Genomic DNA, 45,278 nt, shown 5'->3' on the forward strand with positions numbered 1-45,278 from the left:
GTGGTGACGATGGCAAGAAGGTCACACCTGTTCCCATCTCGAACACAGCAGTTAAGCTTCTTAGCGCCGATAGTAGTTGGGGGTTTCCCCCTGTGAGGGTAGGACGTTGCCACGCTTTTTAAAAATTTTCCGCAATAGCTCAGTTGGTAGTAGCGCATGACTGTTAATCATGATGTCGTAGGTTCGAGTCCTACTTGCGGAGTCTTTTTTTATACCATCAATAAACATTCATGCTGCTTTAGCTCAGTCGGTAGAGCGTCACCTTGGTAAGGTGGAGGTCGCCGGTTCAATCCCGGCAAGTAGCTTAGGAAAATTCAAATAAGTAGCAGAAAAGAAAAAATCTTTAACCGTTGGATATCAGTGGTTAAAGAGTTTTTTTGTTTATCTTGCCTATTCGTGGGATAATTATAAGAAAATATTTCGATTTTAAGCAGTCCACTCAGAATTTGATATTGTATATTTGCCCTTCTTCCGAAAAACTTTTTACTCTTGTTTCGCTCTGGTATTAGCCATCATATGACTTTGGCGGAGGTTTTCGCCGTAGTTTTTTATGACGACTCTAAGAAGAATATAGGTCATCGTGGTAGGAATTGCGACTGTTAGGAAGGCATAGATGGGTGAGCCTGACGAAATCAGTGGATTGACGGAGGGGATGCTGATTTGATTGAAGGCGAAAAATGCCATTGAAATGAGTAAGGCGCTTATTAGTATTAAGGCAGAACTAATATTGATGATGAGCAGGTAGTTTTTTATCGCTTTCTGTACTTCTTTTTCGTATGGTAACATAGTATCACTCCTTTTGCTTAAGCATACTATATTATTATGAATGAGAAAAGAAAAACAAGTAAGTCTCTATAAAGAGTGCTTACTTGTTTTTAAAACTTTTAGAAAGCAATTATTTTGCTTCGGTTAATTGGTCTTCTGTTTCAACTATGGGGGCCTCGGTCTTCGTCATCATGTAACTTTGACGGAGGTTTTCACCGTAATTTTGTATGACAACTCTCAGGAAAATGTAGGCTATGGTGGCGGGAATAGTAGCTGCTAGGAAGGCATAGGTGGGGGAGCCTGTTAACAATGTGTTGTTGAATGCCATATCCATATGCTGATTGATCCTAAAAAATGTTGCTGCGACGATGAAGGCATTGAGTAGTATGGCTGCAAAAGCGATGTTGATGATAAGCATGTAAGTCTTTGTAGCTTTTTGTACTTCGTTTTCAAATGGTAACATGTTTTCCACTCCTTTTTTGTGTGCTTTGGTATTCTTGTCAGACCAAGAATCTCCCTTTATTTAAGCATACTATATTATTCTTGAGAAATAAAGAAAAAAACAGGCAAGCACCTCGTAAAAGTTGCTTGCCTGTTTTTGTTTAAAATGTTGTGTGGCGAACTTTCCAGTCTTCTAGTTTGATGGTTACCCAGAACCCGTAAATTCCTAAAGTAATAATTGTTAGGAACAGCCATTTGATCCAGTGACCGAACAGTCCCACGGCAGTTCCGTTGAAATGGAGGCGTCTGCCTTCGATGACGGTGTGGTTAATCTTCCATCCGTAAATCATGCAGAGTGCCCATGGGTAACAAATCCCAAATGTAATGGCAGTGACCAAACCGCCAAGTAGGCTCCACCCAATTAATTCCAACAAGCCACCATCAAAATAACTTTCTTTTTGCATCTATTTTCTCCATTCTATCTGTTTATTTGTCATTGACGTTACCATTCTATATCTAGAAATTAGTGCTTAGGAAATTGATTTGTTTAGAAAAATAGCTAGATTTAAAAGGGTTTTAGTCTTTTATGACTAGGCTTATTCTAGAGACAGGAACCGTGCTTGTCAAGTTAGTAAAAAGGTGTTGCGGTGGGTGAAACGTTTCAGATTTACACTCAGTGTTAAGACAAAAATAGGTTGGGCAAAAAGTCCAAATGGTAACCAAATAAAAGAGTTCCCCAGAAATTTATCCGTACAGAACGGTGTAAAGCATAGCTGACGCACAGTGGATGTTTCGGCTTCAGCCGATTACAGCCACGTAGACAGCTAAGCCAGTGAGACCTAGGCTCACGGCGGTGCCACCGTTCTCATTTCTGATACCCTTTTTCGCAAAACTTTTTTGTGCTTTAAAAAATAGATATTAGTCATTATGGACTTTTTGCCCAGCCTATGTCTATGTTGAGCAGGCACACATCCTACCCTTTAATAGTGAAATATTACTCAAAAAAGCGTATACTAGTATATATACCATTTAGGAGGAGTGAGATTGATGGAATTTATCAAGGAAGGCAATGCGTTTGTTCATTATAACGAAGCCAAAGTGCGTGATGCGGAGATTACCTTTGTTCCTTCGGGGGACGACATGATTATCGTGGACCACACCTATGTTGACCCCAGTTTACGTGGACAAGGAATCGCTAGACAGCTGGTTGACCGAGTGGCAAGTTTTGCACGTCAAGAAAACAAGAAGATTATCCCTGTCTGCCCCTATGTAGTGGATCTGTTTAAACGATCAAATGATTATGATGATGTGAAGAAATAGCTTAAGGAACTAACAAAGAAAGGCATTCTCTTTTTACTGATAATTTTTTGAAAAAAATTACAAAAATTCACAGAAAATTCATAATTAGGGTTTATACTCTATCCATACCCAATAAAAAACACCTATGGTTTACTTCTCCCAAATAAAAAATGAACTCCCAAACATTTTTTATTAGTAAACCCTCCTAACCTTTTCCCGTTGTTTAAAGACAACGGGTTTTTTGTTGCTTAAAATTACATAAAAGCTCATATGAATAACTATCTTAGAATAGGAGAAAACGGTATAATGAAAGGGAATTACCGTAAGGAGGAAATCATGACTAATCACTACTACTCAAAACAACCAACAACACCAAGTCAACCCAAGCATTGGACCTATACCTTGCGCGGACACGACTTTTCATTTCATAGCGATAGCGGCGTCTTCTCAAAACACGGCGTCGACTTCGGCTCAGCACTACTCATCGAAAGCTACGACATCCCCGACCACCTAGCCCAAACCAGCCTACTAGACATGGGCTGCGGCTACGGACCAATCGGCCTCGCTTACGCTTATAGCTACCCACACCTTTCCGTGGAAATGGTGGACGTCAACGAGAGAGCCGTCCAACTGGCCAAGGACAATGCTAACCTGAATCGGATTAGCAACGCCAACATCCATGAAAGCAATCTTTACCAAGAGGTTGCCAGCAAAGAGTTTGGAGTTATCATCTCCAACCCACCCATCCGAGCAGGAAAAGCTACCGTTCACCAAATTATTGAAGAAGCGCATACCCATCTAAGAAACCAGGGCCAACTGGTCATTGTCATCCAAAAAAAACAAGGCGCTCCAAGTGCGGAGAAAAAGATGGTTGAGATTTTTGGCAATTGCGATATGATCGCACGTGACAAGGGCTACTGGATTTTAGTGGCGACCAAACAAGCTTAAAAACAAGCTCAAAGGAGAAAACAATGAACGAAGAAAAAACACCTAAAAAGAAATTCTCATGGCGCTACCTATTTGCTGGCATCTGCTTTGTTTTGGCAGCCCTATTTTTTGCAGCAGACCCCATCCGAAATATGCTTCTAGCTCAGCACCAGGCTGATTATGCCTTGACCGCACAACCTGTCACAGCGCAGGAGATCAAGGACAACTCCCAAAAAGATGCTAGCTTTGACTTCGACAAGGTAGAAAGCATTAATTTGCAAAATGTGGTTGCGGCCAAACTGGATACTTCCAACTATTTGACGGTTGGGGCGATTGCCGTTCCTAGTGTGGGCATGAATCTGCCTATCTATCGGGGCTTGGCTAATGAAGCCTTGCTTGCGGGAGCCGGTACCATGAAGCCGGACCAAGTGATGGGTGAGGGCAATTATGCCTTGGCAGGTCACCATTACCCAGCATCTCCTAGCGTACTCTTTTCACCTTTAATGAATCTAAAGGTTGGAGATACCATTTACATCACAGATTTGGAGAATATTTATGAGTACAAAACCGAGACCATCGATCTAGTGGACATTTATCAGGTGCATGTGGTGGACGACAGACCGGGTGAAACGGAGATAACCTTGGTGACCTGTAACGATGACGCTACCTTGAGATATATCTACAAGGGGAAATTTGTCAGTAAAACGCCTATCACTCAAGCAACAAAAGCCATGAGTGACGCGTTTGGTATTGATCTAACCACCGCCTATTAAGGCAAAATAATCGTAATCAATTGGAGGAGCTGGCATGACGACCGGTCAAACTGGGCTTGCCCAAAGTAATGGTTCTAAGTATACGAATGGTGAGGGGATTAGCCAACAGACAACTGGCAGAACTAGTCTGGTTGACTTAACCCCTAAGCCTACTGTGATAGGGGTGATTATCCCTCGCTTTGACTCACCTTCAACTGTCCTAACATTGAAAGGTATTGACTGTGTGGCGCAAGATAAGGGCTACCAGGTTCTAGTTGCCAACTGCCATCAAAAGGTAGACCAAGAAGTGGCTGCCATTTACCGCTTTGCTCATGAAAAGGTCGCAGGAATCATCTGGTTAGCCGGTCAGATTACTTCGCAACACTTGGATGCCTTGGACGAGAGTGGGCTTCCTGCTGTTGTGGTGGGGCAAGAGCATGAGCGGTTGTACTCGGTGGTTCATGATGACTATCAAGCTGGTTATGAAATGGGGCAGGCTATTGTCGGACTGGGGCATCAGCATGTGACCTATATCGGTGTGCCGGAAGAGGACCGGGCTGTGGGGCGTATTCGTAAGGCTGGGGTTATCAATGGCTTGCGAGAGGCTGGTGCAAGAGGGGTGGAGGTCTTGGAATCGGACTTTTCATCGGAGTCAGCTGTCGCAAAAGGTGAGCAGCTTTTAGCAGAACACCGCCGAACGGTTTTAATCGCGGCAACAGATACTATGGCGATTGGCTTGCTAAAGGCGGCATCTAATCTAGGCGTGTCGGTACCTAACCAAGTTTGCATCGCTGGATTTGGCGGCTATGACTTAGGTAACTACGTCCAGCCAACGCTCAGTACGGTGCAGTACCAGTTTCAAAAAGCCGGAGCCACGGCAATGGTGACTCTAGCTAACCTGATAAATGAGGTGGCAACTCCCAGAGTGACCCTTATGCCTGTTAAGTTAAAGTTACGACAAAGCACTACCCAAGTCCGGAAAATGAAGAAGTTGAAGAGCTTTTTGTGAGATGGGAAAAGTCCATAATGACTAATATCTATTTTTTTAAATCACAAAAGAGTTTTGGAAATGGATTTTTTAACATCAATAGCTACTGTGAGGGAGAGTTTTTGAGTTACTAGTTATTGTTTAGATACTGATTTTACTGAATTATGAGAAAAGTACACCAAAACAGGTATCTAACGAGGAATAAATGTGGTTTATTCCTCGTTAGAGAGCTAAATTTGTTAGCTTTTCTCATAAATCAATCAAAAATGAGCAAAAACAAGTTAAAAGAGACTGTTTCGAGCTGAATTATGAGAAAAGTACACCAAAACAGGTATCTAACGAGGAATAAATATGGTTTATTCCTCGTTAGAGAGCTAAATCTGTTACTTTTTCTCATAAATCAATCAAAAATGAGCAAAAACAAGTTAAAAGAGACTGTTTCGAGCTGAATTATGAGAAAAGTACACCAAAACAGGTATCTAACGAGGAATAAATGTGGTTTATTCCTCGTTAGAAAGCTAAATCTGTTGCTTTTTCTCATAAATCAATCAAAAATGAGCAAAAACAAGTTAAAGGAGACTGTTTCGAGCTGAATTATGAGAAAAGAGCATCAAAACAGGTATCTAACGAGGAATAAATGCAGTTTATTCCTCGTTAGAAAGCTAAAACTGTTAGATTTTCTCATAATTGACTTTTTAGGGGCTTAACTTATGTCCAAACCACTAGAATATCCTCAAACGAAGTCTAAGCTCTTTATGATTTAAACATAGACTTTGTATAACTTGTTAAGTTACCAATCACGCTCTAAAAAGCAACAGAAACTCTAAAGAAGAGCAGTCTTTTTAGAAATCTACAAAAGCATTTTACAGATGAAGGTTGAAAACATTATTATGAAAGCAACATCGATAGCATGAGGAGTTGCTCTATGTATCAAAAACTTTTAATAGTAGAAATTGTTGTGCTAATTCTATATGTTTTCAATATGAATCACATTGAAAATGACGTGAATGTATTTTTCATTTTGAACTTAACGTCTATGTTTTTACTCAATCGTTTCAAAGACAAGAGTAAAGATAAAAAACTGTATTTAATTGCGTTACTTATGACAGTCACAACATTATTGATTATCATCATATGGTTGATTAGGATGTATTTTTTATAAATTGTGCTATCTTCAAGGTGTACTTGAGTCATGTAGATTCTTGTAGGATTATATAGATAGACTTTTCAAAACACAAATAGTCTCCAGCAATTGGGACGGAAATAAGAAGGCGAAGTACAGCTAAGGCACAGAACTTGTACGGCTTAGCCAATGAGTACTTATGGCAGTGTTACTACCCTTATTGTTCCCGCCTCACTAGCTGGAGACTCAACTGTCTTAGTCCAGAAAACCACTTCCTCCAAATTCTTCAATACATATCCACCTAAAAAAATAAAATATTTCCAAAGAAAGGACAAAAGTCCTTTCTAAACCAATCAAATTACCTTATGATAGTAACATAAAGGAATGGGAACGCATCCAATTTGAGAGGGGTGAGCGTTTTGACGGAAACAGTAAAAGAGTTACTTAGCCAATTACAGGTCTTGAATGAAAGAGACAGAACCTATTTGGCATCCTATTTTGCTGATGCACCACCGTGGCTCTTGCAGGCACTCCACCTTCAGCAACTGAAAAAAGGCACCATTTTCATTCGTGAAGATGACCCGGTTGAGACAATTTTCCTTTTGATCAAAGGTCATGTGCGTGCTGTCGACTATCGGATTCTGGGTATTGCCTATGACTACATGCGCTTTGAGCCCATCAAGGCGTTCGGTAGTATGGAAATCCTGCTGGAAAGGGATGTCTACAAAAGCACCCTGTCCACCTACACGGACTGCCTTTTTCTAACGGTCGAAAAACAAAAGTACGAGAAATGGCTAAAAAACGACAAAAACGCCCTCCTCATGGAAATCAAAAGCATGGGCACCTACTTACTAGACCAAGCCCAAAAAGAACGAGCTTTCTTATTTCTCCAAGGAGTCGACCGGATGATACTGCTCTTTATCCGCCTGTATGAACAAGAAACAAACAAGAAAAAGTGTCAGCTCCGCATCACTAGACAGGAATTATCCGAAAATTCTGGCCTGTCTGTCAAAACAGTCAACCGCTCCATCAAGCAAATGGAAGAAAAAGACTACATCACCAAAAAAGGCTATACCATAGAAATTTCACAGCAACAATATGGACAAATGAAAGCTTATATCGCTGAAAAAATGGCAGCGAGCGAAAACAAGGAAGTTAAAACCATTTCAAAAACTTAGATAAAAGGAGAAAATAATATGAAATATGCAGAAGATGGCTTACAGTATCACGTTGGACTTGGACAAGGAATGGTGGGCAAGTATGTTATTTTGCCGGGTGACCCAAAACGTTGTGAACAGATTGCAAAACATTTTGACAATGCGGAATTGGTTGCGGATCAAAGAGAATACGTGACTTACACTGGTTATTTGGACGGCGTGAAAGTTAGCGTGACGTCAACTGGTATTGGCGGACCTTCAGCAGCTATCGCTATGGAAGAGTTGGTCAAGGTTGGTGCGGACACATTTATCCGTGTGGGAACTTGTGGCGGTATGGATTTGGATGTGCAAAGTGGTGACGTGGTCATTGCGACCGGTGCCATTCGTATGGAGGGGACTAGCAAGGAGTATGCGCCGATTGAGTTTCCAGCGGTTGCCAATATTGATGTGGTCAATGCTCTAGTTGCCTCAGCCAAGGACTTGAACCTTCGCGCGCACACAGGTGTAGTGGAGTGTAAAGATTCCTTCTACGGCCAACACAGCCCAGACATCATGCCAGTAAGTTACGAGCTGCAAAACAAGTGGAACGCTTGGTTGCGCCTAGGCACAAAAGCTTCCGAGATGGAGTCTGCTGCCCTATTCATCGTGGCCAGCTACCTACGTGTCCGCATGGGTTCTGTCTTCTTAGTGGTTGCCAACCAAGAACGCGAAAAGGCCAACCTAACCAACCCAGTCGTCCACGACACAGAGATTGCCATCAAAACAGCCGTTGAAGCCCTAAGAAAATTAATCCAAGAAGACAAAGAAAACGAAGCAAAATAAGCCTTAAAATGGTGCCACAGAAATCAGAGAGATGATTTTTGTGGTGCTTTTTTGTATCTTGAATGGACAATGAAGAATAGATTATATTTCTAAATCACAAAATAGTTTCCGTGAAAAAAATTAGAAATGAGAACGGTGGCACCGCCGTGAGCCAAGGTCTCACTGGCTTAGCTGTCTACGTGGCTGTAATCGGCTGAAGCCGAAACAGCTACTGTGCGTAACAGCTATGCTCTACACCGTTATTTCTAATTTTTTTCACGGAAACTATTTTGCTAAAGTATTAGAATGACTTTTTACCTGCCTCGTACATTTCTAATTGGGTAGGATTCCTAACTTTTCTAATTAAGTCTAATAAAAAGTCACCCAATAGATAAAAGTTCAAATTTATTATCTACCTAGTTGCTTTTCAATATTACCCAGCACAAAAAGAGAGTCAGCCAGTAGAGCGGTCAGGAATAACGGTGCAAAGCATAGCTGGTGCAAAGTGGATGTTTCGGCTTCAGCCGATTACAGCCACGTAGACAGCTAAGCCGAAAGACCAAGGCTTTCGGCGATGCCACCGTTCTCATTCCTGACCGCTCTACTGGCTGACTCGCATACCTACAACAGTTGACAAGCCACTTAAAATACTTTAGTATTTTTTTATCGGATAAAACATGCCGAATGGCGTGGATTTTTCCAAAGTTGCTCAATAATATACATATACTAAGGAGGCGCCATGTCTACAATTCTAACCCTGTGCAAATTAAATATTTCCCTTTTGTTAAAGGACAAGCTGTCATTTTTCTGGTCCTTGGCAGTGCCTAGTGTCATGCTATTTTTCAATACCAACCGCATTACTTCGGAGTACGACCTGATCTACTGGTGGGTCTATATTGTTTTCAACGCTTTTGTCTACGGAGTCGGTCTGAATGCCCTAATCGAAAAGGATTCCGGTGCTTTATCGATTATTTTTTCTATCAAGTGGGTTCCGGTCAAGTTTTTCATGAGCTTGCTGCTGACCCAAATTTTGTACAGCTTAGTCTGCATGGGCATTTTCAATCTGATTCCGACCTTCTTATTCAACTTTAACTACCTCCGTTTGACGGGACTATCACTGCTAGCCATGTTAGCCATCTTGCCAGTGGCGTTCATTGGCTATAATTTTACCTATCTGCGCAACCTCTACTCGTCAACCATCGCCTCCATCTGCAACATGCTCATCTTTGTCTGCTTTCTGGCGCTGGGTTTTGATACTCCCATCAACCGTTTCAACCCATTTATCATCTTTGGCAGAACCATGTACGACCTGATTGCTGGCAGATTCCAAATCAGTTATTTACTCATTAGTTGCCTACTGATTCTGATCAGCATTCCAAGTATTGTCAACTTTAGACCACTATCAAAGGAAAGTAGGTGATGGCTGTGGTTACTGTGAACGACTTATACATCAAGGAAATTGATCGCCACGTCACTTGTGAGTTTCAAGAGGGCATTACCTATTTGAAAGGGAAAAATGGTAGTGGAAAAACCTTATTTTTAGACTATCTCAGTGGCTTAAGAGGCAATCAGGGGATTGACAACAATATCTACATGAGACAGAATTTCACTTTTTACAACCGCTTGACCGTGCAGGAGTACATTCACTTTATTCAAGACCTAAGCGGCAATTCAAGGCAACATTTTGTTGATTTCTTACAAAGCTACTACCCAGAAATGGATTTTGAAAGATACAAAAAGAAACGGCTAGGCATGCTGTCGGGTGGGGAAAAACGCCTGATTTATGTGCTATCCATTCTAAGCGTCAAACGAGATTGGTACATTCTGGATGAACCATTTGCAAATATCGACCAAGAAACCAAAGATGACCTGATAACGATTATCACCGCCATCCGCCAAAACCAAAAAGCCAATTTTATACTGACCTCCCACGAGCCAATGGATTTCAACCAACTCCACACCCTAGACTTTAATGCTCTTCTAAAAGCTTAAAGGAGTGTTTGAAAGCAAAAAAATGGAGCGGGATAAAAAATCCATATCAATAATATCTATTTTTAAATCACAAAAGAGTTTCCAGCAACGGAAACAGAAATAAGAACGGGGGCACCGCCGTGAGCCTTGGTCTCACGGCTTAGCTGACTACGTATCTGTAATCGACTAAAATCGACACAACTACTGTGCGTCAGCTACGCTATTTCACCCCTATTTCTGATTCCGTTGCCGGAAACTTTTTTGTTTGCTTATAATAAGAACTTGTTACTCAGCCTCTTACATTTCTAAATGAAAGCTCTCTTCTTATCTCTATACATAATTCTCAACATATAGCAGCTCAAATCCCTGATATATGTAGACACTTCTTAACCACTACCAGCACAAAAAGCGAGGCAGCCAGTAGAGCGGTCAGGAATAACGGTGCAAAGCATAGCTGGTGCACAGTGGATGTTTCGGCTTCAGCCCCTTACATCCACGTAGACAGTTAAGTCGAAAGACCAAGGCTTTCGGCGGTGCCACCGTTCTCATTCCTGACCGCTCTACTGGCTGACTCGCATACTCAAACCAAATAATTTGAACGTTTTTGAATGTTTTTGATTGAAACGGTCATTAATTTGTGCTAAACTATCTGTGAGGTGAATGAAAGTGCTTACTGAAAAAAGACACCAAGCCATATTAGAAGCGTTAGAAAAACAGAACATTGTCCAGATGCAGGAGCTAGTCAACAAACTTGGCGTGTCCGAATCGACCATCAGACGTGACCTATCCATTTTAGAAGACGAGGGCCAGCTGACTCGAGTCCACGGAGGCGCTAAACGCAACTTCATGATTGAAGCTGAACCCAACGTCCAAGAAAAATCCGTCAGATTCGCTCACGACAAGAAGGCAATCGCCAAACAAGCAGCCAGCCTAGTCGAAGACGGTGATGTCATCTACATCGACGCCGGCACCACAACCCTAGCCATGATTCCCTACCTAGTCGGCAAAAAACTAACCGTCGTGACAAATGGTATCCAACACGCAGCGCTCCTTTCTGAATTAGGTATCGACCCAATCCTGATTGGCGGCAAGCTTAAAGCAGGAACCCAAGCCATTATTGGGGCGACTGCCGTTAAACAATTGCACAACTACCGCTTTCGCAAAGCATTTTTAGGTATGAATGGTGTGGATCTACATATGGGATTTACCACTCCAGACGAAGAGGAAGCGACCATGAAGGAGACGGCTGTGGAACTAAGTAGCCAAAGCTATATCTTGATTGATGCTAGTAAGTTTTCTAAAGTCAGCTTCTGCCAAGTCGCAAGCCTAAAAGACGCTACCATCATCACTTACCAATTAGATTCCAGCAAAGAAACCCGTTACCAAATTGAAACAGCACTTATCAATATAAAGGAGGAAGAAGCGTGATTTATACCATTACCTTTAACCCGGCAGTCGATCTGGTCATCAAGGTGCCTGATTTTCAAGTTGGGGACTTGAATCGGTCAGTCGGCGAAGATTATGTGGCTGGGGGCAAGGGCATTAACATGTCAGTAGTCCTCCATCGTTTGGGCCAAACCAATATCGCAACAGGATTCTTGGCTGGATTTTCTGGCTACTATATCAAGCAAGAACTGAAAAGAGAAGGCATCGAGCCGCACTTTATTGAAGTGGAGGGCACGACCCGTATCAATGTCAAACTCAAAAGCAAGGAAGAAACCGAGATAAACGCAGCTGGCCCACACGTGTCGCCTGAGAAATTCCAAGAGCTAGTCAGCTATTTCCAAGACAAGCTACAAGAAGGCGATGTGGTTTTCTTAGCTGGAAATGCAGCGCCCGGTATGGATTCCTCCGCCTATGCCACCATTGCTCAGCTCTGTCAAAAGAAAAAAGCCTACTTTGTCTTAGACGCCACTAAAGATCTCTTAACCCTCTGCCTACAGTACCAACCATTTATCATCAAACCTAACCACCACGAGCTAGGCGAGATTTTCGGCGTGACTATCCAGAACGAAGACGAGATTATAACCTACGCTAGAAAATTACAAGAACAAGGCGCCAGAAATGTACTGGTTTCCAGAGGAGGAGACGGGGCGCTTTTAGTCACAGAAGACGGTCAGATTCTAAGCTCCAACGTACCAAAAGGCAAGCTCATCAACTCAGTCGGAGCAGGGGATTCTATGCTGGCTGGATTTATGGCCAAGTATCTAGAAACCAAGGATTACGCACAAAGCCTGCAACAAGGTGCCGCAACTGGAAGTGCCACTGCATTTTCCGTGGGCATCGCTACAGATGCATTGATTCAGGAACTGATTCCACAAATTCGTATTGAAAAAAAGGAGAGATAAGCACATGAAATTATCAGAATTATTCGTAACAGATGCCATGGACCTCGATCTAGCCCCAATGACAAAATCCGAAACCCTGGCCTACTTAGCCAATCGTTTTGCCCAAAGTGGTGGCTTGACTGACGTGGATGACTACATCAAAGCCCTAGAAGCAAGAGAAGCTCAATCCACAACCGGTGTGGGTGATGAGATTGCTATTCCGCATGCTCAAGCTGAATCTATCAAGCAAGCCTCTATCATTTTTGGGCGTAGCCATGATGGGATTGACTGGGATTCATTCGACAACCAGCCTGCCAAACTCTTCTTTATGATTGCAGCTCCTGCTGGTGGTGGCGAACACCTGAAAGCCTTGGCAAAATTGTCCTCCGTTTTGATGAAACCAGAAGCTAAAGTGGCTCTTCTTGCCGCTACAAGCCCAGAGCAAGTCGTGGACATCTTCAAAACCTATGAAGAACCAGAAGAAGAGAAAGAAGAAAAAGGTCAAGTAGCTACTGAACCACTCCCAAGCCAAGACGATACCTATATCCTAGCCGTAACAGCTTGTCCAACTGGTATTGCTCATACCTACATGGCAGAAGAAAAGTTGAAACAAGCCGCTAAAGCAGCTGGCGTAGCTATAAAAGTAGAAACCAACGGCCAAACCGGTATCGGCAACAAACTTACTAAGGCAGATATCCAAAAAGCCACAGCCGTTATCGTTGCCGCAGACAAAAACGTAGAAATGGCTCGATTTGACGGGAAACCGGTTCTAATCACTAAGGTTTCTGACGGTATTAATAAAGCGGCAGAATTGGTGGAGCGTGCCACAAAAGCTGATGCGCCAATCTTCCATGCGGCTGATGCTGGTCTTGCGGTCGAAGAAGATCAAGGCGAAGAAAGTCTTGGACGTAAATTCTACAAACATCTAATGAACGGTGTTTCTCATATGCTACCTTTCGTGGTTGCTGGTGGGATTCTGATTGCCCTTTCCTTTATCTGGGGGATCAATTCCTTCAACCCAGAAGACCCAACCTACAACCCAATGGCACAATTCTTTATGACAACCGGTAAATTAGCTTTTGCCATGATGCTGCCAATGTTGGCTGGTTTTATCGGTCAATCCCTGGCTGACCGTCCTGGTTTGGTTATTGGTTTCATGGGTGGTATCTTTGCTAACCCAGGTGTTTTATCTGATTTTCCTGGCGGCTCTGGACTCTTTGAAAACTTTGTTTCTTCAGGTTTTCTTGGTGCTTTAATCGCCGGTTTCCTAGCAGGCGGAATTGTTTGGTTCCTGAAGAAAGCTTTCTCATGGCTACCAAAATCCCTTGAAGGCCTCAAACCAATCTTCCTATTCCCAGTCTTCGGGGTTGCTATCATGGCCTTCATCATGCTCTTCATCGTCAACGGACCAATGGGAGCCGTTATGCAATGGCTCATGGACTCCATCAATAGTATCCCAACCGAATGGACCATCGTCTTAGGCTTCGTCGTCGGCGCCATGATGTCCATCGACATGGGTGGCCCAATCAACAAAGCAGCATACGTCACAGGAACAGCCCTAGTAACCGCGTCAAATGGTGCTGGATCAAACGTGATGGCAGCTGTTATGGTAGGTGGTATGGTGCCACCTCTAGCCATTGCTATCGCAGCAACCATTAACCGCAATTTGTGGAATGAAGAAGAGCGCAATAGTGCTTACGTCAACTACGTTATGGGTGCGGCTTTCATCACTGAAGGAGCTATCCCATTTGCAGCGGCTAATCCGCTACGCGTTATTCCACCATTGGCATTGTCAGCTGGTGTGGCAGGTGCTTTAAGTATGGCGTTCGGTGCTGTCAGCAAGGTTCCTCACGGAGGTATTTTCGCTGTACTAGTCGGCGCAGTGTCCAACCCTTGGATGTATCTACTAGCATGGGTTATCGGCGGTGTGCTAGGAGCAGTTCTTCTAAACATCACTTTATCTAGCCAAAAGAAAGCTTAATCTGTTACATGAAAATGAGCCCGCTGAACTTTAGCGGGCTTTCTTTATGTTTATACGAGTCTCCACTTTCTGAGGCGGAAATAACGGTGAATTAGCATAGCTGACGCACAGTGGGTGTTGGGGCTGAGCAAAAAGTCTGTAATAAAATAAAAAAATTCTAAATCATAAAAGAGTTTCCCAGAAATTTATTCGAAACGGGAACGGTGGCACCGCCGTGAGCCAAGGTCTCACCGGCTTAGCTGTCTACGTGGCTGTAAATCGGCTGAAGCCGAAACATCCACTGTGCGTCAGCTATGCTTTACACCGTTATTTCGAATAAATTTCTGGGGAACTCTTTTATTTGGTTACCATTTGGACTTTTTGCCCAGCCCCTTTACAGCCACGTAGACAGCTAAGCCGGAAGATCAAGGCTTCCGGCGGTGCCACCGTTCTCATTTCCGTCTCAGGAAGTGGAGACTCGTTGGTGGCTAAAAAGATAGTAGCTGTGATGACTAATAATTCCTAAAATAGGGTTTATTGATTAGAAAGGTCGTTTCTACTATTAAATAGAAACGAATCATGAACCTACAATTTGTTTACATTTCCAAAATTAAGTTTCTTTCTTACTTATCTTCAAATACCTATATAAAAAGAAAGAATTTGAGCATATTAGGACTGGTTAAAAAGTCATCCTAGCCACTAAAACAAAAGAGTTTCCGAAAAAAAAATCCGAAATAACGGTGCAAAGCATAGCTGACGCACAGTAGCTGTGTCGACTTTAGTCGATTACAGATACGTAGACAGCTAAGCCGTGAGACCAAGGCTAACGGCGGTGCCACCGTTCTCATTTCGGATTCTTTTTTCGGAAACTCTTTTGTGATTCAGAAAGTCTTTTTATTTATTATTCCCAACCAAAAAGATTTTCGGTCCAGTCTGGATAAGCAAGAACAACAAGACAATTACAAAAGCGCCTGTCATCAGTCCAGCAGAACCATTTACAATTAGGGAATAAAGATAAGGCGATTGGCCCTCAGGTGCGTAGCTGCCCCAGAAGAGGAACCCAGCGATATAGTGCCAGATATACCGAATCCCAATCCCCAGCACAGTCGCCATAACCGCGTAGAAAAAGGCTTGCCCAGTTTGCTTTCTGCGAATAGCTGCTAGAAATGGTGCTGATAACAACCCAGCGAAACCAACAGACATAAAAGCTAGGACATACTCAATCAAGACTTGGGGAACGCTTAGGTAATAGACGTTACCCAATGCAAAATGCATGAGCCCCCAGATTAAACCAGCCACTAAACCGGGAATGAACCCCCTTCTTAAGGCATAAACCACCAAGGCAATACTACCGACTGAGACGGAAAACCAGCCAACACCTAATGGGATTAACGATAAAACAGAAGCTAAGGCGCCCATAATAGCAGCCTCCAACCAAACTGTAAGATTTTTTGACATAAAAAATACCCCTTCCTTTATTGCAGACAATGAAAAGAAGAGACACCAAAAAAGATGTTAGAATACAATCCCTACGCACGCATTAACGTATCAGGTTCCAAGAGTTCATAATTGTCTCAGCCATCCTTAGATGGCACCCCTTTGTATTTCATAGCCTATTTAATTTTATAAGACCAGTATACCCAATTTTCACAAGTAGGTCAAGCGCTATCACTTTAAGCTTAAAGCAAATACTTGACAAGTTATCGATTTACTAGTAAAGTAATAACTGTAAACCACCATCGTTACAAGCAGGGAGGCTTGAAAAATATGATAGAATCAAGGGAATACCGAGACAAAACAAATATTTCGCACCAAATTTGGATGATGGTTATGAAGGTCTATAATGAAAATATCAAGTCATTTACTATGAGTTTGAAAGAAGTTGGGCTCAACCCGACCCAGTTTGAAGTCATGCACCTCATTCGAAACCAACAACCAATTGACCAAAAAACAGTTGCGACAACACTAAATCTAACACAGGGAAATATTACCCATTGCATCCATAAATTGGAGGAGTTGGGTTATATCACCTTCCAAAAAGAATGGAAAACCAAGTATTTATCGCTGAGCCAAGAGGGGCAAGACCTCATGTGCCAGCTAATCCCGCAGCAACACCAACTCATGGAGCACTCGCTAAGAGGGTTGACCTGCGACCAAAAACAAGAATTACACGACCTGCTAGCCAGCTTTGAAAGTACCTGCAAAGGAGACTCAGCCCTAGCAGCTAAAGGAAAAGAGGAATAAAACATGGAAATGGAAAGTGTATTAAGAGAAATTAGACACCTATCACATAAAAAAAGAACAGAAGGCTTACGCCCAGAAGAAATCGAACTTCAAAAAGAGCTAAGAGAAGAGTACATGCGTATCTTCCGCATGGCGATGAAAGGTCAAATTGAAGGCATCAAGGTCATCGACCCAGAAGGCACAGACGTCACACCAGAAAAATTAAAAGACATCCAACGCGAAAAAGGCATCCACGGAAGACATCTTGAGGTTGGAGAATAGAAATGAGAAAGCCCCTGCTGTAATGGCCGGGGGTCATAAGAAAGTAATATTGCTTTTTGCAGGAACGGCATGGCTTCGGTCATGCCGTTTCCTGTTTCATCAGTTCTTCCACGGGGATAAAGCCCACAAGGTCATAGGAGATGCGGATGCCCTGTCTGCGCTTCCCGCTGCTCTTGTCAGGCGCTTCGATGTAGATGCCTTTGACAAGCTCCCGCAAGGCGTAGGGGGTCATTTCCTGCAAATCCTCGTATTTGTGTACCCGCTGGATGAACTGCTCCAAATTTTCAATCTGTCGTTCCTGTACTTCGATTTCCTGCTGCAAGGTCTGGATTTCCACTTTAAGCTGCGCCTGCTCGTCCTCATAGGTCTTGCTCATCAGTGCAAACCGTTCATCAGAGAGTTTCCCGGCCACATTATCCTCATAGATACGGATGAACAGCCGGTCAAGTTCCCCAAGACGGCGTTCTGCCTGTGCCAGACGCTTCTTGTGTCCCCGGACAGCTTCTTCGCTGGACAGCCGGAGTCTATGCTCCATTACTGTCCGAAAATGGGCTTCATGCCGGGTTACATAGGAGATAACCGTTTTCATGTGCATCCAGACCAATTCTTCCAGTACAACCGCCCGGATGAAGTGAGCTGAACAGGTTCCCGTGTTGCTGCGGTAGCTGGCACATACAAAATGGTCTTGCCGCTTCTCAAAGTAGTTGGTGGTGCAGTAGCGCATTTTGGCCCCGCAGTCAGCGCAGTAAACCATGCCGGAGAACAGACTGCTCTTTCCGGTTTTTGTCCTTCGGTGGCGCTGCTTGCGGATCTCCTGCACCTTGTCAAAGACTTCCTGCTCAATGATAGCCGGATGGGTGTTGTAGAATACCGCCCGCTTCTCAATGGGTGTTTCCCGCTGCTTCTTGTCCCAGATGGAGTTGGTGTAGGTCTTGAAGTTAACCGTACAGCCCGTGTATTCCCGCCGTTCCAAAATGTGAACAACGGTATTGGGGTTCCAGTGGTACGGATCAGCGGTTTCAGGGCTTGGGGTGTTAATGCCTTCTCTCCGCTTATAGGCAGTAGGATTGAGCACCTGTTCCGCCTGCAAGAGTTTGGCGATCTGCATCGGCCCCCGGCCTTCCATACACAGATTGAAGATGCGCTTGACCACAGGAGCGGCTGCTTCGTCCACGACCCACTTTGTTCGATCCTCCGGGTCTTTGCGGTAGCCAAAGGGGACATTGGTTGTCAGTGGAATGCCCTGCTCGCCCTTGGCCTTCTGTACCGCACGGATTTTGCGGCTGGTATCCTTGGCAAAAAACTCATTGAACCAGTTTTTGATTCCTGCAACATCGTTGTCGGTGCTGTTGGGGTCAATGGTGTCAAAGTGGTCGTTGATGGCGATATAGCGCACACCATATTTCGGAAAAGTGAAGTTAATATACAAGCCCGTCAGCGAGGAATTTCGCCCCAGACGGGACAGGTCTTTCGACAGCACAACAGCCACTTTCCCCGCCTCAATTTCTGACAGCATCTGCTGAAATCCGGGACGGTCATAGTTTGTGCCGCTGTATCCGTCATCCACAAAAAATGTTGGATTCGGGAAACGGTGCTCTTTTGCATATCGGAGCAGGATGTCCTTTTGATTGGTGATGGAATTACTGTCGCCCTCGTTTGCATCCTCTTGGGAGAGGCGGCAATAGAGTGCGGTGATTTTATCAGTTGCCCGTAACATTTCTGTATCCTCCTTCAAAGGGGCAACTGTCAGTACAGGATTGGTTGCTTCTATTGTACCAAGATTCCCGGTATTTGTCATTTATCATCCTCCGTCTTTTCTGTAAACTTTTCAGTCAGAATGCGCTCCATCTTTCTGTCCAGCGTTTCTGTCCCGTCATAGCTGCCCGTGATGGTGTAAATTGTGCCGCCGATCTCACGCTGTAAAGTGAACTCCGGCAGCCAGAAAGCAGATGGATTTTTCACACGGATATGTCCAGTCTCGTCAAACCAGAAATTGTGTTTGGGGCGGTCAGGCGGCAGCGGTTCGGGTTTGAAATAGGGGTCAGGATTGGAGAAAAAATATTCCGTTGGTTCGTCATGGTCAGAATCTTCCCATTGACTGATTTCTTCCCAAATATCCAAATCATCTGCATCAATACCAGAAAATAAATCATCGAGCAGTTGTGGATTAAGGGCGTATTTTTCTTCCAGTTGTTTGATGACATCATCCACATCAATGCGGATGGAATCACCGCTGAGTTGTGCGGCTGTAAATTCTGCATCACTCATATTTGCCCACCGCTGCAATTCAGCCCGTGAAGTATCATCAAGCAATATGAACGAACTTACAGGCTCACCATTGGGCAGCGTATCTCCGAGAAGTATTTTGGCAAGTTTCCTTACGAGGTTATTGTCCTCTTTCCAGTTGAGTTCCATGTTTGAAGTCCTCCTTAATGGTCGATCTGATGCTGTTTCCTGCGGTTCTGCTCGGGATTTTCCCGCGCACAAACGACCTGTTCTACCTTGTATTTGATCTGCAAAAGTTTTTTCACCTCCGCATAGATGGGCGAAAGTTCCGTTTGCGCCGTCTTGTATTCCTGTTCCAGACGGTCATGCTCTTTGCGCCATGCTGTGACCGGCAATTTTCCGCCCTTAAAATACGGCTTTAATTTGCGCTCTGCCATGTGATACAGGCGGAGCACATTTTCATTTTCAGACATGAATTGCTCACGCCTGCCTTTCCACTTGATGGATGCCAGCTTGTCTGCAACAGGTTTTCCGTCAGCGTAAAACTGTACCATGCGGAGAAGCTCGTCTAACTCCTTCATGCGGTCAGATTTGCCAGACAGGGTACTCTTCAAAGTGTCAATGCGGTCACTCAACGCAGATACACGCTCCTGCAACTGTTCCGGCGTTGTCAAATTGTTCTGCATGAGATAATTGCAAATCTCATTGAACTCTTTGAGATTTCCGATCTTCGCTTTCCGGCTCCATGCTCCTGTGTTGCGGTTGGTGTAATACTCGCTGAGCAGCTGCGCCAGATTGGGGGCTTGCGGTTTGTTCAGTTCCTCATGCGCTTCTTTCAGCCAGTCAAACAGCGCCGTAATTTTCTTTTTCAGCTTGCCGATCAACGCATTGGTCGTTTTGACCCAGCGGTTGAAATCGCCCTTATCGGTGCGGATGCCTCTGGCCTCCATCTGGCGGATCGCCGGACCCTCATGGACAGTAGGCAGCTGCTCCACGCCCTGACGCTCGTAGCTGCGGTGGTCGATGCGGCATTCCAGCCCTTTCCCGGCAAATCGGGCATTGCACATTGCCGCCCACTGTTCCCGCCAATGTTCCAGCGTTTCCGGTTTACCCCAGTCCGTGGTGGGGACAGCGTTGAACACATAATTTCCTGCTTCATCCCGGATGCGCTCCTCGTTTTCATCCAGGAGATATTCCCGCCGCTGCTTGTTGCCCCATGTCCCATCCGGCAGCAGGGGACGGATGGGACACATGACATGAAAATGCGGGTTGGCAATGCCGCCGTCCCCCTTGTCGGGGGCGTGAACGGAGAAATCCACCACCATACCCCGGCTCACAAACTGCTCCAATAAAAATTGCCTTGCAAGGTCGATGTTCTCCTGCATGGAAAACTCGTTCTGCAAGGCAATGTCAAAACTGTATGCAAGCTGGGCTTTCCTGCCCCGCTCCGCCTTTTCCACCTCGTTCCACAGGGTTTGACGGTCTGCGAAAGAAGGCGGAGTGTGGGGCGGCAGCAGAATTTCAGAACAGAGCACACCGCCTTTCCGGGTGTAGTCGCTGTCCTCTCCGTAATACTCGCTGTGCAGCTTTTCGCCGGATCGGTAAGCAGCGGACGCAACAGCGGATTGCCCTGCGCTGCGTTTTATCTGGGTAACATGGAAGTGAAATAGTGCGATACTTATCCCTTTCCTTTCTGGCTTGCCTGATTGTGTGTATTGACTGCCTTCATTAACAAAGCCCTGACTTCCGGCAAGGTAAAAACCTTTTCCATGAAAGTATAGAACTCCGTTTCGCTCAAAACCTTTGACAGCGGTGCAATGCTCTCCACGGCAGCCCCTCTGGTAATGAGGCGGTGCGCCCGTTTCTTCCTGTCTCCCTTCTCATAATAGGATTTCCGGTTTTGCAGCCGCTGGAGCCTGCTGCGCTCCTGCGCCAGCTTCTTTTCTGCGTCTGCGATCTCCTGTTTCAGATTTTCGGTTGTTGGCATTGTAGATTCCTCCTTTATTTGCAGATAAAAAATACCGCCTGCCTTTCGGACAAGCGGTAAAATTTGCGTGTTGCGTTTCAGGCTTTGGATGGGAAACTGTCTGTACAAACAGATTGTTTCCCATCCAAAGCGGGCAGGGATAGCCGCATAAGCGGCGCAAGGGGTGCAGCCCCTTGTACGAAACGCAGTGACGCAAAACAGCCCGGACTTCCATCGTCCGGGCTGTCTGCCTCGCAGAGCGCACGCATACAGGGTTTACCCTGTATAGAAGTGCGCCCTTGTTACCAAGGGATATTTTAGTTAACTCAGGTTAATAGCGTTGTGCCACATTGAATTTAGTTTGCTGCTTTGACTACTTCATCAATGTCAAGAGAATAACCCAAAACTTCTCCAACGTCCTTGATTTTGCCTTTGACCACCAAAGTGTCGCCAATAGACATTTCCATGACAGCAGCTTTTTGTTCCTCGGTCTTGATATAGCACTGAACCCCCATGATGGCAAACTCATCATCAGTTGGAACAATAGAGATATATTTACCACTGCTATCAATAACATTCAGACGACCAGTTAACTCCACATACTGGTCTTTATATTTCTCTGCTGCCTTTAGTGCGTTTCCGTTAAGATCATCCATCAGCTCAGAGACTTCATATGCTGTATAAGTGATCTCCGGAGTTTCAGATTCCGGCTGTGTACTGTTGGTATTTTCAGATGTGGTCACTTGGGTATCATTATTTCCAGCTTCATTAGACGTTTTGTCTCCGCCAGCACTACCGATTGCACCGATTATGATAATTACAATCAAAGCAATAAACCACGGACGCTTATAAATCGGCTTCTTGTTCTTTCCTCCACATTTCGGACATACCTTGGCGCTTGCAGCAATTTCAGTTCCGCAATGTTTGCAAGTCACCATTTTACTTGCTTTTGACATCTCAATTCCTCCCTACAAAATCGTTGTTTCTTACCTACATGATTGTGTACCTTTCTGTAAAAGGCGCAAAAGTTTATATAAATTTATTATATCATGGGTCTACAAGATTTTCCATACTGTTTTGGCGAAAAGTCCCACAAATCAGCGAACAAAAAACTGATCATGTTTTCCTTACAGAAAGGTACACATTCCTGTAAAAACACCCCCTTTACAACAACTTGGCTTTTTCGTAAATCTCTGCCCGGTAACGAAAGGTAGCAAGGGGCATCCCACATTCCTTTGCTGCTGCCGTCCCGGTGATTTCTCCCATTTTCCAACGCTGGTAGACAGAATGGAAATTCTCGGGCAGCGGTTTGGGTGGCCGCCCAAACCGAATGCCCTTGGCTTTTGCCGCTGCGATTCCTTCAGCCTGCCGCTGACGGATGTTGGTGTGCTCGTTTTCTGCCACAAAGGACAGCACTTGCAGCACAATGTCGCTGAGGAAGGTTCCCAGCAAATCCTTGCCTCTCCGTGTATCCAAAAGCGGCATATCCAGCACCACAATGTCAATGCCTTTTTCCTTTGTGAGAAAGCGCCATTGCTCCAATATTTCGGCGTAATTGCGTCCCAGACGGTCAATGCTCTTGATATAGAGCAGATCGTCTTTTTTCATTTTTCGCAGCAGTTTCTTGTACTGCGGACGCTTGAAATCCTTGCCGGATTGTTTGTCGATATAAACATTTCTCTCAGGTACGCCCACTTCCCGGAGGGCAATGACCTGACGATCTTCATTTTGCTCTCTGGTGGAAACACGGATGTACCCATAAATTTTCTGCTCGATCTTATTTCCTCCGTTTCTGCCACACAATGTCGTACCCCAGCACATCCGCCAACTCCACCGCCTCGCCATAGCGTAAAGAACCACGCTTTAATTTCCCGGACAGGTTGGGGACGCTGCTGCTCCATCCGTATTCGTCAGCCAAAACCTCCACTACCTCGCTCATGGTCATGCCAGCCCTGACAATGTAGGCTTTGATCTCGTTCCTGTAATTCTCGTGATTGCTCATAGAAAAGTCCTCCTGTTTTGTTGGCTCTGCGGCGAACAGAATCTATTCCGTGATAAATTCCATTTGCTACAAAGCATTGTTTTGGTAAAACTCATTTTAAAACTGGAATTTTTGCTTGTGATGCCCTGTTCACAGCACCCGCTTTCCCGTTTTGCTGGTTTGTGTGAAATCAAGCCAAACAGCGAATATCCACACGGAACGCTGTACTGTGTACGCTGTGCGGTGCAACGCTCGTTGGTGTGGTTAGCAATACTAAAATTGCAGTTTGTTCGCTGATTTCACATTGATTGATTTTTTGCCTGTGTTTTTAAGCGCCGTTTTTCCCGAATGCCGTTCCTGCCCGGGAATCTCACCCCGGCGTATCCCCGGCCTTGGCACGCTCGCAGCTTCGGGACAAATTGTCCCGAGGCTGGTTCTGGCGCTGCTTCGCCAACCGGCATATCCCATTCGGACGGTCATGTATTTTTCAAGCTGCAATGTCTGGTGACAAGTACATTTTAGCGAAAAAACATGGCCATTCCCGTATATCCAAAAGGATGGAAAAGGCTCTGAAAAAGCAGGTGTTTCCACGCTTATGGACAAGCTGTGTTATAATAAAAGAAATGGAGCAGCGGGGAGGCTTGGCATGAATACGACCTTAACGATTCAGGAAAAATTGAAGGATTTGCGGGTGGAACACGGACTTACCTTGGAACAGCTGGCCGACCAGACCGGGCTTTCCAAATCTGCGCTCGGCAAATACGAGAATGATGATTATAAAGACATCAGCCCTTTTGCCATCGTCACGCTGGCAAAGTTTTATCATGTGACTACGGACTATCTGTTGGGTGTGTCAGAACAAAAAAATCACTCAGACACAGAGTTGAGTGCTCTGCATCTGAGTGATGATGCGATTGATGTTCTGAAAGCCGGGAAATTCAACCCCCGGCTGCTGTCGGAAATTCTCTGTCACCATGATTTCCAGAAAATGATGCTGGATGCGGAGATTTATGTGGATCGGATCGCAGATATGCGGATTAACGATATGAACGCCGTACTGCAAGCCGTCCGCCAAATGGTACTGATGCAGCAGGGAGAAACGGAAAATGATCTGTACCTGCGGACGCTGGAACTTGCGCAAGTGCAAGAGGACGAATATTTCGGCCATGTTATTTCTGGCGATTTGAAGCTGATCCTTCGGGATATTCGGGAAGCCCATCAAGATGATGTAACTACTGCGGACAGCCATTCTCCGGCGCTGGATGTGCAGCAGAGTTTGCAGGAAGCCATGAACTACAAAGGCAGCGACGGTGAAAAACAGGCCCGCATTTTCCTCGCAACCTTTGGTATTGACTATGATGCGATCACGATGGAGCAGTTTGTCAATATCATCGAGGTCTTGAAGCTGTCCAAACACCTGAAATCCTCTTTTAACCAGCGGGGGAAAACCAACATGACCCATGGAAACGGGAAAAGGAAAAGAAAACGCAAATAGGCAAAAAAATATGCTGGACACGGTTGATTTTAACCATGTCCAGCATATTTCATTTACCCAATCCCTTCTGACAGATGCCGTAAGTGTAATTTTGAGCGAATTACTTTCTTACGAGCACCCGCCAAATGGTGGGGGCTTTTTTGTTTATTGTAGTGTGAGTCACTAGCCCAGCTCTGGAGTCGGAGACGCTATTGACTATTTGAAGGTGGTATTATTGATTAGAAAGTTTTATAACGTTCATTTTTTATTCTTGTTGGTATTTCGTTTAAATATGCTATATACTAGAGCTAAATTTGACTATTCAGCAATAATACCGATTGCAAATACGCCATATAACATGCGTTTAACTCGAAATGATAAGGAGTATGCTAAATGTTAAGAGACTATTTAAATATGAAACTTGACTTAAACGATAAGGCTACTAAAAAGTATTTTTACATAAATTTGTTAATAATAGCCATTATGTATCTAGTAGCTGTAGTTTTTCTTGGAAAACTTCCAGTTCAAATACCTATTATGCATGATGGGCCTAAGCAAATATATATCGATTCTAAACTAGGTGTCTTTTTAATCCCTACTGTAGCATTGGTTACAAATGTTTTAGCTAATGTTCAAAAAAGGTTATATTTTTATTATACTATCTTATATATTTTGGTGTTGATCGGAATGTCGTATTATTACTACACTTTAATATAGGAGCTTTTTGCCCAGCCCCATAACGACTGCCTAGAGGGATACAAAAACAAAATAATGATTCTCAAGATGAAGCTATATACAGAAGACTTACGCCCACAAGAAATCGAACTTCAAAAGAGCTAAGAGAAGAGTCATGCGCATCTTCCGTATGGCGATGAAAGGCAAATTGAAAGCATCAAAGTTATCGACCCAGAAGGTACAGACGTCACACCAGAAAAATTAAAAGACATCCAACGCGAAAAAGGCATCCATGGAAGACATCTTGAGGTTGGAGAATAGAAATGAGAAAGCTCCTGCTGTAATGGTTGGGGCTTTTTTTGTTGCAGCACTACAAGTCTATGGCTAAAATTTGAAACAAAAAAAGCGTCCCGAAACCTTGGTGTACCTAAGTTTCACGTCTTATCTGACATCAAGCTACACGCTGTTTGTATGATCAAACGCTTTGTTATTTCTTATAGTCTGACAATATCTCCAAAATAAGCGCCTAGTACTTCAGAATTTTTTACTAATGATACCATTGATACTGGTTTATCCTTTCCAAGTTTCGCAACCACATTAGTGCTAACTCAATCAGCATCTTTACTCTCTCATTATTAAATGATTTGGTCCACAACCTTCAGCACCGAATCCACAACTTCATCAAAATACAAGCCTTTAGCATAGTTGTACTCACGCTGATACTTTTCCCATAATTGTTGCTGAATTTGTGAATTCTTGATTTGCTCCATGATGGCAGAATAATTATCAAGTTGGAACTTCGACTCCCGCTTAGCCATCGTATTCTTTAAGGCAGTGGCTAGAGTCGTGAAATTAATTTCATCCCATCTTAGTTTGGAAATCGTATAAACGTCATAGTAACCCTCCGATATATTTCTGCATTTCAACCTCTAAGCCGAAATGCTGTGCATACCTAAATAACTTATTGATGTCTTTATTTTTAGACACTGCATAACGTTTAATAGCAGGTATAAACTGCTCAAAATCTGTATCGTATCTTGGCTTCAACATGTCAACCAATGTTCTCTCTACATCGTAGACCATCAGCATTGAGCCATTTTTTTCAATCTCAATCTTACCTAGTTCAAAATCAGAAGATACAATGACAGGTCTTATTTCACCTTTCATCCGAGAAGTTGATGTTCCATATCTAAACGTCATTGTCGGAATTATAGGTGCTCTATCTGAAAATCCCTGAAGATAAAGAGTTGTTTCATGTGAAAATATCCCCTTTGGAAATCTTGCTTGAAGCAAATAAAAATCATCTACATAACCTTCATCCGTCACGTAAATACCACGCTGAACAGGGAACAGAACTTCTTCATTTACCATATTAATCAATACTGCTCTAGGAATTTTTGCTTCGGTGACTTGACTTGTCAGCACCACACCATTATTCTTTTTTGCTATTTCTAAAATTTTATCCTTATTAGTCATAAACACCACCAACTTTCGTGCTAAAATGATAGATACATTTTAGCACGAAAGTTACATATATTCAAGTCGTCCTTGCAACCTCGTTTTTCAGAGAGGGTAAAATTTTCTATCACAGGGGGTGATTTTTCAAAGCTGAATTCTCTAAATTCCGAACAAGATACCCCTGAAATCAAGAAACCCTAGTTGTCGCTAGTCCCACAAACGCCTTTATATCTGTCTTTACACCCTTAATTTCATTGTATCAATTTGGTTGTACAAATATCCATTTTCTTTACTGCTTGTACTTTTTTACTGGAAGACAATAGGGTAAAAGAAACAGGCAAAAAGCTATTGCCATCACCCCATCCCAGTTGAAGAAAACGAAAGCCTTTTGATTTTTGTGCATTCGATTTTCTGGCAATAGCTGATACATTAAAGCGTTTGAAAAAATGATCGATGGATGACGAAATATCGTCCTTATTTGAATAATTTGATGGTATAATGGATATGGCATGAACAATCCTTGGTAGATGGTTTTTGAACAACTCTATTTTACCAAGCTGGAGAGGTTCATGCTATTTTTATGGCGTAAAACTTAGGTATATCAAGGGTTAGACATGCTTTTTGATGTTTCAAGTTTTAGTTATATTGAAAAATGAATTTAAACAGATTGTTTTGTAATCCTTTGCCTTAATTTGCTTAGCTTCATTCTTAATAAGGGGACTCTGTAACTAAGCCAAAATTTCCATTTCCCCACTCGATTTTTACCCAGTTTTGTGATATTCTTCTTTAGGTAGTACATGAATCAAATTCACAGTTAAGGGGGCTTTGGAATGATCGAACTGATTGCAACAGTTGAATCCATCCAACAAGCAGAAGAATTATTGAAAGTAGGGATGGACTGCCTTTACTTCGGGGAGGACCAGTTTGGGCTACGTTTGCCAACATCCTTTACTAGACAAGAACAGAAAGAACTGACTGACCTAGCACACGCCTATGGTAAGAAGGTATCGGTAGCGGTTAATGCTATCTTTCATAATGATGGCATTGATTTGGTGCCAGAATACTTGGCGTTTTTAAAAGAAATTGGTGTGGATACCATTACGGTGGGAGACCCGGGGGTGGTGCAGATTATGAAGAATCCGGCACTCTTTATTCCCTACCGCTATGATGCACAAGTCGTTGTGACTAGCAGTAAACAAATCAATTTCTGGGCTAATCGTGGGGCAGTTGCGGCGGTTGTGGCACGGGAAGTTCCGCGTCAGTCGCTGGAGATTCTGGCGGCGGAGTCTATGGTACCAGTGGAGGTCTTGGTCTATGGCGCAACCTGTATTCATCAATCCAGACGCCCTCTTTTGCAGAACTATTATAATTTTATTGAAAAAGACGACTCTGTCACTAAGGATAGGGGGCTCTTCTTGTCCGAACCCAAGAAGGACGAGACCCACTATTCTATCTATGAAGACCGTAACGGTACGCATATCTTTGCCTCCAATGACGTGCTTTTAGCGGCACACCTAGACGAGCTAGAGGGCATGAAGGTTGCTCAATGGAAGCTGGAGGGCATCTTTTCGCCCGGTCAGAACTTTGTCGACATTGCTAGCCTATTCGCCAAAGCACGAGACGCCATCCAAGCCGGCAAATGGAGCCAAGAAGATGGACTAGCCTTAGAAGAACAAGTCAGACAGTTGCATCCACCAGTTCGTGAGTTGGATACAGGGTTCTATTTGCTAGACCCAAGCATTGTCAAATAAGGGAGAGAGGAGCTTGAATATGAAAACAGAAGAACTAGAAAAACAAGTAAGTAATGAAACTGAAACCAAACGCAAAAAACCAGAAGTGCTTGCTCCTGGTGGTACTTTGGAAAAGATGAAGACCGCCATCCTTTATGGGGCAGATGCCTGTTATATTGGTGGAGAAGCGTACGGCTTGCGTAGTCGTGCGGGGAATTTTGATTACACTGAAATGCAAGAAGCGGTTGACTTTGCCCATGAACATGGAGCTAAGGTCTATGTGGCGGCTAACATGGTGACGCATGAGGGAGACGAACATGGTGCTGGAGACTTTTTCCGTTCCATTCGCGATATTGGTGTCGATGCGGTTTTAATCTCAGATGCTGCCTTGATGGATATTTGTGTGAGCCAAGCACCCGGTTTGCCAATCCATTTGTCTACTCAGGCTTCAGCAACCAACTACCAAACCTTGAATTTCTGGAAAGATGAGGGTCTGGAGCGTGTCGTCTTAGCACGTGAAGTCTCTCTGGAAGAAATTCAGGAAATGAATGAGAATGTGGACGTAGAGATTGAAGCCTTTATTCATGGGGCTATGTGTATTTCTTATTCAGGGCGCTGTGTTCTATCCAACCACATGTCTCATCGAGATGCTAACCGTGGTGGCTGTGCCCAATCTTGTCGCTGGAAGTATGGTCTCTTTGATATGCCATTTGCCGGGGAACACTCGCCTGTTGGGGCTGGTGAAGAGGGGATTGATGAACCTTTTTCTATGAGCGCGGTGGATTTGTCTATGATTCATCATATTCCAGACCTTGTGGAAGCCGGGATTGATAGCTTGAAGATTGAGGGCCGGATGAAGTCCATCCATTACGTGTCAACGGTGGCAAATGTCTACCGGGCAGCGGTGGATAGCTATTGTGAGGATCCGGAAAATTATGTATTAAAAGAGGAGTGGGTGGATGAGTTGTGGAAGGTTGCCCAACGTGAATTGGCGACTGGGTTCTACTACCACATTCCTACCGAAGAAGAGCAGCTGTTTGGGGTGAGACGTAAGATTCCACGTTATGGTTTTATCGGTCAAGTTCTAGACTATGACCCAGAAACCCAGATTGCTACTGTACAACAACGCAATAACTTCAGCAAGCACGACACTATTGAGTTCTATGGACCGGGTATGCGTCATTTTGAGCAGACCTTGGATGAGCTGTGGGATGAAGATGGTCAAGAGATTGACGTGGCACCACATGCTATGATGATTTGTAAGATGAAAGTGGATCAACCAGTCAAACCGCTGGACATGATTCGTAAACAGAAATAAGACGTAATCAGTAGTGGATTTTTTATGACTATGGTACATTATAGATGTATCATAGTCTTTTTTGTTTGAGGAGGGTTTGACGTGAAAAAAGTCTTAATTGTTGATGATGAACAGAGTATTTTAACTCTTTTGCTGTTTAACTTAGAAAAAGAAGGCTATCAAGTGGACCAAGCGCAAGACGGGCAAGCGGGTTTGGACTTGGCCTTGAACAATGCCTATGACTTTATTATTTTGGATTTGATGATGCCTAAGTTGGATGGGATTGAGGTCTGCAAACGACTGAGGCAAGAACATGTGGATACGCCGGTTTTGATTTTGACGGCTAAGGATGATGAGTTTGATAAGATTATTGGTCTGGAATTAGGGGCGGATGATTATATGATCAAGCCCTTTAGCCCAAGAGAGGTGTTGGCACGCATGAAGGCCATTCTCAGACGCTATGACAAGAGTGAAGCCAAGCAGGTAAAAGCCACAGAGGCAACGTCACCAGATGCAGACCTAGGTCAAGAGGAAGAGGTCTTACAGGCTGGCAAATTAACCATTTACCCAGAACGGTATGAGGTTTTGGTTGGACAGGACTTGATTGACCTGACGCCAAAAGAGTTTGAGCTATTGGTCTATATGGTCAAGCGCCAAGACCGTACACTGAGCCGAGAACGTCTCTTGGATGCGGTTTGGAATTTTGATTATAGTGGCGAGACTAGGATTGTGGATGTGCATATTGGTCATTTACGTGAAAAAATTGAAGTCAATACTAAGAAACCGGACTATATCAAGACGGTAAGAGGGTTTGGTTACAAATTCGAGGTGCCTCAAGATGAGATTAATTCCTAGAAGGATTATTGCGGTAGCAACGGCTGTTGTTGTGGGCTTGATGCTGGCTATTATCTTCTTGCAGTTTGTTCCGGTTACTATTGAGGAGATTTCTCTCAGAGAGCTCTTGATTATTCTTTTGACCATCCTCATGGTGGTTTTTGGGGTGGCTTATTACCTGATTGAGTCGGGCAACCAACCCGTTTCCGAGATTCTTAAGGTGATTGATGATTTGGCTAATAGTCGCTATAGTGCCAGGTATTATGGTGCCAAGTACGCCAAAGAGGATGAATTGGGCGGCAAGATAAATTCGCTAGCCACAAAACTGCAACGCAAAACCCAACAGCTGCACATGGATGAAGAAAAGCTGGCGGCACTGGTGGATCACTTGATTATTGGGGTGTTCCTCTTGGACAAAAAGGGGGTCATTACCTTGACCAATCCAGCTTCACAAAGTTTTTTTGCCGATATGGATGGTCTAGAGGGCAGACGCTATATTGATCTGTCTAGAAGTTATGGCTTACTGCAACTGATTGACCTAGCTTACGACAGTTTGCAGATGCAACATTCAGAAATCTATATGTATTACCCCCAAGAGAAAATCATTGATGTCAATGTGATTCCTGTCATTAACGAAGAAGGACAACTAGACCAAGTCATTGTCTTGCTCTATGATATTTCGGAAATCCGGCGACTAGAAAAAGTGCGTTCCGAATTTGTAGCTAATGCGTCGCATGAATTGCGGACTCCAGTGACGGCGCTACAAGGCTTTTCGGAGACTTTGTTGGATGGCGCTATGGATGATCCAGAGTTGCTGAGGAAGTTCTTGGGCATTATCCACAAGGAAAGCGTGCGCTTAGACCGATTGATTAACGATATCTTGCAATTGTCTAAGCTAGAACAAAAAGCAGCGCCGCTTAAATCAGAAGTCTTTGATGTACGGGAGTTGATTCAAGAACACTCGGACTTGGTTATTAGCCGGGCTAGAGACAAAAAGCTGCGTTGGGTTATTGATGGGGCGCAGAGCCAGTCTTATAAAGGGGATAAGCAACGTTTGGGGCAGATTATTTCTAACCTCATGACCAATGCCATCAACTACACCGATGAGGGTGGCACGGTGACAACCAGCTTGAGCCAAGACGCAGAGGGTATCCATATTGCCATTAAGGACACAGGGATTGGCATTCCCGAAAAAGATTTAGAGAGGATATTCGAGCGCTTTTACCGAGTGGACAAGGCCCGAAGCAGCAATACTGGTGGGACAGGCTTAGGGCTATCTATTGTGAAAAACCTGGCCCACTCCATGGGAGCTAGCATTAGTGTTGACAGCCATTTAGGCAAAGGATCAACCTTTACTATCCACCTACCCATACGAAATGAAACGAATGCAAACGATCAGGAACTTTGAAAATTTTCAGAGTTTCTGGTCGTCTTTACATAATCTTTACAATAACCTGTATTTGAAATTTACAAAGGCTTGTTAAGATGAAGATGTAAGAAAACATTAAATCTTCCAAAAAGGGTGGTATAAAACATTATGAAATTTTCGAAGTTGCCTAAAGTACTTTTCTCGGTCGTAGCAGGCTTGACCTTAGTCGCATGTGGAAACAATGCAGGAGAATCATCATCAACATCATCAACAGCAACAACTCCAACAAGTCTAACAGGAGATATTGGCGTTGTTTCTCGTGAAGATGGCTCAGGAACACGTGGAGCATTTGTAGAAATTACTGGTGTTTTAACCAAAGAAGGCGACAAAGAAACTGACAAAACAACTAAAACAGCTGTTATCCAAAACGGAACAGAAGGCGTCTTGTCAACCGTAGCCGGAGATAAATTCGCTATCGGCTACATTTCCCTAGGTTCATTGAATGATACGGTTAGAGCAGTCCCAATCGAAGGTGTTGAACCGACTTCAGCCACTGTATTAGACAAAACCTACAAATTACAACGTCCATTTAACATCGCTTGGAAAGGTGAATTGAAGGAAGTTGCTAAAGACTTTGTGGACTTTATCCACTCAAAACAAGGGCAAGAAATCGCTGTTGCCAACAAATATGTTGAAGCCAAAGTAGATGGCGCAGAATACACCGCATCAGGTAAAAGCGGAAAAATCTCTGTCGTAGGGTCAACCTCTGTTTCCCCACTAATGGAAAAATTCGCAGAAGCTTACCGTAAATTGAACCCAGACGTGACTATTGACATCACATCTAATGGATCATCAGCAGGCATGACCGCAGCTATGGAAGGCACAGCTGACATCGGAATGGCATCAAGAGAATTAAAAGACTCAGAAAAAGCAGCCCTAAACTCAGACGCCATCGCCCTAGACGGAATCGCCCTAGTCGTAAACAAAGCAAACGGCATAGAAAGCCTAACCCTAGAACAAGTAAAAGAAATCTACACAGGAGAAATCACAAGCTGGGAAGAAATCAAATAGAGCGTGAGGGCGACTGCCCAGCTATGACAGGATTTTAGGAAATTTTTACGGAAGTGTCAAAGACACTGGAGAAAAATTTATCTAAATCCCGAATAGCTAGGAGCCCGAACGCGTTTAAGACAGAGCGAGAGGGGTAGCGATTAGGGCTGTAGAAATTTAGGGGATTTTACGGAAGCCTTGCAAAGGCTGTAGAAAATCCATCTAATTTCATAAGCCCTGCTACACCGAACGCGTTTAAAATCAGAGCGAGAGCTTGGGCGTTTATACCCGACAGGATTTTAGGAAATTCCACGGAAGCCTTGCAAAGGCTGTAGGGAATTTATCTAAATCCCAAGGGTATGCCGAAGCGAACGCGTTTAAGACAGAGCGAGAGGGGTAGCGATTAGGGCTGTAGAAATTTAGGGGATTTTACGAAAGCCTTGCAAAGGCTGTAGAAAAACCATCTAATTTCATAAGCCCTGCTACACCGAACGCGTTTACGGAGCCTCACCACTAAGAAAAAATCCCAGCACCATATCCGTCCCCACAAGCCCAAAAAGAGTCTCTAGCTCCTGAGTCGGAAATAACGGTGAAGGAGCATAGCTGACGCACAGTGGCTGTTTCGGCTTCAGCCGATCTACAGCCACGTAGACAGCTAAGCCGGAAGACCAAGGCTTACGGCGGTGCCACCGTTCTCATTTCCGACTCAGGAGCTAGAGACTCGAGTATAACATCCAACCTAAAAGGCTGGCCTAGTTGTCAGCTTTTTTATGCGTATTAGAACTACCAACTAGCTCGCCACCACCTATACGACCACAAACCACTTATTCTTAAAGGTTGGCGAGCATTACATAAACCCAGCCGCACCGGTCAAAAGTTTATCAAAGGAGCAAAACGTATGAACAAACAAAAAGTCCTTGAAAAATCGATGGAAGGCGTCTTTCTCATCAGCGCTCTCATGTCGGTTATTGCCATTATCGTCATCTGTATCTTTATGTTTATCAATGGTGTCCCGTTTATCTTCAAATACGGCATCAGTAATTTTTTACTAGGCACAGACTGGTCGCCATCCAACGTACCAGCCAGCTATGGCATCCTGCCAATGATATTAGGCTCATTTGCCATCACCTTGGGCGCCATCATCGTAGGTGTTCCAACTGGTATTTTCACAGCTGTTTTCCTAACACATTTCTGCCCGGACTGGCTCTACCGTTTCTTGAAACCGGCCGTTAGCCTGATGGCAGCTATCCCGTCCATCGTCTACGGATTTTTTGGCTTGCAACTCCTAGTACCCGCCATGCGTATCTTCGGTGGAAATGGGATGAGCATCCTAACCGCTTCTATCCTACTAGGAATTATGATTCTGCCGACCGTTATTACCTTGTCTGAGTCATCCATTAGAGCGGTGCCCAGCGTATACTATAACGGGAGTGTTGCTCTAGGCGCCACTCACGAGCGTACCGTTATGAGAGTTGTCCTGCCAGCTGCCAAATCAGGTGTCATTTCTTCTATTATATTGGGAATCGGTCGAGCAATCGGTGAAACCATGGCCGTCATCCTTGTTGCCGGTAACCAACCATTAATCCCACGTGGCTTGACCAAAGGGGTTCGGACCATGACCACCAATATCGTTTTGGAAATGGCCTATGCTGCTGGTGAACATAGAGACGCCTTAATTGCGACAGCAGTTGTGCTCTTTATATTCATCCTAATCATCAATGGTATCTTTGCCTACATCAAACGGAGGGACAGATAATGAGTAAATACATTACACGATTTTTCATCTATACTTTTTCAGCCTTAGCATTTGGCTCCTTGCTCTTTATCATTGGTTTTATCCTTTGGAATGGTGTGCCGAGCCTGACCCCATCCTTGTTTGAGTGGGAATACAATAGTACCAACGTTTCCTTAATGCCAGCTATCGTCACCACCTTAATTTTAGTCGGTGTTTCCCTTTTGATTGCAACGCCGATCGGTATTTTCACTGGTTTCTACCTAGTGGAATATGCTAAACGTGGCTCCAAAACCGTCGAAATCATTCGGATTGCCGCTGATACTTTGGCAGGGATTCCTTCTATTGTCTTTGGTTTATTTGGGATGCTATTCTTTGTTATTTTCCTTGGCTTCCAGTATTCTTTATTAGCAGGGATTTTTACTTCCGTTATCATGGTCTTGCCAGTCATCATTCGTGCCACAGAAGAGGGACTGATTTCTGTCAACGACTCTCTTCGCCAAGCTAGCTTTGGTCTTGGTGCAGGCAAGTTACGAACCATTTTTAGAATTGTTTTGCCGGTAGCTATGCCGGGAATCTTATCCGGCGTCATTTTGGCGATTGGTCGTATTGTTGGTGAAACAGCAGCTTTGATGTACACTTTAGGAACTTCGACCAACATGCCGACCAGTTTGATGTCATCCGGACGCTCGCTAGCTTTGCACATGTACGTCCTATCCAGTGAAGGGATGCACGTCAAAGAATCTTATGCGACAGGGGTTATCTTGATTATTATCGTCTTAATCATCAACTTTACCTCCACCTTCCTGTCCAACAAACTTACAAAAGGAGCCAACAAATAATGAGTAAAATGAGCATCCAAAACATGAACCTCTTTTACGGAGACTTTCAAGCCCTAAAAAACGTCAACATGGAAATTCAAGAAAAGGAGATTACCGCCTTTATCGGACCTTCCGGCTGCGGCAAATCAACCCTACTCAAATCCCTAAACCGCATGAATGACCTCGTGCCAAACTGTCGTATCGAAGGAACACTTCTCTTAGATGGGCAAAATTTCTACGACAAAAATTATGACGTTAACCTACTAAGAAAACGTGTGGGAATGGTCTTCCAACAACCAAACCCATTTCCAATGTCTATCTACGACAATATTGCTTATGGACCAAGAACCCATGGTATCAAGGATAAGGCTACTTTGGACGAGATTGTGGAGAAAAGCCTACGTGGCGCGGCCATCTGGGACGAAGTAAAGGATAGCTTGAAAAAGAATGCCTTACAAGTTTCCGGTGGCCAGCAACAACGTCTATGTATTGCTCGTGCCTTGGCGGTGGAACCAGAAGTCCTCTTAATGGACGAGCCAACATCAGCTCTTGACCCCATTTCCACGTCTAAAATTGAAGAACTTGCACAAACCTTGAAGGACCGGTACACTATTGTTATGGTAACCCACAATATGCAGCAGGCCGCTCGTGTATCTGACAAGACAGCCTTTTTCCTAGTTGGGGAAGTCTGCGAATTTGGCAATACCGACCAAATATTTACCAATCCACAAGACAAACGCACAGAAGACTATATTTCTGGTCGTTTTGGCTAGACCACACAGACGAAAGGAAGAAGACCATGAGAAAACAGTTTGACGAAGAATTGCAAGAATTACATGCTCATTTCACACGGATGGGCGTTCTGGTTACCGAAGCCTTGATCAAAGCCGTTAAATCCTTCGTAGACCACGACGTAGAAGCCGCTGAAATCGTTATTGCCGAAGATGAACAGATCAATAAAAAAGAGATCGAGCTGGAAAGTGAATGTGCCCGACTTATCGCCCTGCAACAACCAGTCGTGACCGACCTACGAATGATTGTATCCGTGATGAAGGCTTGCTCAGACTTGGAACGAATGGGTGACCACGCACGCTCCATCGCCCGCACCACTATCCGTGTCAAAGGCAACAAACGCATCCCAGAAGTAGAAATCCAAATCTCCGACATGTCCAAAATTGTCGTGGAAATGGCTAGTCGAGTACTAACCGCCTACGTAAATGGCGACGTCCAAGAAGCAAAAGCCATCGCTAAACTGGACTCACGAGTAGACGACTACATGTTAGAAATCACCCAATTCTCTATCGCCGAAATGAAAGCTGACCCTAAAGTAGTCTACAACGGTTCAGGCTATATCTCAGCAGCCTCCAACCTAGAACGGATTGGCGACTACATCACCAATATCTGCGAACGAATTGTCTATACTAAGACCGGGGAACTGGTGGAGTTGAATTAATAGTAAAAGCGATTGGGCAAAATGTCTACCATAAAATAAAAACCATTCTAAATCATAAAAGAGTTCCCCAGAAATCTATCAGAAATGGGAACGGTGGCACTGCCGTGAGCCTTGGTCTCACGGCTTAGCTGTCTACGTGGTTGTAATCGGCTGAAGCCGAAACACCCACTGTGCGTCAGCTGTGTTTTGCACCGTTCTATAAGGATAGATTTCTGGGGAACTCTTTTATTTGGTTATCATTTGGACGTTTTGCCCATTCCTATATGCGTCACTTATGTATATGAACTGTTATTATTTCTAACCGGTTTATCTGGAGACTAATTTTTGTTTGCTGCTAAAGGGAATTGTTAGAGAGAATTTTCTAATTCAACTGATTTGGAGTTAAAAAGATCAAAAAGAGCTTATACAATGAGGAATTATGAGAAAAGACTACTAAAACAGGTATCTAACGAGGAATAAAAGAGGTTTATTCCTCGTTAACAGGCTAGATGAAGTGTATTTTCTCATAATTCAACTGAATTTGGAGTAAAAAGAGTTAAAACGAGCCTATAGAATGAAGAATTATGAGAAATGAGCACTAAAACAGGTGTTTAACGAGGAATAAAAGAGGTTTATTCCTCGTTAACAGGCTAGATGAAGTGTATTTTCTCATAATTCAACTGAATTTGGAGTAAAAAGAGTTAAAAAGAGCCTATGGAATGAAGAATTATGAGAAAAGAGCACTAAAACAGGTATCTAACGAGGAATAAAAGAGGTTTATTCCTCGTTAACAGTCTAGATGAGGTGTGTTTTCTCATAATTCAACTAAATTTGGAGTGAAAAGAGTTAAAAAGAGCCTATATAATGAGGAATTATGAGAAAAGAGCACTAAAACAGGTGTTTAACGAGGAATAAAAGAGGTTTATTCCTCGTTAACAGTCTAGATGAGGTGTGTTTTCTCATAATTCAACTGAATTTGGAGTAAAAAGAGTTAAAACTAGCCTATAGAATGAAGAATTATGAGAAAAGAGCACTAAAACAGGTATCTAACGAGGAATAAAAGAGGTTTATTCCTCGTTAACAGTCTAGATGAGGTGTGTTTTCTCATAATTCAACTGAATTTGGAGTAAAAAGAGTTAAAACTAGCCTATATAATGAAGAATTATGAGAAAAGAGCACTAAAACAGGTATCTAACGAGGAATAAAAGAGGTTTATTCCTCGTTAACAGTCTAGATGAGGTGTGTTTTCTCATAATTCAACAGATTTGGAATGAAAAAAGTCAAAAAGAGCCTATATAATGAAGAATTATGAGAAGAGAGCACTAAAACAGGTATCTAACGAGGAATAAAAGAGTTTTATTCCTCGTTAACAGTCTAGATGAGGTGTATTTTCTCATAATTCAACTAGATTTGGAATGAAAAGAGTCAAAAGAGCCTATATATAGTAGATTATGAGAAAAACAGTCAAATCTAGATAGTTTCTGGGGATAAGACACCTTCTTATCCCCGGAAAACCATATAAATAAGCTCCATTTCTTAGGAAACTATTGCAAAAAGGTAAACATTTTCCTAAGTTGCTGAAAACTTATAGATTCCGCCAGTTCAAAAGAGTAATATACACAATCGAGATGCAAATTATTTGGACCAGTAAGTGCCAAAATAAAAGGATTATTATTGAAAGAAACCCACTATTATGGGGCTTCAAGGAAGGGGAAAGACATGATTACCTTATCGCATATCGATAAAAACTATGGCAAAGTCCAAGTTCTAAAAGACGTCAATCTGCACGTCAACAAAGGAGAAATCTACGGCTTAGTTGGTAAAAATGGTGCCGGGAAAACGACTATCTTTAAAATTATTCTAGGATTAACCATCTTTGAAAAGGGAGAGCTAGCCATAGATGCCAGCAAATCAATAAAGGAGCTGCAAGAAAACCGCAAAAAAATAGGCTTCTTTATCGGCAAGACCTTTTTTGACTACCTAAGCGCTCAGGAAAACCTAGATTATTACCGCCAGTTAAAAGGCATCAAGGACAAAAACGAAGTGGAGCGGGTCCTCAAGCTAGTTGACTTGCACAAGGTCAAAGCAAAATACGGATCATTTTCCATGGGGATGAAGCAACGCTTGGGAATTGCCAACGCTCTGTTAGGTAATCCGGAAATATTGATTCTAGACGAACCGGTAAATGGCTTGGACCCACAAGGAATTGCGGATATCCGTAACCTGATTGTCCGCCTTAACAAGGAAGAAGGCATGACCATTATCGTGTCTTCACATATTCTGAGTGAGCTGGAACATACAGCGACCAAGTTTGGTATCGTTGACCAAGGCCGCGTGCTCAAGGAGATTGACCACGAAGACCTAAAAGTTAAAAAATCTACGGTTGAAATCTATGTAGAGGACCTAGAAAAAGCTCGCACCGCCTTGGAGCAAAAGGGCATTCAGATTTTGCAGGAAGCCTCTGCTTACAAATCACTAGAAGATTACTATTTCGAATTGGTAGGAGGTGCCAAAAATGACTAATTATATTTTGGCAGACATCAAACGCATTTGTCGAAAACGTTCATTTTTTATCACGCTAGGTATCTATGTTGGCTTGTTCTTACTAATGATTTTTATTTTAAGCAGCCCTTCCTTTACGGTGGGAGAGTATGTAGAGAGCACAGAAACCTATCTCAGCTTTTACCCATTAGTTGTGGGGCTTAGCGTTTTTCTATCGGTTTACTCTGACGATTTCAAAAGCAAGTCCATGCAGGTAGCCATTGGATTCGGCATTCCACGCCATAAGGTTGTCCTCTCAAAACTAATCGAGAGCATTGTTCTTCTAGTGATGACCATTCTGGGCATTGGCGTCATTTTCTTGATTGTTCCCATTCCACTCGGTCTGAGCTTAAAGCAAGAACAAGTAACCTCGCTGGTAACCATACTACTAGTCGAACTTTTTAGAACCATCACCTATATCGCACTAGCCAGCATTCTCGTCTTTTACACCCAAAACGCCATCAGTGGCATCATAGCCTACGTCCTACTGTCGTCAAAAACCATCATGATTCTCCTCAGCATCATTTTGAGCCAGAGCTTTTTCGTCAACACCTTTGGCAACCTGACCCAGTACTTCAGCTCAACACTCCTGTACCAGGCCCGAACCATATTTTTAGAGTCCGGGAAATGGTCAAGCGGACTGATGTTAGTGCTGATAGCCTATATCATTGTGCCGATAGGATTATCTATTTTTAGCTTCAACAAAAAGGAATTAGAATTTTAGGAGGAACCATTTATGAAAAAAATAGTTGGAATTGTCTTGGCTGCTGCCATCTTAATCTATGGGGCTTTTCTAGCCAAAGGATACTATAACGACCGCTATGTGGTGGCGGATAGTTTTTATACGCAAGTGCCGGTGGACGAGGTCAACGAGGAGTCTTGGTTAGTCGATGATAAAGGTGTCAAGCAAGACAAGGGCAAGGCGTATAAGCTCATTGGCTACAACCAAGAAGGAGCGGCAAGAGAGTTAAGTTTTATCGTTCAAGGAGAGGTCGAAGACTATTATGCACCCGGCACCTACCTGAAAGTCAACGCCAGCAAGACCATCGTCTTAGGACAAGAAGTTGTTAAGGAATCTGAGGTACCAAAAGTTGCCTTAGAAAAAATGGAAGATGAGGGAACGAGACCTAAATAAAAGAGGTTGAGTGAAATCTTCATCATGAATAATGTTTATTTCTAAAACACAAAAGAGACTTCAGCTTTTTGTCAGAAATAATAACGGTGGCACCGCCGTGAGCCAAGGTCTCACGACTTTGCTGTCTACGTGGCTGTAATTCGGCTGAAGCCGAAACATCCACTGTGCGTCAGCAATGCTGATACACCGTTAATTCTGACAAAAAGCTGAAGTCTCTTTTGTTAGGTTGGCAAATTGGACTTATTATTTAGCCGATTCTTTTAGGGACTAGCAAGAGAAAAAGCTTTGTGCTACAAAAGGAGTGGTCCCAACTAATTGGGTTTAGTAAATTTAGAGCTATTGTGTAGTTCCAAAACTGTAGAAAAAATTACAAAATAGACTCCTTAGTCTGTATTCTTTCGATGAATCTTCTTCGCCAAATAACGACTAAGAGGGTAGCAAAATATAGCTAGAGCAAGTCCAATGGCAATCTCATCAAACATAATAGTTGCTAAAAGTATAATTAAACTAGAAATGGATAGACTAGTAACGTAAATCTTATCTTCTATCATAGGTATCTCCTTTAACTATGTACATATTGGCTTCTTTACTACTAGGTTAAGGTATTATCAAGGTAAAAGCTAGAGAAATATAGGCATTTATTACTAGTCAGAAAATTAACTTTAGAGTTGAATCTGCCGATAATAGTTAACAAGAATATTCCCATAGCCAAGCTCTTTTAACAAAAAAGGAAGATACTGAGAAAAGCACATAACTAACAAAACAAAAAGTTTCCGAGAAATGAATTAGAAATAACGGTGTATCAGCATAGCTGACGCACAGTGGATGTTCGGCTTTAGCCGATTACAGCCACGTAGGCAGCTAAGTTGTGAGACCTTGGCTCACGGCGGTGCCACCGTTATTATTTCTAATTCATTTCTCGGAAACTCTTTTGTGATTTAGTAGCTGGTGATTTTTTTAAACTCAAGGATCAGAGTGAGAAAACATGAGCTACTATATTAACTACTTCGATAAAACCTTTTAGCTAAATTACGACTGGCTGGGAAAAAAACTACGGCAAAGGCAATTCCGATAGCAAGATTGTCAAAAATTAGTGTCGATAAAAGAAAAATTATGCCAGAAATGAGGCAACTTGTAATAAAAATCTTATCCTTGAACATACGGCATCTCCTTCCTACTATGACAAGGGGAACTATACATGGGGACAAAGTTTCGATTTCGGAAATATATCTCAAAGACTTTTTTATTCAGAGATAGTTGTTATTGATACAGACCTCTTATCCAAGCCAAGTGTCATGACCTAATTCAATTTTTTCAAGTCCTCAATACCAACGACAGAAAAGTCCTTCTTATTGAGCGCCACTACGATTTGCTCCATGAGGTCACGGGTCACGTTGGCCGGTAGAGTAACCAAAATCCGTTTCACACTCTCCTCGTCACGAACGTCCAGCGTCATCAAGCTAGCAATCGGGGAGAATTTGCTGATAATCTTGGTCAAGTTAACCAGAGAACCCTTTTCACCACCGCTTAAAACCGTCAAGACATAAGCGCCAGTGTCAACACTCCAAGACTGCTCCAACATATTGAGCAAGCTAGAGTGGGTCAAAATCCCATAAAACTTTTCTTGCTTATCCAAAACCGCAATATAAGGCAGCTCTTTAATTGTAAAGAAAACATTGAAAAATGAACTATCAATACTAATAAACTTAGTAGAATTTTTTATCAAATGGGTTACCGGTAACGACATATCGCCACCGTTAGCCTTATGACGGTAGATGTGCATCTTATAAATATTGCCCCTGAAGATGGTTTCTGTTTCGTCTAAAACAGGGACACAGCGAAAACCAGACGTTTCCAGAATCTCAATCGCCTCTTGCAAGGTAGATGATTCTTTGACGATGGTTAAACTCTTTTTGGGAATCACTAAAGATTTTAATAACATAAAGTAGAAAACCTCCTGTTGAATATAGTATTATGCCTAGTCCCATCATACCATGTTTTCCAGTAAAAGTATTGCAAAAGCGAGCGCCAAACTCATTGATTTTTCATCTAATGATAAGAAATTTGTTAGAGTAACCGGTTACTTACTCTTTCAAGAGCTCTAGCTATTGCATTTTCATTCAAAAATTATTATCATAATACTGTACATCCATTTGACAGAATGACCTTGTACCATAAAATTAAGCAGAAATTTAAAGGAGATTAACATTATGACAGCCGATCCCGATAGTGGAAGCCTGGGAGCCCAGATTCTTATCATTGTATTATTAACAGCACTGAACGCATTTTTTGCAGCCGCAGAAATTGCCTTCGTATCCATCAACCAAGGAAAAATGAGCCAAAAAGCCAAAGAAGGAGATAAGAAAGCAAAACGAGTGATGAAATTGTTATCCAACTCAGATGACTTTCTGGCAACCATCCAAGTAGCCATTACCCTAGCCGGCTTCTTCTCAAGTGCGTCAGCCGCAACTAGCTTTGCGTCACGTATTGAGCCTTTGCTCCAGAATTTTCCCGGTGCGACCACACTTGCCGTTGTTATTGTTACAATGATTCTATCTTACGTTACTTTAGTCTTTGGTGAACTATATCCAAAACAAGTAGCCCTACAAGTCGCTGAACCTATTGCCCTTAACACAGCCGGTATCATACTAGTTATCCAAAAAATATTTAAACCATTTATCTGGATTCTTACTTTCTCAACGGGTATCTTGAAGAAGATTACGCCGATTGAATTTACCAAGCAAGAAGAAAAACTAACTCGTAGTGAGATGAAAGCTTTATTAGCAAGTAGCCGCAATGATGGCGCTATTGATATTGAAGAATTCACCATGATGCAAGGGATTCTATCCCTAGATTCCAAACTGGCACGTGAAGTAATGGTGCCAAGAACCGATACCCTCATGCTTGATATTGAAGACGATTTGCAAGAAAACATCGAGATTATTTTAGGAAGTACATTTTCGCGACTACCTATTTATGAAGAAGACAAGGATAACGTCATCGGTGTAGTGCATTCAAAAGACATTCTAAAAGCCGCTAGACAAGTTGGGTTCGAGAACCTAAACCTATTTGATTTGGCCCACTCGCCGCTCTTTGTTCCATCAACCATTTTCGTGGACGACCTCTTGATTGAGTTCAGAAAAACCCGTCAACACATGGCCATCCTAAAAGACGAATATGGTGGAGTCGAAGGAATCGTTACCTTAGAGGATTTAATAGAAGAAATCGTCGGTGAGATTGAAGATGAATACGACATAGAAGAATTGAGTTACCGCGAGATTGATCCACGAAACTTCATTATTGATGCAGGTATGACGTTAGAAAAGTTCAATACCATTTTTAAAACCACTATTTCCTCTGAAGAAGTCGATACTATGGCGGGCGTTATTTTGGAAGAGCTAGGCTATTTCCCTGATGACGACGAAAAAGTTGAAGTCCGACTAGACGGGTACGTCCTAAGCCCATCCCTAATGGAAAATGGCCGTATCAGACGAATCCATGTCCGCAAACTAAAACCAGAAGAGATTGCTCAAGAAACACCTACAGAAGAATAAAACAATTTCCCCTACCGATATACTTTCCTTGGTAGGGGCTTCATTTGCCCTAAAGTATAGGAGGAAGCCATGTTAAACGAAATGATGCACCGACCAGTTGTGAAACCAGAGCTGGTTGACTACATGCGACAAGCCCAAAAACCCTTCCCAGGTGGTTTGGGACAACTAGAAAAAGAAGCCAACCAATTAGGTATCCCCATCATCCCTCACGAAACAGCTGTTTTTATCGATTTTATTCTAGGACCCTACCAACCCAAAGACATCTTAGAAATTGGCACAGCTATTGGATTTTCTGCCAGTTTAATGGCACAGCACCTACCAAAGGGCGGTAGCCTAACAACCATCGACCGTTACGAACTCATGTATACTCGTGCCAAAGCCAATTTTGAAAAGCTAGGACTCTCGGACGTCATTACCCAGCTAGAAGGTGACGCTGCAGATATTCTGCCTCAATTAGACCGCCAATACGATTTCATTTTTATGGACAGTGCCAAAGCCAAGTATTACGAGTTCTTTCCATACTGTATGAAAGTTTTAAAAACAGGTGGCATCCTATTAGTGGATGACATTTTTCAAGGTGGCACCATTTTAGATGACATTTCAACCATTCCAAGAAGAAACCGTAAAATTCATCGACGCTTGAACCTATTTTTAGATACTGTTCAAGCACACCCAGCCTTAAAAACAAGCTTAATCCCATTAGGAGACGGCCTAATTATGATTCAAAAGCTAGAAGAACATGATTTTATGCCCCTGCTAGATCACATAAACCACGATTAAATCAAGGTTTCTAGTGCTTACAGAAAAAAGATGAAAGTTTTTTAAAAAAACTTTCATCTTTTTGTTGACATGAAGTGTAGACGATGATAATATATAGAAGTTGTCAAAACGACAACGAAAGACATTGACCTTTGAAAACTGAACAAAGAAGACAAACCAAATGTGTAGGGAACTTCATCAAAGAGATGAAGAAAACTAAACAATTTC

45 protein-coding genes, 2 tRNA genes, 1 rRNA gene, 1 pseudogene and 1 riboswitch are annotated in these 45,278 nt (G+C 43.1%); of the genes and pseudogenes, 33 read left to right on the forward strand and 16 right to left on the reverse strand.

Annotated elements, in window-relative coordinates; translation table 11 throughout:
• The 3 genes from rrf (at position 1) to NPA36_RS09115 (ending at position 305) form a co-directional block, all read left to right on the forward strand.
• A 5S ribosomal RNA gene (rrf, locus tag NPA36_RS09105) occupies positions 1-115 on the forward strand.
• Positions 116-128: 13 nt separating this feature from the next.
• Positions 129-202: transfer RNA gene (locus NPA36_RS09110), tRNA-Asn, on the forward strand.
• A 30-nt stretch (positions 203-232) separates the two neighbouring features.
• Positions 233-305: transfer RNA gene (locus tag NPA36_RS09115), tRNA-Thr, on the forward strand.
• Between the two features lie 178 nt (positions 306-483).
• Here the strand turns inward: NPA36_RS09115 and NPA36_RS09120 are convergent.
• The 3 genes from NPA36_RS09120 to NPA36_RS09130 form a co-directional block, all read right to left on the reverse strand.
• Entirely contained in the window at positions 484-786 is a 303-nt protein-coding gene (locus tag NPA36_RS09120) for a hypothetical protein (protein ID WP_256945818.1), read from the reverse strand.
• A gap of 109 nt (positions 787-895) precedes the next feature.
• Entirely contained in the window at positions 896-1,228 is a 333-nt protein-coding gene (locus tag NPA36_RS09125; RefSeq protein WP_256945819.1) for a hypothetical protein, read from the reverse strand.
• A gap of 139 nt (positions 1,229-1,367) precedes the next feature.
• Positions 1,368-1,670 (reverse strand): YjgN family protein, encoded by a 303-nt coding sequence (locus tag NPA36_RS09130; RefSeq protein WP_256945820.1) that lies wholly within the window; start codon positions 1,668-1,670, stop codon positions 1,368-1,370.
• A 583-nt stretch (positions 1,671-2,253) separates the two neighbouring features.
• On the opposite strand from NPA36_RS09130, the gene NPA36_RS09135 reads away from it, so the two are divergent.
• From NPA36_RS09135 to NPA36_RS09185, 11 genes are all read left to right on the forward strand, one after another.
• Positions 2,254-2,526, forward strand: a complete 273-nt coding sequence (locus NPA36_RS09135; RefSeq protein ID WP_256945821.1) for a GNAT family N-acetyltransferase — start codon at positions 2,254-2,256, stop codon at positions 2,524-2,526.
• A gap of 315 nt (positions 2,527-2,841) precedes the next feature.
• On the forward strand, positions 2,842-3,453 hold the full coding sequence (locus NPA36_RS09140; RefSeq protein WP_256945858.1) for a class I SAM-dependent methyltransferase: 612 nt from the start codon (positions 2,842-2,844) through the stop codon (positions 3,451-3,453).
• 23 nt (positions 3,454-3,476) lie between these two features.
• Complete coding sequence (locus tag NPA36_RS09145) at positions 3,477-4,205, forward strand: class A sortase (protein ID WP_256945822.1); 729 nt, start codon at positions 3,477-3,479, stop codon at positions 4,203-4,205.
• 34 nt (positions 4,206-4,239) lie between these two features.
• On the forward strand, positions 4,240-5,193 hold the full coding sequence (locus NPA36_RS09150) for a trehalose repressor (protein WP_256945823.1): 954 nt from the start codon (positions 4,240-4,242) through the stop codon (positions 5,191-5,193).
• Between the two features lie 1,521 nt (positions 5,194-6,714).
• Complete coding sequence (locus tag NPA36_RS09155; RefSeq protein WP_256945824.1) at positions 6,715-7,473, forward strand: Crp/Fnr family transcriptional regulator; 759 nt, start codon at positions 6,715-6,717, stop codon at positions 7,471-7,473.
• Positions 7,474-7,491: 18 nt separating this feature from the next.
• Positions 7,492-8,274 carry a uridine phosphorylase gene (gene udp, locus NPA36_RS09160; protein ID WP_256945825.1) on the forward strand — a complete coding sequence of 261 codons (783 nt, stop codon included), beginning with the start codon at positions 7,492-7,494 and terminating at the stop codon, positions 8,272-8,274.
• A 718-nt stretch (positions 8,275-8,992) separates the two neighbouring features.
• Positions 8,993-9,673, forward strand: a complete 681-nt coding sequence (locus tag NPA36_RS09165) for a hypothetical protein (RefSeq protein WP_256945826.1) — start codon at positions 8,993-8,995, stop codon at positions 9,671-9,673.
• A complete protein-coding gene (locus NPA36_RS09170) occupies positions 9,673-10,245 on the forward strand; it encodes an ABC transporter ATP-binding protein (RefSeq protein WP_256945827.1) in 573 nt (190 codons plus the stop codon). The genes NPA36_RS09165 and NPA36_RS09170 overlap by 1 nt, the downstream gene beginning before the upstream one ends.
• A gap of 645 nt (positions 10,246-10,890) precedes the next feature.
• Entirely contained in the window at positions 10,891-11,652 is a 762-nt protein-coding gene (locus tag NPA36_RS09175; protein ID WP_256945828.1) for a DeoR/GlpR family DNA-binding transcription regulator, read from the forward strand.
• Complete coding sequence (gene pfkB, locus NPA36_RS09180; RefSeq protein WP_256945829.1) at positions 11,649-12,572, forward strand: 1-phosphofructokinase; 924 nt, start codon at positions 11,649-11,651, stop codon at positions 12,570-12,572. The genes NPA36_RS09175 and pfkB overlap by 4 nt, the downstream gene beginning before the upstream one ends.
• Positions 12,573-12,576: 4 nt before the next feature.
• The gene (locus NPA36_RS09185) at positions 12,577-14,532 is read left to right on the forward strand and encodes a PTS fructose transporter subunit IIABC (protein ID WP_256945830.1); all 1,956 of its coding nucleotides are present in this window, start codon (positions 12,577-12,579) and stop codon (positions 14,530-14,532) included.
• A gap of 873 nt (positions 14,533-15,405) precedes the next feature.
• Here NPA36_RS09185 and thiT read toward each other — a convergent pair.
• Complete coding sequence (gene thiT / locus NPA36_RS09190) at positions 15,406-15,969, reverse strand: energy-coupled thiamine transporter ThiT (protein WP_256945831.1); 564 nt, start codon at positions 15,967-15,969, stop codon at positions 15,406-15,408.
• A 51-nt stretch (positions 15,970-16,020) separates the two neighbouring features.
• Positions 16,021-16,120: riboswitch (TPP riboswitch) on the reverse strand.
• 158 nt (positions 16,121-16,278) lie between these two features.
• Between thiT and NPA36_RS09195 the strand changes: the two genes are divergently transcribed.
• Both NPA36_RS09195 and NPA36_RS09200 read left to right on the forward strand, forming a co-directional pair.
• Positions 16,279-16,755 (forward strand): MarR family winged helix-turn-helix transcriptional regulator, encoded by a 477-nt coding sequence (locus NPA36_RS09195; RefSeq protein WP_256945832.1) that lies wholly within the window; start codon positions 16,279-16,281, stop codon positions 16,753-16,755.
• A 3-nt stretch (positions 16,756-16,758) separates the two neighbouring features.
• Entirely contained in the window at positions 16,759-17,016 is a 258-nt protein-coding gene (locus tag NPA36_RS09200; protein ID WP_256945833.1) for a DUF896 domain-containing protein, read from the forward strand.
• A 79-nt stretch (positions 17,017-17,095) separates the two neighbouring features.
• On the opposite strand, the gene NPA36_RS09205 is transcribed toward NPA36_RS09200, so the two are convergent.
• The 7 genes from NPA36_RS09205 to NPA36_RS09235 all read right to left on the reverse strand — a co-directional run bounded on the left by NPA36_RS09205 (position 17,096) and on the right by NPA36_RS09235 (position 23,210).
• On the reverse strand, positions 17,096-18,814 hold the full coding sequence (locus NPA36_RS09205) for a recombinase family protein (protein ID WP_256945834.1): 1,719 nt from the start codon (positions 18,812-18,814) through the stop codon (positions 17,096-17,098).
• Positions 18,811-19,431, reverse strand: coding sequence for a hypothetical protein (locus NPA36_RS09210; protein ID WP_256945835.1), 621 nt, complete (start codon positions 19,429-19,431; stop codon positions 18,811-18,813). Before NPA36_RS09210 ends, NPA36_RS09205 begins: the two co-directional genes overlap by 4 nt.
• 14 nt (positions 19,432-19,445) lie before the next feature.
• A complete protein-coding gene (gene mobQ / locus NPA36_RS09215) occupies positions 19,446-20,924 on the reverse strand; it encodes a MobQ family relaxase (RefSeq protein ID WP_328516872.1) in 1,479 nt (492 codons plus the stop codon).
• Entirely contained in the window at positions 20,921-21,229 is a 309-nt protein-coding gene (locus tag NPA36_RS09220; RefSeq protein ID WP_256945836.1) for a DUF3847 domain-containing protein, read from the reverse strand. Before NPA36_RS09220 ends, mobQ begins: the two co-directional genes overlap by 4 nt.
• Positions 21,230-21,564: 335 nt before the next feature.
• The gene (locus NPA36_RS09225) at positions 21,565-22,164 is read right to left on the reverse strand and encodes a zinc ribbon domain-containing protein (RefSeq protein WP_101691720.1); all 600 of its coding nucleotides are present in this window, start codon (positions 22,162-22,164) and stop codon (positions 21,565-21,567) included.
• 208 nt (positions 22,165-22,372) lie between these two features.
• Positions 22,373-23,029 carry a recombinase family protein gene (locus NPA36_RS09230; protein ID WP_076917708.1) on the reverse strand — a complete coding sequence of 219 codons (657 nt, stop codon included), beginning with the start codon at positions 23,027-23,029 and terminating at the stop codon, positions 22,373-22,375.
• Positions 22,986-23,210 carry a phosphoribosylglycinamide formyltransferase gene (locus tag NPA36_RS09235; RefSeq protein WP_101691721.1) on the reverse strand — a complete coding sequence of 75 codons (225 nt, stop codon included), beginning with the start codon at positions 23,208-23,210 and terminating at the stop codon, positions 22,986-22,988. Before NPA36_RS09235 ends, NPA36_RS09230 begins: the two co-directional genes overlap by 44 nt.
• Before the next feature lie 625 nt (positions 23,211-23,835).
• Between NPA36_RS09235 and NPA36_RS09240 the strand changes: the two genes are divergently transcribed.
• From NPA36_RS09240 to NPA36_RS09250, 3 genes and pseudogenes are all read left to right on the forward strand, one after another.
• Positions 23,836-24,684 carry a helix-turn-helix domain-containing protein gene (locus NPA36_RS09240; RefSeq protein WP_256945837.1) on the forward strand — a complete coding sequence of 283 codons (849 nt, stop codon included), beginning with the start codon at positions 23,836-23,838 and terminating at the stop codon, positions 24,682-24,684.
• Between the two features lie 372 nt (positions 24,685-25,056).
• Positions 25,057-25,380, forward strand: coding sequence for an SdpI family protein (locus NPA36_RS09245; RefSeq protein ID WP_256945838.1), 324 nt, complete (start codon positions 25,057-25,059; stop codon positions 25,378-25,380).
• A 165-nt stretch (positions 25,381-25,545) separates the two neighbouring features.
• A pseudogene (locus tag NPA36_RS09250) lies at positions 25,546-25,659 on the forward strand (DUF896 domain-containing protein); the annotation flags it as partial.
• 314 nt (positions 25,660-25,973) lie between these two features.
• Here the strand turns inward: NPA36_RS09250 and NPA36_RS09255 are convergent.
• The 3 genes from NPA36_RS09255 to NPA36_RS09265 form a co-directional block, all read right to left on the reverse strand.
• Positions 25,974-26,264, reverse strand: a complete 291-nt coding sequence (locus NPA36_RS09255; RefSeq protein ID WP_256945839.1) for a hypothetical protein — start codon at positions 26,262-26,264, stop codon at positions 25,974-25,976.
• On the reverse strand, positions 26,230-26,814 hold the full coding sequence (locus tag NPA36_RS09260; protein ID WP_256945840.1) for a type IV toxin-antitoxin system AbiEi family antitoxin domain-containing protein: 585 nt from the start codon (positions 26,812-26,814) through the stop codon (positions 26,230-26,232). Before NPA36_RS09260 ends, NPA36_RS09255 begins: the two co-directional genes overlap by 35 nt.
• Positions 26,815-27,047: 233 nt before the next feature.
• Positions 27,048-27,338 carry a hypothetical protein gene (locus NPA36_RS09265; RefSeq protein ID WP_256945841.1) on the reverse strand — a complete coding sequence of 97 codons (291 nt, stop codon included), beginning with the start codon at positions 27,336-27,338 and terminating at the stop codon, positions 27,048-27,050.
• A gap of 288 nt (positions 27,339-27,626) precedes the next feature.
• Here NPA36_RS09265 and NPA36_RS09270 point away from each other — a divergent pair, with 288 nt between their 5' ends.
• The 12 genes from NPA36_RS09270 to NPA36_RS09325 all read left to right on the forward strand — a co-directional run bounded on the left by NPA36_RS09270 (position 27,627) and on the right by NPA36_RS09325 (position 40,737).
• Positions 27,627-28,547, forward strand: a complete 921-nt coding sequence (locus NPA36_RS09270; RefSeq protein WP_256945842.1) for a peptidase U32 family protein — start codon at positions 27,627-27,629, stop codon at positions 28,545-28,547.
• 19 nt (positions 28,548-28,566) lie between these two features.
• Positions 28,567-29,844 carry a peptidase U32 family protein gene (locus NPA36_RS09275; protein WP_256945843.1) on the forward strand — a complete coding sequence of 426 codons (1,278 nt, stop codon included), beginning with the start codon at positions 28,567-28,569 and terminating at the stop codon, positions 29,842-29,844.
• Between the two features lie 81 nt (positions 29,845-29,925).
• Entirely contained in the window at positions 29,926-30,678 is a 753-nt protein-coding gene (locus NPA36_RS09280) for a response regulator transcription factor (RefSeq protein WP_256945844.1), read from the forward strand.
• Complete coding sequence (gene pnpS, locus NPA36_RS09285) at positions 30,662-32,065, forward strand: two-component system histidine kinase PnpS (protein WP_256945845.1); 1,404 nt, start codon at positions 30,662-30,664, stop codon at positions 32,063-32,065. The genes NPA36_RS09280 and pnpS overlap by 17 nt, the downstream gene beginning before the upstream one ends.
• Before the next feature lie 129 nt (positions 32,066-32,194).
• Positions 32,195-33,097, forward strand: a complete 903-nt coding sequence (locus NPA36_RS09290; RefSeq protein WP_256945846.1) for a substrate-binding domain-containing protein — start codon at positions 32,195-32,197, stop codon at positions 33,095-33,097.
• Positions 33,098-33,974: 877 nt separating this feature from the next.
• Complete coding sequence (gene pstC, locus NPA36_RS09295; RefSeq protein WP_256945847.1) at positions 33,975-34,832, forward strand: phosphate ABC transporter permease subunit PstC; 858 nt, start codon at positions 33,975-33,977, stop codon at positions 34,830-34,832.
• Complete coding sequence (pstA, locus tag NPA36_RS09300) at positions 34,832-35,650, forward strand: phosphate ABC transporter permease PstA (protein WP_256945848.1); 819 nt, start codon at positions 34,832-34,834, stop codon at positions 35,648-35,650. The genes pstC and pstA overlap by 1 nt, the downstream gene beginning before the upstream one ends.
• The gene (gene pstB, locus NPA36_RS09305; RefSeq protein ID WP_256945849.1) at positions 35,650-36,402 is read left to right on the forward strand and encodes a phosphate ABC transporter ATP-binding protein PstB; all 753 of its coding nucleotides are present in this window, start codon (positions 35,650-35,652) and stop codon (positions 36,400-36,402) included. The genes pstA and pstB overlap by 1 nt, the downstream gene beginning before the upstream one ends.
• A 26-nt stretch (positions 36,403-36,428) precedes the next feature.
• Positions 36,429-37,082: a phosphate signaling complex protein PhoU gene (gene phoU, locus NPA36_RS09310; RefSeq protein WP_256945850.1), complete on the forward strand. Its 654-nt coding sequence runs from the start codon at positions 36,429-36,431 to the stop codon at positions 37,080-37,082.
• Between the two features lie 1,698 nt (positions 37,083-38,780).
• Complete coding sequence (locus tag NPA36_RS09315; RefSeq protein WP_256945851.1) at positions 38,781-39,584, forward strand: ATP-binding cassette domain-containing protein; 804 nt, start codon at positions 38,781-38,783, stop codon at positions 39,582-39,584.
• On the forward strand, positions 39,577-40,326 hold the full coding sequence (locus NPA36_RS09320) for an ABC transporter permease subunit (protein WP_256945852.1): 750 nt from the start codon (positions 39,577-39,579) through the stop codon (positions 40,324-40,326). The genes NPA36_RS09315 and NPA36_RS09320 overlap by 8 nt, the downstream gene beginning before the upstream one ends.
• A 12-nt stretch (positions 40,327-40,338) precedes the next feature.
• On the forward strand, positions 40,339-40,737 hold the full coding sequence (locus NPA36_RS09325; RefSeq protein ID WP_256945853.1) for a YxeA family protein: 399 nt from the start codon (positions 40,339-40,341) through the stop codon (positions 40,735-40,737).
• Positions 40,738-41,120: 383 nt separating this feature from the next.
• Here NPA36_RS09325 and NPA36_RS09330 read toward each other — a convergent pair whose 3' ends face one another.
• Both NPA36_RS09330 and cbpA read right to left on the reverse strand, forming a co-directional pair.
• On the reverse strand, positions 41,121-41,288 hold the full coding sequence (locus NPA36_RS09330) for a hypothetical protein (protein ID WP_256945854.1): 168 nt from the start codon (positions 41,286-41,288) through the stop codon (positions 41,121-41,123).
• A 749-nt stretch (positions 41,289-42,037) separates the two neighbouring features.
• A complete protein-coding gene (gene cbpA, locus NPA36_RS09335) occupies positions 42,038-42,679 on the reverse strand; it encodes a cyclic di-AMP binding protein CbpA (protein WP_256945855.1) in 642 nt (213 codons plus the stop codon).
• A 268-nt stretch (positions 42,680-42,947) separates the two neighbouring features.
• Between cbpA and NPA36_RS09340 the strand changes: the two genes are divergently transcribed.
• Together NPA36_RS09340 and NPA36_RS09345 are read left to right on the forward strand one after the other, a co-directional pair.
• A complete protein-coding gene (locus NPA36_RS09340; RefSeq protein ID WP_256945856.1) occupies positions 42,948-44,291 on the forward strand; it encodes a hemolysin family protein in 1,344 nt (447 codons plus the stop codon).
• 69 nt (positions 44,292-44,360) lie between these two features.
• Complete coding sequence (locus NPA36_RS09345; protein ID WP_256945857.1) at positions 44,361-45,071, forward strand: O-methyltransferase; 711 nt, start codon at positions 44,361-44,363, stop codon at positions 45,069-45,071.
• Positions 45,072-45,278: the final 207 nt, after the last annotated feature.

The organism is Granulicatella seriolae, assembly GCF_024543085.1.
GTDB lineage: Bacteria > Bacillota > Bacilli > Lactobacillales > Aerococcaceae > Granulicatella > Granulicatella seriolae.

Bases quoted from the DNA above. Each gene is read 5' to 3' on its own strand.
- NPA36_RS09120 (WP_256945818.1), bottom strand. From the start codon at position 786: ATGTTACCATACGAAAAAGAAGTACAGAAAGCGATAAAAAACTACCTG.
- NPA36_RS09125 (WP_256945819.1), bottom strand. From the start codon at position 1,228: ATGTTACCATTTGAAAACGAAGTACAAAAAGCTACAAAGACTTACATG.
- NPA36_RS09130 (WP_256945820.1), bottom strand. From the start codon at position 1,670: ATGCAAAAAGAAAGTTATTTTGATGGTGGCTTGTTGGAATTAATTGGG.
- NPA36_RS09135 (WP_256945821.1), top strand. From the start codon at position 2,254: ATGGAATTTATCAAGGAAGGCAATGCGTTTGTTCATTATAACGAAGCC.
- NPA36_RS09140 (WP_256945858.1), top strand. From the start codon at position 2,842: ATGACTAATCACTACTACTCAAAACAACCAACAACACCAAGTCAACCC.
- NPA36_RS09145 (WP_256945822.1), top strand. From the start codon at position 3,477: ATGAACGAAGAAAAAACACCTAAAAAGAAATTCTCATGGCGCTACCTA.
- NPA36_RS09150 (WP_256945823.1), top strand. From the start codon at position 4,240: ATGACGACCGGTCAAACTGGGCTTGCCCAAAGTAATGGTTCTAAGTAT.
- udp (WP_256945825.1), top strand. From the start codon at position 7,492: ATGAAATATGCAGAAGATGGCTTACAGTATCACGTTGGACTTGGACAA.
- NPA36_RS09165 (WP_256945826.1), top strand. From the start codon at position 8,993: ATGTCTACAATTCTAACCCTGTGCAAATTAAATATTTCCCTTTTGTTA.
- NPA36_RS09170 (WP_256945827.1), top strand. From the start codon at position 9,673: ATGGCTGTGGTTACTGTGAACGACTTATACATCAAGGAAATTGATCGC.
- NPA36_RS09185 (WP_256945830.1), top strand. From the start codon at position 12,577: ATGAAATTATCAGAATTATTCGTAACAGATGCCATGGACCTCGATCTA.
- thiT (WP_256945831.1), bottom strand. From the start codon at position 15,969: ATGTCAAAAAATCTTACAGTTTGGTTGGAGGCTGCTATTATGGGCGCC.
- NPA36_RS09195 (WP_256945832.1), top strand. From the start codon at position 16,279: ATGATAGAATCAAGGGAATACCGAGACAAAACAAATATTTCGCACCAA.
- NPA36_RS09200 (WP_256945833.1), top strand. From the start codon at position 16,759: ATGGAAATGGAAAGTGTATTAAGAGAAATTAGACACCTATCACATAAA.
- NPA36_RS09205 (WP_256945834.1), bottom strand. From the start codon at position 18,814: ATGACAAATACCGGGAATCTTGGTACAATAGAAGCAACCAATCCTGTA.
- NPA36_RS09210 (WP_256945835.1), bottom strand. From the start codon at position 19,431: ATGGAACTCAACTGGAAAGAGGACAATAACCTCGTAAGGAAACTTGCC.
- NPA36_RS09220 (WP_256945836.1), bottom strand. From the start codon at position 21,229: ATGCCAACAACCGAAAATCTGAAACAGGAGATCGCAGACGCAGAAAAG.
- NPA36_RS09225 (WP_101691720.1), bottom strand. From the start codon at position 22,164: ATGTCAAAAGCAAGTAAAATGGTGACTTGCAAACATTGCGGAACTGAA.
- NPA36_RS09230 (WP_076917708.1), bottom strand. From the start codon at position 23,029: ATGTGCTGGGGTACGACATTGTGTGGCAGAAACGGAGGAAATAAGATC.
- NPA36_RS09235 (WP_101691721.1), bottom strand. From the start codon at position 23,210: ATGAGCAATCACGAGAATTACAGGAACGAGATCAAAGCCTACATTGTC.
- NPA36_RS09240 (WP_256945837.1), top strand. From the start codon at position 23,836: ATGAATACGACCTTAACGATTCAGGAAAAATTGAAGGATTTGCGGGTG.
- NPA36_RS09245 (WP_256945838.1), top strand. From the start codon at position 25,057: ATGTTAAGAGACTATTTAAATATGAAACTTGACTTAAACGATAAGGCT.
- NPA36_RS09260 (WP_256945840.1), bottom strand. From the start codon at position 26,814: ATGACTAATAAGGATAAAATTTTAGAAATAGCAAAAAAGAATAATGGT.
- NPA36_RS09270 (WP_256945842.1), top strand. From the start codon at position 27,627: ATGATCGAACTGATTGCAACAGTTGAATCCATCCAACAAGCAGAAGAA.
- NPA36_RS09275 (WP_256945843.1), top strand. From the start codon at position 28,567: ATGAAAACAGAAGAACTAGAAAAACAAGTAAGTAATGAAACTGAAACC.
- pnpS (WP_256945845.1), top strand. From the start codon at position 30,662: ATGAGATTAATTCCTAGAAGGATTATTGCGGTAGCAACGGCTGTTGTT.
- NPA36_RS09290 (WP_256945846.1), top strand. From the start codon at position 32,195: ATGAAATTTTCGAAGTTGCCTAAAGTACTTTTCTCGGTCGTAGCAGGC.
- pstC (WP_256945847.1), top strand. From the start codon at position 33,975: ATGAACAAACAAAAAGTCCTTGAAAAATCGATGGAAGGCGTCTTTCTC.
- pstA (WP_256945848.1), top strand. From the start codon at position 34,832: ATGAGTAAATACATTACACGATTTTTCATCTATACTTTTTCAGCCTTA.
- pstB (WP_256945849.1), top strand. From the start codon at position 35,650: ATGAGTAAAATGAGCATCCAAAACATGAACCTCTTTTACGGAGACTTT.
- phoU (WP_256945850.1), top strand. From the start codon at position 36,429: ATGAGAAAACAGTTTGACGAAGAATTGCAAGAATTACATGCTCATTTC.
- NPA36_RS09315 (WP_256945851.1), top strand. From the start codon at position 38,781: ATGATTACCTTATCGCATATCGATAAAAACTATGGCAAAGTCCAAGTT.
- NPA36_RS09320 (WP_256945852.1), top strand. From the start codon at position 39,577: ATGACTAATTATATTTTGGCAGACATCAAACGCATTTGTCGAAAACGT.
- NPA36_RS09325 (WP_256945853.1), top strand. From the start codon at position 40,339: ATGAAAAAAATAGTTGGAATTGTCTTGGCTGCTGCCATCTTAATCTAT.
- NPA36_RS09330 (WP_256945854.1), bottom strand. From the start codon at position 41,288: ATGATAGAAGATAAGATTTACGTTACTAGTCTATCCATTTCTAGTTTA.
- cbpA (WP_256945855.1), bottom strand. From the start codon at position 42,679: ATGTTATTAAAATCTTTAGTGATTCCCAAAAAGAGTTTAACCATCGTC.
- NPA36_RS09340 (WP_256945856.1), top strand. From the start codon at position 42,948: ATGACAGCCGATCCCGATAGTGGAAGCCTGGGAGCCCAGATTCTTATC.
- NPA36_RS09345 (WP_256945857.1), top strand. From the start codon at position 44,361: ATGTTAAACGAAATGATGCACCGACCAGTTGTGAAACCAGAGCTGGTT.